General features: G+C 65.1%; 54 protein-coding genes and 3 pseudogenes (1 of these 57 cut by a window edge). 29 read left to right on the top strand and 28 right to left on the bottom strand.

Annotated elements, in window-relative coordinates:
• On the top strand, positions 1-272 hold the final stretch of the coding sequence (locus CIT39_RS23375) for an NAD(P)-dependent oxidoreductase (RefSeq protein WP_094972338.1). The gene continues 340 nt to the left of window position 1, outside the view; 272 of the gene's 612 nt are visible here — the last part of the coding sequence; its start codon lies off the left edge, out of view; its stop codon occupies positions 270-272.
• Positions 273-488: 216 nt separating this feature from the next.
• Positions 489-854, top strand: coding sequence for an RNA polymerase-binding protein DksA (gene dksA, locus CIT39_RS23370; RefSeq protein WP_008554760.1), 366 nt, complete (start codon positions 489-491; stop codon positions 852-854).
• A gap of 282 nt (positions 855-1136) precedes the next feature.
• On the opposite strand, the gene CIT39_RS23365 is transcribed toward dksA, so the two are convergent.
• Complete coding sequence (locus tag CIT39_RS23365; RefSeq protein WP_181955110.1) at positions 1137-1535, bottom strand: winged helix-turn-helix transcriptional regulator; 399 nt, start codon at positions 1533-1535, stop codon at positions 1137-1139.
• A 92-nt stretch (positions 1536-1627) separates the two neighbouring features.
• Between CIT39_RS23365 and CIT39_RS23360 the strand changes: the two genes are divergently transcribed.
• Together CIT39_RS23360 and CIT39_RS23355 are read left to right on the top strand one after the other, a co-directional pair.
• Positions 1628-2656, top strand: a complete 1029-nt coding sequence (locus tag CIT39_RS23360) for an SDR family oxidoreductase (protein WP_094972337.1) — start codon at positions 1628-1630, stop codon at positions 2654-2656.
• A 76-nt stretch (positions 2657-2732) separates the two neighbouring features.
• Complete coding sequence (locus tag CIT39_RS23355) at positions 2733-3512, top strand: 2-keto-4-pentenoate hydratase (RefSeq protein WP_094972336.1); 780 nt, start codon at positions 2733-2735, stop codon at positions 3510-3512.
• A 183-nt stretch (positions 3513-3695) separates the two neighbouring features.
• Here the strand turns inward: CIT39_RS23355 and flgH are convergent, their stop codons facing one another.
• The 4 genes from flgH to flgF are packed head-to-tail and all read right to left on the bottom strand — an operon-like array spanning position 3696 to position 7177.
• A complete protein-coding gene (flgH, locus tag CIT39_RS23350) occupies positions 3696-4457 on the bottom strand; it encodes a flagellar basal body L-ring protein FlgH (protein ID WP_094972335.1) in 762 nt (253 codons plus the stop codon).
• Positions 4458-4466: 9 nt separating this feature from the next.
• The gene (gene flgA, locus CIT39_RS23345) at positions 4467-5600 is read right to left on the bottom strand and encodes a flagellar basal body P-ring formation chaperone FlgA (protein WP_162308634.1); all 1134 of its coding nucleotides are present in this window, start codon (positions 5598-5600) and stop codon (positions 4467-4469) included.
• Positions 5601-5610: 10 nt separating this feature from the next.
• A complete protein-coding gene (gene flgG, locus CIT39_RS23340; protein WP_091965437.1) occupies positions 5611-6399 on the bottom strand; it encodes a flagellar basal-body rod protein FlgG in 789 nt (262 codons plus the stop codon).
• A 16-nt stretch (positions 6400-6415) separates the two neighbouring features.
• Entirely contained in the window at positions 6416-7177 is a 762-nt protein-coding gene (gene flgF / locus CIT39_RS23335) for a flagellar basal-body rod protein FlgF (protein WP_094972333.1), read from the bottom strand.
• 376 nt (positions 7178-7553) lie between these two features.
• On the opposite strand from flgF, the gene fliL reads away from it, so the two are divergent.
• The 5 genes from fliL to CIT39_RS23310 all read left to right on the top strand — a co-directional run bounded on the left by fliL (position 7554) and on the right by CIT39_RS23310 (position 14368).
• A complete protein-coding gene (gene fliL, locus CIT39_RS23330; RefSeq protein ID WP_018321851.1) occupies positions 7554-8054 on the top strand; it encodes a flagellar basal body-associated protein FliL in 501 nt (166 codons plus the stop codon).
• Between the two features lie 29 nt (positions 8055-8083).
• On the top strand, positions 8084-9286 hold the full coding sequence (fliM, locus tag CIT39_RS23325) for a flagellar motor switch protein FliM (protein WP_094972332.1): 1203 nt from the start codon (positions 8084-8086) through the stop codon (positions 9284-9286).
• Positions 9283-9729 carry a DUF6468 domain-containing protein gene (locus CIT39_RS23320; protein ID WP_094972331.1) on the top strand — a complete coding sequence of 149 codons (447 nt, stop codon included), beginning with the start codon at positions 9283-9285 and terminating at the stop codon, positions 9727-9729. The genes fliM and CIT39_RS23320 overlap by 4 nt, the downstream gene beginning before the upstream one ends.
• A 9-nt stretch (positions 9730-9738) precedes the next feature.
• On the top strand, positions 9739-10503 hold the full coding sequence (locus tag CIT39_RS23315; RefSeq protein WP_094972330.1) for a MotE family protein: 765 nt from the start codon (positions 9739-9741) through the stop codon (positions 10501-10503).
• Between the two features lie 103 nt (positions 10504-10606).
• The gene (locus CIT39_RS23310) at positions 10607-14368 is read left to right on the top strand and encodes a tetratricopeptide repeat protein (protein WP_162308633.1); all 3762 of its coding nucleotides are present in this window, start codon (positions 10607-10609) and stop codon (positions 14366-14368) included.
• Positions 14369-14469: 101 nt separating this feature from the next.
• Here CIT39_RS23310 and fliP read toward each other — a convergent pair whose 3' ends face one another.
• Positions 14470-15231, bottom strand: coding sequence for a flagellar type III secretion system pore protein FliP (gene fliP, locus CIT39_RS23305; protein WP_094972328.1), 762 nt, complete (start codon positions 15229-15231; stop codon positions 14470-14472).
• Positions 15228-16192, bottom strand: a pseudogene (locus CIT39_RS23300) (flagellar biosynthetic protein FliO). Before CIT39_RS23300 ends, fliP begins: the two are co-directional and overlap by 4 nt.
• Positions 16193-16545: 353 nt before the next feature.
• Between CIT39_RS23300 and flgB the strand changes: the two are divergent.
• The 10 genes from flgB (at position 16546) to CIT39_RS23250 (ending at position 25745) form a co-directional block, all read left to right on the top strand.
• Positions 16546-16950: a flagellar basal body rod protein FlgB gene (flgB, locus tag CIT39_RS23295; RefSeq protein ID WP_094972326.1), complete on the top strand. Its 405-nt coding sequence runs from the start codon at positions 16546-16548 to the stop codon at positions 16948-16950.
• Positions 16951-17052: 102 nt separating this feature from the next.
• Positions 17053-17478 carry a flagellar basal body rod protein FlgC gene (gene flgC / locus CIT39_RS23290; protein WP_094972325.1) on the top strand — a complete coding sequence of 142 codons (426 nt, stop codon included), beginning with the start codon at positions 17053-17055 and terminating at the stop codon, positions 17476-17478.
• 16 nt (positions 17479-17494) lie between these two features.
• Positions 17495-17803, top strand: coding sequence for a flagellar hook-basal body complex protein FliE (gene fliE / locus CIT39_RS23285; RefSeq protein WP_094972324.1), 309 nt, complete (start codon positions 17495-17497; stop codon positions 17801-17803).
• 109 nt (positions 17804-17912) lie between these two features.
• Positions 17913-18176 carry a flagellar biosynthesis protein FliQ gene (gene fliQ / locus CIT39_RS23280; RefSeq protein ID WP_094972323.1) on the top strand — a complete coding sequence of 88 codons (264 nt, stop codon included), beginning with the start codon at positions 17913-17915 and terminating at the stop codon, positions 18174-18176.
• 17 nt (positions 18177-18193) lie between these two features.
• Positions 18194-18964 (top strand): flagellar biosynthetic protein FliR, encoded by a 771-nt coding sequence (fliR, locus tag CIT39_RS23275; protein WP_094972322.1) that lies wholly within the window; start codon positions 18194-18196, stop codon positions 18962-18964.
• A 10-nt stretch (positions 18965-18974) separates the two neighbouring features.
• Positions 18975-20054, top strand: a complete 1080-nt coding sequence (flhB, locus tag CIT39_RS23270; protein ID WP_094972321.1) for a flagellar biosynthesis protein FlhB — start codon at positions 18975-18977, stop codon at positions 20052-20054.
• Positions 20055-20210: 156 nt separating this feature from the next.
• Positions 20211-22790, top strand: a complete 2580-nt coding sequence (gene cckA, locus CIT39_RS23265) for a cell cycle histidine kinase CckA (RefSeq protein WP_094972320.1) — start codon at positions 20211-20213, stop codon at positions 22788-22790.
• A gap of 213 nt (positions 22791-23003) precedes the next feature.
• Positions 23004-24014, top strand: coding sequence for a Tim44 domain-containing protein (locus tag CIT39_RS23260; protein WP_094972319.1), 1011 nt, complete (start codon positions 23004-23006; stop codon positions 24012-24014).
• Between the two features lie 145 nt (positions 24015-24159).
• On the top strand, positions 24160-24840 hold the full coding sequence (locus tag CIT39_RS23255; protein WP_094972318.1) for a lectin: 681 nt from the start codon (positions 24160-24162) through the stop codon (positions 24838-24840).
• A gap of 197 nt (positions 24841-25037) precedes the next feature.
• A complete protein-coding gene (locus CIT39_RS23250; protein ID WP_094972317.1) occupies positions 25038-25745 on the top strand; it encodes a glutathione S-transferase in 708 nt (235 codons plus the stop codon).
• A gap of 318 nt (positions 25746-26063) precedes the next feature.
• Here the strand turns inward: CIT39_RS23250 and CIT39_RS23245 are convergent, their stop codons facing one another.
• From CIT39_RS23245 to CIT39_RS23235, 3 genes are all read right to left on the bottom strand, one after another.
• On the bottom strand, positions 26064-27185 hold the full coding sequence (locus tag CIT39_RS23245) for a helix-turn-helix transcriptional regulator (protein WP_094972316.1): 1122 nt from the start codon (positions 27183-27185) through the stop codon (positions 26064-26066).
• A 372-nt stretch (positions 27186-27557) separates the two neighbouring features.
• Positions 27558-27731, bottom strand: a complete 174-nt coding sequence (locus CIT39_RS23240) for a hypothetical protein (protein ID WP_162848669.1) — start codon at positions 27729-27731, stop codon at positions 27558-27560.
• Between the two features lie 271 nt (positions 27732-28002).
• The gene (locus tag CIT39_RS23235; RefSeq protein ID WP_094972315.1) at positions 28003-28476 is read right to left on the bottom strand and encodes a hypothetical protein; all 474 of its coding nucleotides are present in this window, start codon (positions 28474-28476) and stop codon (positions 28003-28005) included.
• A gap of 213 nt (positions 28477-28689) precedes the next feature.
• Here CIT39_RS23235 and CIT39_RS23230 point away from each other — a divergent pair, with 213 nt between their 5' ends.
• Positions 28690-30345, top strand: coding sequence for a fumarate hydratase (locus CIT39_RS23230; RefSeq protein ID WP_094972314.1), 1656 nt, complete (start codon positions 28690-28692; stop codon positions 30343-30345).
• A 145-nt stretch (positions 30346-30490) separates the two neighbouring features.
• On the opposite strand, the gene CIT39_RS23225 is transcribed toward CIT39_RS23230, so the two are convergent.
• The 6 genes and pseudogenes from CIT39_RS23225 to CIT39_RS23200 all read right to left on the bottom strand — a co-directional run bounded on the left by CIT39_RS23225 (position 30491) and on the right by CIT39_RS23200 (position 34782).
• Entirely contained in the window at positions 30491-31411 is a 921-nt protein-coding gene (locus CIT39_RS23225) for a hypothetical protein (RefSeq protein WP_094972313.1), read from the bottom strand.
• 14 nt (positions 31412-31425) lie between these two features.
• Positions 31426-31722, bottom strand: a complete 297-nt coding sequence (locus CIT39_RS23220) for a hypothetical protein (RefSeq protein WP_028181202.1) — start codon at positions 31720-31722, stop codon at positions 31426-31428.
• A 105-nt stretch (positions 31723-31827) separates the two neighbouring features.
• Entirely contained in the window at positions 31828-32382 is a 555-nt protein-coding gene (locus tag CIT39_RS23215) for an inner membrane-spanning protein YciB (protein WP_094972312.1), read from the bottom strand.
• Between the two features lie 12 nt (positions 32383-32394).
• Positions 32395-32970 (bottom strand): hypothetical protein, encoded by a 576-nt coding sequence (locus CIT39_RS23210; RefSeq protein WP_094972311.1) that lies wholly within the window; start codon positions 32968-32970, stop codon positions 32395-32397.
• Positions 32971-33047: 77 nt separating this feature from the next.
• On the bottom strand, positions 33048-33311 hold the full coding sequence (locus CIT39_RS23205) for a hypothetical protein (protein ID WP_094972310.1): 264 nt from the start codon (positions 33309-33311) through the stop codon (positions 33048-33050).
• Positions 33312-33383: 72 nt separating this feature from the next.
• Positions 33384-34782, bottom strand: a pseudogene (locus tag CIT39_RS23200) (carotenoid oxygenase family protein).
• A gap of 106 nt (positions 34783-34888) precedes the next feature.
• Between CIT39_RS23200 and CIT39_RS23195 the strand changes: the two are divergent.
• A pseudogene (locus CIT39_RS23195) lies at positions 34889-35616 on the top strand (TetR/AcrR family transcriptional regulator).
• A 23-nt stretch (positions 35617-35639) separates the two neighbouring features.
• On the opposite strand, the gene CIT39_RS23190 reads toward CIT39_RS23195, so the two are convergent.
• Entirely contained in the window at positions 35640-36242 is a 603-nt protein-coding gene (locus CIT39_RS23190; RefSeq protein ID WP_094972307.1) for a hypothetical protein, read from the bottom strand.
• Between the two features lie 160 nt (positions 36243-36402).
• On the opposite strand from CIT39_RS23190, the gene CIT39_RS23185 reads away from it, so the two are divergent.
• Entirely contained in the window at positions 36403-36981 is a 579-nt protein-coding gene (locus tag CIT39_RS23185) for an SET domain-containing protein (RefSeq protein ID WP_094972535.1), read from the top strand.
• Between the two features lie 223 nt (positions 36982-37204).
• Here CIT39_RS23185 and CIT39_RS23180 read toward each other — a convergent pair whose 3' ends face one another.
• The 5 genes from CIT39_RS23180 to CIT39_RS23160 form a co-directional block, all read right to left on the bottom strand.
• On the bottom strand, positions 37205-37489 hold the full coding sequence (locus CIT39_RS23180) for a hypothetical protein (RefSeq protein ID WP_094972306.1): 285 nt from the start codon (positions 37487-37489) through the stop codon (positions 37205-37207).
• A gap of 51 nt (positions 37490-37540) precedes the next feature.
• Positions 37541-38134 carry a hypothetical protein gene (locus CIT39_RS23175; protein ID WP_094972305.1) on the bottom strand — a complete coding sequence of 198 codons (594 nt, stop codon included), beginning with the start codon at positions 38132-38134 and terminating at the stop codon, positions 37541-37543.
• A 2-nt stretch (positions 38135-38136) separates the two neighbouring features.
• Positions 38137-39933, bottom strand: a complete 1797-nt coding sequence (locus tag CIT39_RS23170) for a DUF4209 domain-containing protein (protein WP_094972304.1) — start codon at positions 39931-39933, stop codon at positions 38137-38139.
• Positions 39934-41065: 1132 nt separating this feature from the next.
• The gene (locus CIT39_RS23165) at positions 41066-41464 is read right to left on the bottom strand and encodes a hypothetical protein (protein WP_094972303.1); all 399 of its coding nucleotides are present in this window, start codon (positions 41462-41464) and stop codon (positions 41066-41068) included.
• Positions 41465-41503: 39 nt separating this feature from the next.
• Positions 41504-41734, bottom strand: a complete 231-nt coding sequence (locus tag CIT39_RS23160; protein ID WP_094972302.1) for a hypothetical protein — start codon at positions 41732-41734, stop codon at positions 41504-41506.
• A 101-nt stretch (positions 41735-41835) separates the two neighbouring features.
• Between CIT39_RS23160 and CIT39_RS23155 the strand changes: the two genes are divergently transcribed.
• Both CIT39_RS23155 and CIT39_RS23150 read left to right on the top strand, forming a co-directional pair.
• Positions 41836-42657 carry a helix-turn-helix domain-containing protein gene (locus CIT39_RS23155; protein WP_094972301.1) on the top strand — a complete coding sequence of 274 codons (822 nt, stop codon included), beginning with the start codon at positions 41836-41838 and terminating at the stop codon, positions 42655-42657.
• Positions 42658-42726: 69 nt separating this feature from the next.
• The gene (locus tag CIT39_RS23150; RefSeq protein WP_094972300.1) at positions 42727-43392 is read left to right on the top strand and encodes a DsbA family oxidoreductase; all 666 of its coding nucleotides are present in this window, start codon (positions 42727-42729) and stop codon (positions 43390-43392) included.
• Here CIT39_RS23150 and CIT39_RS23145 read toward each other — a convergent pair.
• Positions 43370-44563 carry a GNAT family N-acetyltransferase gene (locus tag CIT39_RS23145; RefSeq protein WP_094972299.1) on the bottom strand — a complete coding sequence of 398 codons (1194 nt, stop codon included), beginning with the start codon at positions 44561-44563 and terminating at the stop codon, positions 43370-43372. The genes CIT39_RS23150 and CIT39_RS23145 overlap by 23 nt on opposite strands.
• A gap of 105 nt (positions 44564-44668) precedes the next feature.
• Entirely contained in the window at positions 44669-45586 is a 918-nt protein-coding gene (locus CIT39_RS23140; RefSeq protein WP_094972298.1) for a transglutaminase family protein, read from the bottom strand.
• Positions 45587-45785: 199 nt separating this feature from the next.
• Here CIT39_RS23140 and CIT39_RS23135 point away from each other — a divergent pair, with 199 nt between their 5' ends.
• On the top strand, positions 45786-46670 hold the full coding sequence (locus CIT39_RS23135) for a transglutaminase-like domain-containing protein (protein ID WP_094972534.1): 885 nt from the start codon (positions 45786-45788) through the stop codon (positions 46668-46670).
• A 25-nt stretch (positions 46671-46695) separates the two neighbouring features.
• Here the strand turns inward: CIT39_RS23135 and ccoG are convergent, their stop codons facing one another.
• The 4 genes from ccoG to CIT39_RS23115 are packed head-to-tail and all read right to left on the bottom strand — an operon-like array spanning position 46696 to position 50130.
• The gene (ccoG, locus tag CIT39_RS23130) at positions 46696-48132 is read right to left on the bottom strand and encodes a cytochrome c oxidase accessory protein CcoG (protein ID WP_094972297.1); all 1437 of its coding nucleotides are present in this window, start codon (positions 48130-48132) and stop codon (positions 46696-46698) included.
• 40 nt (positions 48133-48172) lie between these two features.
• Complete coding sequence (locus CIT39_RS23125) at positions 48173-48376, bottom strand: YgaP family membrane protein (protein WP_028181089.1); 204 nt, start codon at positions 48374-48376, stop codon at positions 48173-48175.
• 27 nt (positions 48377-48403) lie between these two features.
• On the bottom strand, positions 48404-48847 hold the full coding sequence (trxC, locus tag CIT39_RS23120; protein ID WP_094972296.1) for a thioredoxin TrxC: 444 nt from the start codon (positions 48845-48847) through the stop codon (positions 48404-48406).
• A complete protein-coding gene (locus tag CIT39_RS23115) occupies positions 48844-50130 on the bottom strand; it encodes an NAD(P)/FAD-dependent oxidoreductase (protein WP_094972295.1) in 1287 nt (428 codons plus the stop codon). Before CIT39_RS23115 ends, trxC begins: the two co-directional genes overlap by 4 nt.
• A 113-nt stretch (positions 50131-50243) precedes the next feature.
• Between CIT39_RS23115 and CIT39_RS23110 the strand changes: the two genes are divergently transcribed.
• The 4 genes from CIT39_RS23110 (at position 50244) to CIT39_RS23095 (ending at position 55243) form a co-directional block, all read left to right on the top strand.
• The gene (locus CIT39_RS23110) at positions 50244-50552 is read left to right on the top strand and encodes an ArsR/SmtB family transcription factor (protein WP_181955175.1); all 309 of its coding nucleotides are present in this window, start codon (positions 50244-50246) and stop codon (positions 50550-50552) included.
• Positions 50553-50668: 116 nt separating this feature from the next.
• The gene (locus tag CIT39_RS23105) at positions 50669-51655 is read left to right on the top strand and encodes an efflux RND transporter periplasmic adaptor subunit (RefSeq protein WP_162308914.1); all 987 of its coding nucleotides are present in this window, start codon (positions 50669-50671) and stop codon (positions 51653-51655) included.
• Entirely contained in the window at positions 51652-54879 is a 3228-nt protein-coding gene (locus CIT39_RS23100; protein WP_094972292.1) for an efflux RND transporter permease subunit, read from the top strand. The genes CIT39_RS23105 and CIT39_RS23100 overlap by 4 nt, the downstream gene beginning before the upstream one ends.
• 7 nt (positions 54880-54886) lie before the next feature.
• Positions 54887-55243, top strand: coding sequence for a carboxymuconolactone decarboxylase family protein (locus CIT39_RS23095; protein WP_094972291.1), 357 nt, complete (start codon positions 54887-54889; stop codon positions 55241-55243).

The following is a 55243-nucleotide window of genomic DNA, read 5'->3' as shown; positions in this document are numbered from 1 at the left end:
ATTTTCCGGCCCAATACAAGGCGGAAGCGGAGGCGGGCTCGGCTTTCCTCGACCTGCTGCGGCAGGAAAAGGAGCTGAACTGGGCCTTCATTTCGCCGTCGGCCCTGTTCGTCGAGGGGGAGCGCACGGGCAAGTTCCGGCTCGGGACCGAGCAGCTTCTCGCAGATGCGAACGGCAAGAGCTGGATCACCTTCGCCGACTATGCCATTGCGCTCGCCGACGAAATCGAGCGGCCGGCCCATCAGCGGCAGCGTTTCACGGTCGGCTACTAGGTCTTCGGCCGTCCCCGGGCCCTCCAGGATAAACCTTCCTGTGCAAGGGCTTGGGGGCGCCGCTCGGGCCGTGAGGGAAATATTGTCTGTCACAGGTGGCCGCTATATAAGGCCCCGCTCAGCGGACCTCGTTCCGTTGTGCGAGTCGTTGCTTAGACAGATAGGCCGCCCTTGGAAAAGTTGAAAAACTACCGACCGACCGAAAAAGAGCCTTTCATGAACGACCGGCAGAAGGAGTACTTCCGTTTGAAGCTCCTCGCCTGGAAGGATGAGATCCTCAAAGAGTCCAAGCTCACCCTGCAAGCCCTGCAGGAGGAGAACGTGAACCATCCCGATCTCGCCGATCGGGCATCGTCCGAAACCGACCGTGCCATCGAACTCCGTGCCCGCGACCGCCAGCGCAAGCTGATCGCCAAGATCGACGCCGCGCTCCAGCGTATCGAGGACAACACCTACGGCTATTGCGAGGACACCGGCGAGCCGATCTCGTTGAAGCGGCTCGAGGCCCGGCCCATCGCGACGCTCTCGGTGGAGGCGCAGGAGCGCCACGAGAAGCGCGAGAAGGTCTATCGCGACGAATAGAGCCCGAGCCGCAGAGATGCGGCTCTTTGTTTTTGGACTTAAGGCGCCGCTTGGCGCCGTGATCAGCATTGTGCCCGACGTTTGCAGCCGCGCGCGTTTGCGCGCGAGCGGAAGCGCGAAAAGTGAATCACGATCAATGGGCTAGAGTCCATTCCTCCGAGCTCACGTGAGTTCGGATGAGAATCGACCTTAACTTCAGGTGCTGGCGGTTTTGCGAGTCGCATCAACGAGATCGGCTCGGATGCTGAGACACTGATCCAGCGGAATCAAGCATCGCTGCAATCAGGCTTCTTGCGGCGCCGCGAGGCGTGCATCCCCATAAAGCCTGGACCAGCTCAATATTTCCTTAAACGCCGGCAGCAAGCCGTAGGCCGCATCGGTCAGCTCGTACGCGATCTGCAACGGCCTCGAAGCGAGAACGGTGCGCGACACCAATCCGTCCCGCTGCAACTCGCGCAATTGCGTGGTCAGCATGTGCTGGGTGATGCCGCCGATCGATCGCCGCAAGGCGCCGAAGCGGACCGCACCGTTCATCAGTGCGAACAGGATCTCCAGCTTCCACTTGCCGCCGAGGGCGTGGATGGCCTGCTTGAAATCGGCGAGCACGGCAGGGTCGGGGCTGCAATCGCAGTCCTCCTCGCAGGCGGTGGTCAGGTTTTCCATACTGGTCTCGAAATCCATTCTACTTGTTGTCCCCTGAGATAGTGACCAGATGCGGCCCTGAGCAGGTGGCGGAACCAATTCGCCGGCCTGGGCAATGAGGGAATTTGGCAATGAGCACTGTCCTGGTGACCGGCGGGTCCGGCTTCGTCGGCATCCATGTCGTCCTGCAGCTTCTCGCCGCCGGCCATCAGGTGCGGACCACGGTGCGCCGGCCGGACCGGCAGGCCGACGTGCTGGCGATGCTGCGCGAGGGCGGGGCGGCATCGCCCGAAAGCCTGTCCTTCTTCACCGCCGACCTCACCGCCGACGAGGGCTGGCGCGAGGCGGTCGCGGGATGCGACTACGTGCTCCATGTCGCCTCGCCGCTCTCGACCAGCGTTCCCAGGGACGAGAACGAGATGATCATCCCCGCCCGTGACGGTACGCTGCGGGTGCTGCGCGCCGCGCGCGATGCCGGCGTCAGGCGTGTGGTCATCACCTCGTCGCTGGGGGCGATCGGCTACGGCCATCCGCCGCGCGAAAAGCCGTTCGACGAGTCCGATTGGACCAATCTCGGCGGCGCCGACGTGCAGCCCTACATCAAGTCCAAGACGCTGGCCGAGCGTGCGGCCTGGGATTTCATTGCGCAGGAGGGCGGCGGGCTCGAATTGTCGGCGGTCAATCCCGCCGGCATCTTCGGTCCGGTGCTCGGGCCGGACTTCTCCGGCTCGATCGAGATCGTCAAGTCGCTGCTCGACGGTGCCATGCCGGCCGTGCCGCGAGTCTATTTCGGCGTGGTCGACGTGCGCGACGTCGCCGATCTGCATCTGCGGGCGATGACGGCGCCCGAGGCGAAGGGCGAGCGTTTCATCGCGGTTTCCGGCGAGACGATGTCGATCCTCGACATCGCCAAGGCGCTGCGGCGGGAACTGGGGCCGCGGGCGGGCCGGGTTCCGCGGCTTCAGGCGCCGGACTGGTTGGTGCGGCTCGCTGCGAACCGGATCCCTTTGCTGCGCGCGGTCGTGCCGATGCTCGGCAAGGTGCGACATTCGACCAGCGCCAAGGCGAGGTCGGTGCTCGGCTGGCAGCCCCGTTCCAACAATGAAGCGATCCTCGCAACGGCCGAAAGCCTGATCCGGCTCGGTCTCGTGAAGGCGTGAGGGCCCCGTCCTTGTCACGCCCCGGCGGGGGTGCTGAAGTGCCGTCCTCGATTGGGTAGCGTAGGAGGCGGCGCCGATGGACAATATTCTCAAAGCCGCAAAGGCGATCGCGCTGGCGCGGCGCAACCATGCGCCGCTTGCCGCGCTTGAGGTTCCTCCCGCCGACGAGGACGAAGGCTACGAAGTCCAGCGCGCGCTGCACGATCTGCTGCTGCCGCATGCCGGGCCGCTGGTCGGTTACAAAATCGGTTGCACCAGTCCGGTGATGCAGGAATATATCGGCATTCCGCACCCCTGCGGCGGCGGCGTGTTCCAGAAGGGCGTGCACGACAGCGGCGTCAGGCTCGCGGCCGCCGACTATGTCCGCGTCGGCGTCGAATGCGAGATCGCGGTGCGCCTGAAGCGCGACCTTGCCGCCGGCGAGGCGCCGTTCACGGCCGAATGGGTTGGTGAAGCCGTCGAGGCCTATCATCCCGCTATCGAGATCGTCGACGACCGCTACGTGAAGTGGGAGACGATGGGCGCGCCGTCGCTGATCGCCGACGATTTCTTCGCCGCCGGTTGCGTGCTGGGTCCGTCCGTGCCGCGCTCGTCGGTGCCGGATTTGAAATCGGTCAAGGGCCGCGCCATCGTCAACGGCGAGGAGGTCAGCCACGGCACCGGCGCCGACGTCCTCGGTCATCCCCACAACGCGCTCGCCTGGCTCGCCAACCATCTCGCCGCCGACGGCAAGGGTCTTCACGCGGGACAGCTCGTGCTGACGGGCAGCCTGGTCAAGACGCTGTGGCTGAAGGCCGGTGACAAGGTGCGGATGGAGCTGGACGGGCTGGGGGCGGTGGAGGCGGAGTTTACGTGAGGTCTTCTCTATCGCAATGACGTGGATGGCGTGCCGCTCTCATGCGACCATCCGACGCGCAGCCGCTATACGAACCATCCCAAAAATACATGCGGCCTCCGGCAGGGGAGCTACCGGAGGCCGCGTCGTACATCGTCGCCCGCGCCTAGGTTCGCGAACACGATGTGGGAGCTCGGGAGAGACTTAGAAGGGCAGCAGCACGTCCATGACTTGCTGGCCGTAGCGCGGCTGCTGCACGTCCGTGATCTGGCCGCGGCCGCCGTAGGCGATGCGGGCTTGCGCGATCTTGCTGGAATCGATGGTGTTGTCGCTCTGGATGTCTTCGGGCCGGACGATGCCGGCGACCACGAGCTCGCGGATCTCGTAGTTGACGCGGATCTCCTGCTTGCCTTCGACCACGAGGTTGCCGTTCGGCAGCACCTGGGTGACGACCGCGGCGACGTTGGTCTGCAACGCTTCGGTGCGATTGACCGAGCCCTTGCCGTCGGAGGAGGATGTCGAGTCGGTGGTGAGAAGGCGACCGGGCAGGACCTTGAGCGGCTGCGTGACGGTCTGGCTGCCGATAAAGTCGGTAATTCCCGAATCTTCCTTGGCGGTGCGGCTGCGCTGGGTCTCGTTGGCGATGTTGGCCTTGTCCGTGATGTTCACGGTCACGGTCAGGAGGTCGCCGACCTGGCGGGCGCGCTGGTCCTTGAAGAAGGCGCGGCTGCCGTTGCGCCACAGCGAGTTCGGATTGTAGGAGGCGACCTCCGGCTTCGGCATCGGCATCTGTACCGGCTTGTAGCCCGGCTGCGTCGTCGGATTGTCAATCGCGGACAATTTCGGTTGCTCGCCGATCTGCGACAGGCGGTCGATCGAGGAACAGCCGCCCAGCGCGCAAGAGGCCAGCAGCAGGGCGGAGATCGCGATGCGACGAAGACGGTAAGCCGAACTGAAAGCGGACATGACGAACTCTTACTTGGCTTGAGCTTGCGAGGCGCGAGCTTGCGGGATCTGGGCTTCTGCGATCTGGGCCGGCGACGCGGGGGCCTGCACCAGGTTCCGGAGGAGTGCTGCGGTGTCGACGGGGGCGGGCGCCTCATCGCGCTTGAGCGAGGAGGTCTGCTCGACCGCGGGCACCATCGGTGCGGAGTGGCTCGCGCCCTCGATCGTCACCTGGCCGCGGCCGGTGACGGTGCCGGTCAACGTCCGCTTGGTTTGCACATTGACCACGCTGACGGCGTCGCCCTCGGCGCCGCTCTCGACCGCCTTGCCGCGCGTGGTGAGGTAGACGCCGGGCACCTGGTAGATGATGGTGACGGCCTGATCGCGCACCACCAATTCGGGCTTGACCATGTCGGCGACGCGGAGCGGCGTGCCTGCCCGCATCGGCCGGCGCAGCTGCATCCCGACGCTGCGCTCGCGCGAGGCGGCCTCGCCGGTGACCTCGGCCTTCGGCCGGCGCTCCAGCGTGACGTCGGAGGATTTCAGGAGCTCGGCACGGTCGATGTCGCGCGTCAGCACGGCCACTTCCACCGTCTCGATCGCGGTACCGGTGAAGCGCAGCTTGGTCGGGGTCGAATTGTTGTCGTTGGCGATCTCGAAGGCGATGTCGAAACGGCCGCTGCGGGCGTCATAGCGGGTTGCGACCGGCTGCAGCGCGCCGGAGTTGGAGGCATCCAGCCGCATCTCGGCGACGCCGCGGTCGAAGGTGACGTTGATGTTGGCGGCGTCCCCGAGGCCGAAGCGGCGCTCGAGCGCCGATGCGACCGCGGTTTCGAGATCCTTGTTCGCCAGCGTGCGGGCGAGGCGGGTGACCTGGACCTCCTTGAGGTCGCCGGTCATGACGCCGATCACCTGCTTGGCGCGGAGCACCGACAGCACCTGGCCGACCGTCAGCGTGCCGGTGGTGCCGAGATCGGGCGAGCGGTAGACCGGGATCAGCGCGGCCGATCCGGCATTGTCGATGAGATCGCCGACCCGCACCACGTCCGAAGTCACGGTGACGCTCGCGCGCAGCGTCGGCGAGGCGATGAAGTCGTCCTTGGCCGCTGCCGGCAGGGCCAGCGCGAGCAGGGCGAAGAGGGTGGCGAGGGTGGTGCGGATCATCGTCATCACCTCAGCGGAACAGCGCCGTGGTCGATTGCATCATCTGGTCGGCGGCGCTGATCACCTTGGCGTTCATCTCGTAGGCGCGCTGCGCGGCGATCAGGTCGCTCATCTCCGAGACGACGTCGACATTGGCCTGCTCGAGGCTGCCTTGCGTGATCTTGCCGTAGCCCTCGGAGTTCGCGGTGCCGTCCTGCGGCGGGCCGGACGACGGCGTCTCGGTGAACTGGTTGCTGCCGACCGGCTGCAGGCCGGCCTTGTTGATGAAGCGGGTCACGCCGATCTGGCCGACGATCGAGGAGGTCGACGAGCCCGGCAGCGTCACCGAGACCTGGCCCTGCTCGCTCACCGAGATGCCGGAGGCGTTGTTCGGGATCGTGATCGTCGGCTGCACCGGGTTGCCCTGGGCGGTGACGACGCGGCCCTGGTTGTCCATCTGGAAGGTGCCGTCGCGGGTGTACTGGTAGGTGCCGTCGGGCATCAGGATCTTGAAAAAACCTTCGCCGGACATCGCGAGGTCGAGATCGTTGCCGGTCTGCGACAGCGTGCCCTGCGTCATGCTGCGCGGCGTGCCGACGGTCTTGACGCCGCCGCCGATGTCGACGCCGACGGGCAGGATGGTGCCCTGGTCCGAGGCCTGCGCGCCGACGCGGCGAACGTGCTCGTAGATCAGGTCCTGGAACGCCGCGGTCTGCTTCTTGAAGCCGGTGGTGCGGAGGTTCGCGATGTTGTTGGAGATCACCTGAACGTTGAGTTCCTGTGCCGCCATTCCGGTCGCCGCGGTGTGAAGCGCCTGCATCTCAGTTCTCCTTCAATCAGGCCGGAACGTCGGCGAGCTTCTCGATCGCCGATTTGTGGAGGTCGCTCTGCTGCTGGAGCAGGTTGGCGATGGCGGTGTAGCTGCGCATGACTTCGACCATGCGGGTCATCTCGCCGACCGAATTCACGTTCGACTTCTCGAGATAGCCCTGGCGCACGGTGGATTTGGCATCGGGCTGCTGGGTGGCGGAGCCGGCGGAATAGAGATTGGCGCCGAGCTTGGTCAGCTTGGTCGGATCGTCGAACGAGGCCATGCGGATCTTGCCGCGGATCGAGTCGGTCTTGGCGGTGCCTTCGAGCACCGTGATGGTGCCGTCCGGCGCGACGTTGATGTCGTGATCGGTCGGCTGGAAGGTGATCGGGCCGCCGGTGCCGAGCACCAGATTGCCGCTCGGGGTGACGAGCTGACCGGTGCTGTTGAGCGAGAACTTGCCGTCGCGCGTGAACATCTCGCCGCCATTGGCCTGCACGGCGAAATAGGCGTTGCCGTCGATCGCCATGTCGAGCGGGTTGCTGGTCGCCTCCATCGGCCCCTGGCCGATGTCGCGGTAGGTGCCGCGGTCCTGCACGTAGGAGACACGACGGTCCGCGCCGACGAAATTGTCCTCGCGCGCGTTCGAGTTGAGGAATTCCTCGAACAGCGAATGGTCGGCCTTGAAGCCGTTGGTGTTGGCATTGGCGACGTTGTTGGCGATGACATCCATCTGCCGTTCCAACGTCATCTGCCGTGACAAGCCGATCAGAAGCGCGTTCTGCATCGGAAATCTCCCCTGAGCGGATCTGCCATTTCGCTCTCCCAAGCGCCGTGGCGGACCCCGTGAACGAGACCGTCGGGTTCTCCCAAACCGTTCGGTCTCGATCCTTTCTCAGCGAAAGCCGTGCCAACCTGAAAAAGTTTGTAATTTCAGCGGCTTGCTTATTTTTGCGGGGCGTCGGAGGGCGGCAGAAAGGTTCTGTTAGCCATGTCTGCCCGGCAGATTTTTCCTAGTGGATGCCCAATCGAAAGGTTCCGTTAACCATTATTACCGTAGCGTTTGCATGAAGAGGAGCGCATCGCGCCGGGGCATTTGTATCGCGTTCTTGTCTTGAGGCTTCGCTCTTTCGACCCCTTTGAGAGATCCGGGCGCGGCGATCATGGCAGAGAACGAAGCGGAAGGCGGCGCAGCCGCTGAAGGCGCGGAAGCCGCTCCGCCGAAGAACAAGCTGAAGCTCATCATCATGGCCGTCGGCCTGCTCGCCGTGCTCGGCGGCGGTGCTGCGACCTGGTTCTTCTTCTTTCGTCACGGCGACGACGAGCATCATGCCGAGGCAGCACCCCCGCCGAAGCCGCCGTCCTTCGTCGACGTCCCCGACATCATGGTCAATCTCGCCGGCGCGCCCGGCGAGCGCGTGCAATATCTGCGGCTGAAGATCGTGCTGGAGCTGAAGGAAGAGAAGCAGATCGAGGCGATCAAGCCGACGATGCCGCGCGTCACCGACATCTTCCAGACTTACGTGCGCGAGCTGCGTCCCTCCGACCTCAACGGGTCGGCCGGCATCTTCCGCCTCAAGGAGGAGCTGACCAAGCGCGTCAACGCGGCGGTCGCCCCGGTCCAGGTCAGCGCGGTGCTGTTCAAGGAAGTCGTGATCCAGTGACGGCTTGCGGAAGGTAACGGGCTAGCGTCATGGCCGGCAACGAGCAAATGGACCAGGATGCGATTGCCGCCCAATGGGAGGCATCGCTCGATTCCGAGGATCCCGCGGAGGCCGCGAAGGCTGCCGCCGAAAACGAACTATCGGAGACCATGGCCCTGCAATGGGCGGCCATGGTCGAGGACGGCAGCCGCGATCTCGGCACCGGCAAGAACTCCGGCGAGAGGGTGCTGTCGCAGGAGGAGATCGACAACCTCCTCGGCTTCGCCGTCGGCGACGTCACCCTCGACGACCATTCCGGCATTCGCGCCATCATCGATTCGGCGATGGTCTCCTACGAGCGTCTGCCGATGCTCGAAATCGTCTTCGACCGCCTGGTGCGGCTGCTGACGACGAGCTTGCGCAATTTCACCTCCGACAACGTCGAAGTCTCGCTCGACCGCATCACCTCGGTGCGCTTCGGCGATTACATGAATTCGATCCCGCTGCCCGCCGTCCTCACCGTCTTCAAGGCCGAAGAGTGGGACAATTTCGGCATGGCGGTGGTCGATTCCAGCCTGATCTACTCGATGATCGATGTGCTGCTCGGCGGCCGCCGCGGCACCAGCCAGCTCCGCATCGAGGGGCGGCCCTACACCACGATCGAGACCGAGCTGGTCAAGCGGCTGGTCGAGGTGGTCATGGCCGACGCCGAGCAGGCGTTCCGGCCGCTGTCGCCGGTGACCTTCACGATCGACCGGCTCGAGACCAATCCGCGTTTCGCCGCGATCAGCCGTCCCGCCAACGCTGCGATCCTGGTGCGCCTGCGCATCGACATGGAAGACCGCGGCGGCAACATCGAGCTGCTGCTGCCTTACGCGACCATCGAACCGATCCGGGGCGTTCTGCTCCAGATGTTCATGGGCGAAAAGTTCGGCCGCGATCCGGTCTGGGAAGGCCATTTCGCCACCGAGATCGTGCAGGCGGAGATCGCCGTCGATGCCGTGCTCTACGAGGCCGAGATTCCGCTCAAGCAGCTGATGCGGCTCAAGGTCGGCGACACGCTGCCGCTGGACATGCGCGCCGACGCCAACGTCACCGTGCGCTGCGGCGACGTCACGCTGACCGAGGGGCGGATGGGCCGGGTCGGCGACCGCGTCGCGATCCGCGTGACGAAACCCTTGCGCAAGCCAAGTACGACACTTGCGATGTTCGAGAAGGTGGACGAGCAGAACAAGATGATGGAGGCCCCATGAACCACTCCCTTGGAATGGCGATCGAGACGCTGGTGGCTATCCTGCTGATGCTGACGATCTTCTACTGCGTCATGCTCAACAAGCGGCTGACGCGGCTGAAGGCGGACGAGCATTCGCTGAAGGCGGTGATCGGCGAGCTGATCACAGCGACCGAGATCGCCGAGCGCGCGATCGGCGGGCTGAAGCTCGCCGTGCGCGACGTCAACGAGAACCTCGGCAGCCAGCTCGTCGCGGCGACGCAGATGTCGGACCAGCTCTACAAGCAGCTCGGCGAAGCCGACAACGTGGTGCGGCGGTTGTCCAAGATCGCGATCGCGGCGCGCCCCATGACCAATCCCGAAACGGTCGTCGCGTCCGCAGCCAAGCCCTCGTCGGCGAAGGCGGTGGCGGCTGCGGCCGAAGCCTTCTCCGAACGCCGACGGTCCAACGGCCTTGCCGCATAAAGTCAGGGTATGAAGTCCTTTCGTAACATCCGCGTCATCCCGGTCGTCCTGGTCGCCATCGCAGGTCTCGCCACGCTGAAGGTGGCGGGCCTCGTGATCAATGGCGGCTACGTCTTCGACTACAAGCCGAACCAGACCAAGAAGTCCTGGGCGGAGGAAAATCTGAACTTCCCGACCGGCCGCGAGGAGCCGGAGATCATCACCGGCTCGACCCACGGCGCGCCGAAGGAGGCGCCCAAGCCCGCCGCGCCCGAGACCAAGCCGGAAGGCACCGTGGTCAAGATCGACGAAGCCCAGCCGCAGATCTCGGCCTCCGAGCGCGCGATCCTCGAACGGTTGCAGGCGCGCCGCCAGGAGATCGAGGCCCGCCAGCGCGAGATCGACATCCGCGAGAGCCTGTTGAAGTCGGCCGAGAAGCGCATCGAAGGCAAGGTCGAGGAGATGAAGGCGGTGGAAACCCGCATCTCCGCGACGCAGGCCGAGCAGAAGGCGGCCGAAGCCCAGCGGATGAAGGGCCTCGTGACCATGTACGAGGGCATGAAGCCCAAGGACGCTGCGCGGGTGTTCGACCGGCTCGAGATGGGCGTGCTGATCGAGATCGCCTCGGCGATCGCGCCACGGAAGATGTCGGACATCATGGGACTGATGTCGCCGGAGGCCGCCGAGAAGCTGACGGTCGAGATGGCCCGCCGTGCCAATGGCGGCGGCGATCAGTCGGCCTCTGCCGGCGAGTTGCCGAAGATCGACGGCAAGCCGACGCAAAAGCCGAATTGAGGGCTCATACTTAAGAAGTCCTTAATTGGCAAAACCTTAGAGTCGGGGCAGGGGCCGGCACCAGTGCCGTCGTGGACCCGTCGAAACGGAAGACATGCCGCAAATGGCGCGAGAGGCTGCCGATGGATTGTGGTCGCGAGCCCGCGCTCTGGCGCCGGGGCTGTCGCGTCACGTCCGCGCGCTGGCGGTCTGCCTGCTGGTCGGCCTCGGTGCGCCTGCCCGGGCGGCCGACACCGTCAGGGGCGAGGCGAGCTTTTCGGCCGGCGGCGGCTTTGCCCGTCTCGTCATCAAGCTCGGCGAGGACGTTCCCTCCGAGGTGACGACCGCGGGCTCCATCCTCATCATCCGCTTCGACCGACCGGTCGACGTTCCCGTCGACCGTGTGCCCGAAGGCGCGCCCGATTACGTCAACTCCGCGCGCCGCGACCCCGATGGCGGCGCCATCCGCCTGTCGCTGGCGCGCCGCGTCACCGTTAACACCATGAATGCCGGCGAGCGTACCTTCGTCGACCTCCTGCCGGAGGGCTGGAAGGGACCGCCGCCGAGCCTACCGATGGACGTGGTCAAGGAACTCGCCGAGCGCGCCCGCGCGGCCGAACGCGCGCTGCGCGCCCAGCGTGCCGCGGCGGAGAGCAAGAAGCGTCCGCAGATCCGCGTGCGTGCCTCGGTGCAGCCGACCTTCGTGCGCTTCGTGTTCGAGATGCCCGACGGCGTCGGCGTGTCCTCCGTGCTCAACGAGCAGAAGCTCACGCTCGCTTTCAACGCCAACCTGAATTTCGATCTGGCGGACGCGGTCGTCGCAGCGCCGCCGAACGTCGCCTCGATCAAGCAGAAGGCCGACATCGACCAGACCAATGTCGAGATCGCGCTGATCGGCGATTCCGACGTGCATTCGTTTCGCGACGAGAAGAACTACGTCGTCGACGTCTCCTTCCAGCCCGACAAGGGCAAGACCGCCGCGACGCCCGAGGCGGCGATCGCGCAGATGAAGCCTGCCGGTCGCGGACCGGCGCCGGCGCCGGACAAGCAAGCGGCCCAGAAGCCGAAGGACGCCCATAAGGACGTCCATGGCGAGATCGCGCCGCCGACCTCCGAGACGATCGCGCGCGAAGCCAAAATCGACGTCAAGCCCGAGGTGAAGCCGGACGCGCCCACCGCGATGCCGCCCGCGGAAGCGCCGAAACCGGCGCCAGCTCCCGCGACCGAGGCCGCGCACGCGCCGGAAGCGCCCAAGGAAGCGTCTAAGGAAGCTCTGAAGGAAGCTCCGAAGGACATTTTGAAGGAAGCTGCGAAGCCCGCGCCGCCGGTTGCCGAAGCTGTGGCCGCGCCCGCCAAACCGGCGCCTGCGGAAGCGCCGAAAGAGGCTGCGAAGGAGCCGGTCAAGGACGCCGTCAAGGCTGCGTCCGCCGAGGCGCCGGCCGCGCCGCAGCCCACCGTCGCCAGCGTCGATGCGCGCCGCGACAGCGACGGCTTGCGCGTGACGTTCCCGATTCCGGTCGCAACACCGGCGGCGGCGTTCCGCCGCGGCGACACGGTGTGGCTGGTGTTCGATACGCCGAAGCCGATCGACCTCGAGGCGATCCGCAGCAAGGGCGGGGTGATGATCGGCGAGGTCGGCCGCATTCCGCTCGACAAGGGGCAGGCGGTGCGCATCCGTCTCACCCGTCCGCTGGTCTATTCGCTGGCGAGCGAGGAGGTCGGCAAGGAGACCAACTGGCTGCTGACGCTCGCCGACAAGATCCAGACGACGCCGCTGCCGCTGATGATATCGCGCAACATCACCGACCCCGCGCTCGCCAACATCGCCATCCCCTTCGCCAATCCGGGCCAGCTGCACAAGCTCACCGATCCCGATGCCGGCGACATGCTCTATGTCGTCACCGCGCAGCGGCCGGTGCGCGGCTTCATCAAGCGGCAGGATCTCGTCGATCTCTCGCTGCTGGAATCCGCGCACGGCATCGCGATCCGGCCGAATTCCGACGAGATCGGCGTCGAGGTCGGCGCCGACAAGGTGATCCTCGGCAAGAAGGGCGGACTGACGCTGTCGCCGGTCGACATCTCAGCCGAACGGGCGCCGACCGCGGTGCGTCCGGTGTTCAGCCCCGAAGGCTGGCGCAAGGGCCAGTCGGAAAATTTCATCGCGCGCCAGAGCGAGCTGATCGCGGCGATCTCGGCCGTCGAGCCGGCGCTGCGCTCGTTGCCGCGGCTCGAGCTCGCGCAATTCTACATGTCGCGCGCGATGTATCACGAGGCCAAGGCCGTCACCGACCTGATGCTGAGCGACCCGCTCAACAAGGAGGAGAGCGGCGCGCTGATCATGCATGCGATCGCCAGCATCCTGATCGGCCGCCCGGCGCAGGGCCTGAAGGACCTCGCCAATCCCGTGATCGGCAACAGCCACGATTCCCAGCTCTGGAAGGCGCTCGCCTATGCGCGCCAGGGCAAATGGGCTGACGCGCGCGAGAAGTTCAAGAACGTCGAATTCGCGATCGCCTCGCTGCCGCTCGACATCCAGCGCATCGTGACGATGGAGGCGATGCGCGCCTCGCTCGAAGTGAAGGACTATGCCGGCGCCTCCAAGCGCCGCAGCGAGCTCGAGGTCGTCGGCGTCTCGCCCGAGGCGGCGCCCGGCTTTGCCGTGCTGCGCGGCCGGCTCGCCGAGGCGCTCGGCCACGACAAGGACGCGCTCGACGATTACAAATTCGCGGCTGCCTCGGCCGATCGGCCGGCTGCGGCCGAGGCCAAGCAGCTCGAGATCGCGCTGCGGCAGAAGCGCGACGAGATCGGCAAGGACGAGGCGCTGCGCGAGCTCGAGACCCTGTCCATGACCTGGCGCGGCGACTTGATCGAGGTCAAGACGCTGCAGATCCTGGCGAAGATGTACGCCGAGGGCGGGCGTTACCGCGACGCGCTCACCGCGGCGCGCACCGCGACCAGGCTGCAGCCGAACGCGGAAGCCTCGCGTCAGGCGCAGGATCTCGCCTCGGACCTGTTCACGCAGATCTTCCTGGGGCCGAAGGGTGACGAGCTGCCGGAGGTCGAGGCGCTCGGGCTGTTCTACGAGTTTCGCGAGTTGACGCCGATCGGCAGGCGCGGCGACGAGCTGATCCGCCGTCTCGCCGACCGTCTCGCCTCGATCGACCTGCTCGACCAGGCGGCCGAGCTGCTGCAATATCAGGTCGACCACCGCCTCGAAGGCGCCGCCCGCGCCCAGGTCGCCGCTCGCCTGTCCATGATCTATCTCGCCAACCGCAAGCCGGACAAGGCGATCACGGCGCTGCGCGCGAGCCGCATCAGCGACCTCTCCGGCGAGCTCAGGCAGCAGCGCCTGCTGCTGGAAGCGCGCGCGCAGAGCGACGTCGGCCGTCACGATCTCGCGCTCGACATCGTCTCCAACGTCTCCGGGCGCGAAGTGCTGCGGCTGCGTTCCGACATCTTCTGGGCGGCACGGCGCTGGCGCGAGTCCGCCGAGCAGATCGAGCTCTATTACGGCGAGCGCTTCCGCGACTTCAAGCCGCTCAATTCGGTGGAGAAGAGCGACATCATCCGCGCCGCCGTCGGCTACGCGCTCGCCGACGACTCGATCGGCCTGTCGCGCTTCCGCGAGAAATACGCGCCGCTGATGAGCGAGAGCGCCGATCGTCTGGCCTTCGACATCGCCAGCAAGCCGGCCGCGGCCTCCAGCGCCGAATTCGCCGAGATCGCCAAGCTCGCCGCCAGCGTCGATACGCTCGACGGCTTCCTGCGCGAGATGAAGCAGCGCTTCCCCGACGCCACCGCCCGCGCGCCGCAGGCCAAGGAAGAAGACCACACCGGCTCGCTGCCGACGATCCCGGTCGTGCGGCAGATCAAGATGGCGCGGTAGCCGCGTTCGCGCGAAGCGCGTCCGGGATAGCGACGCATCCTCCGTCACAGCGAGCGCAGCGACGTGTCCGTCGAAGCCTTGGCGAAGGCGTCACCAGAGGCTCACCCGCCCCCGTAACTCTGCACAAGGCTCCCCGCCACCAGCGACCAGCCGTCGACCAGCACGAAGAAGATCAGCTTGAACGGCAGCGAGATCGTGGCCGGCGGCAGCATCATCATGCCCATCGACATCAGCACCGAGGCGACGACGAGGTCGATGATGAGGAAGGGCAGGAACAGCAGGAAGCCGATCTCGAAGGCGCGCTTCAGCTCGGAGATCATGAAGGCGGGGACCAGGATGCGCAGTGCCAGCTCGTCGGGAGTGGCCGGCGGCGGCTCGCCCGAGAGGTCCAGGAACAGCTTGAGGTCCTTCTCGCGCACGTTCTTCTGCATGAATCCGCGCAACGGAACGGAGGCGCGCTGCAGCGCGTCCTCGACGCCGATCTGGTTGGCGACGAGCGGGCGGATGCCGTCGTCGTAGGATTTTTGCAGCACCGGCCCCATCACGAAGAAGGTGAGGAACATCGCCAGCGCGATGATCACCGAGTTCGGCGGTGCGGTCGCCGTACCCATCGCGGTGCGCAGCAGCGACAGCACGACCACGATGCGCGTGAACGACGTCATCATGATCAGGATCGACGGCGCGATCGACAGCACGGTGAGCAGCGCGATCAGCTGGATCGCGCGCTCGGTGACGCCGCCGCCGCCAGCGCCGCCGCCGAGATTGATGCTGATGTCCTGCGCATGCGCCGGCATCGCTGCCGATGCCGCGCCGATCAGAACAGAAAGGAAAACAACTCTACGCGGGAGGGACGGCAGCCTCACGAAGACGGCTTCGGACGGCCGAGCAGCGAGGCCATCTCGTCTTCGAGATTTTCAAAGCTGGTCTTTTCCGCGGCCGGTTTCGCGGGCGGGGCCGGTGGGGCCGGCGGCTCGCTGCGCGCGGCGCGCGGGGAGCGGCAGGCGGCTCCGGTGCAACCGGAGGCGCGACCGTGTCGCCGGCCGGGCGACGCAGCGCGGCTTCGAGCCGCTGTGCCATCTCGGCGAGATTCTGCTCGGCACTGGAGGGGGCTGCGGCGGAAGCCGGCGGCGGAACGGGCGGAGCCTGCGGCACCGGCGGAGGCGGGGCCGCGACGCGCTCGGCGCGCACCGGCGGCATCTTCGGCGGCTCGCTCTGGCGCGGCGGCCGGGGCATCAGTGGCGGCTCGCTGCGCGGAACGCGCGGCGGCAGCGGCTCGGGCCGCGGTTCACGCTCGAGGCGTGGCGCGATCGGCTCGGCCGTGAAGCCGGCGAGGGGATCGCTGCGGCGTTCGGCCAGCGCGGGAGCGGGCCGGCGCACCTCGTCGGCAAAGGACGGTCGCGCGGGCCGCGGCGGCGGCTCGGGCATTTGCGGCTCGGGATGATCGAGCATTTCCGGCCGCGGTGCCTCGTCGGCCCAGCCGCTGGTATCCGGCATGGGCGCGAGCCGCGGCGGTTCCGCGGCGTTCGGACGCTGCGGAAGCTGGTCGCGGCCGGGCGCGGCGCGAACGATGTTGGGCTCGACGACGATGTCGGTCGGCCCGCCGATCATCAGGAGATGCTCGACATTGTCACGCCGGACCAGCACCAGGCGGCGCCGACCGTCGACCGCGGCAGCGTCGATCACCGCGAGCCGGGGCATCCTGCCGCGCTGGGTGTTGGCGCCGACCCGGCTGCCGGCGAATCGGCGCACCAGCCAGGCAGCGACGCCGATCAACGCCAGGACGACGATGAACGCGACGATGAAGGTGATAGGGCTGCCTTGCATACTTGTCCCCGACAAATGGCGCTGTTCTCGTGCCGATGGTTGGACGCGCCAACCACTGGTTTAACGATGCCCCAAACTGCGATTTCTTAACGTCCCACGGCAAGTTTTGCCGTCCCCAACTCTTAATAACCCATGAATCGCTCGATCCAAAACGACTTCTTCGGCTGTGCACGGGCCGCCAAATGGTTGGGTTAATGCCGGTTTTGGAGACGTAGAATCACGGGAGCACAAAATGGTGTCCCGCCCGGGGACACGCCTCGAGGGCGGTCTTAACCAGCTGTTAACCATACACGCGGCAAATTCTGCCTAGCGGCGGACCCAAGGTTCGCAAGAAGGCGGAAGGAGCCGCGACGATGTCCATCAACGACCTCCCGGTGCTGTCGGCGCTTCGCACCAAGATGCAGTGGCACCAGGAGCGCCAGCGCGTCCTGTCCGAGAACGTCTCCAATTCCGACACGCCCAAATTCCGGCCGCGCGACCTTGTCGAGCCCAAGTTCGACAAGGCCGGAGCCGTCACCGGCTCGATGGGTCCCCTGGCAATGACCCGCACCAGCGGCTCTCACATGACGCCGTCGGGGGCTGCTTCCGGGTTCGACCAGAACAGGAACGCGGGCTTCGAGACACGCCCCGCGGGCAACGCCGTCAATCTCGAAGAGGAGATGATGAAGGCGGCGAGCAACCAGATGGACTACGCGGCGGCGACCTCGCTCTATTCGAAGAGCCTGCATCTGCTCAAGACCGCGATCGGCAAGGGCTAGAGCATGATCCGGAAAAGTGTGAAGCGGTTTTCCCTCGCGACAAACGCGGAACGCGTTTGCGCGGAGATCATGCTCGGACGAGAGAGCTAGAGGAGGCGCATCATGGCCAATGACAGCAGCGACTTTGCCCGCTCGATGGCGATCGCGACCTCCGGTCTGCGGGCGCAAGCCGGCCGCATGCGGGTGATCTCGGAAAACATCGCGAACGCGGATTCGACCTCGCAGACCGCCGGCGGCGATCCCTACCGGCGCAAGGTTCCGACCTTCTCCTCCGCGCTCGACCGCACGCTCGACGCGCAGGTCGTCACCCTCGGCAAGATCAAGCCCGACCAGTCGAACTTCCGCGTCAAATACGAGCCGAGCAATCCGGTCGCGGACGCCAGCGGCAACGTCAAATATCCAAACGTGAACTCGGTGGTCGAGATGACCGACATGCGCGACGCGCAGCGGTCCTACGAGGCCAACCTCAACATCATCAGTGCGACGCGCCGGATGATCCAGCGCACGCTCGACATCCTCAAGAGCTGAACAGGACAATTGAGCCATGGCATCACCGACAATCGCAGCCAATGCTTATGCCAACCTCGCCCGGGTGCTGGAGAACAGCGGTGCCGGCAAAGCCACCGAGGCCGGCGGGCCATCCTTTTCCTCGATGCTGAAGGACGCCGTCGGCAGCGTCATGGAGTCCGGCCGCAAGTCGGACGCGCAGACGGTGGCGATGGCCGCCGGCAAGGCCAACGTGATGGACGTGGTGACGGCGGTGGCGGACACCGACGTCGCTGTGTCCACCCTGGTCTCGGTCCGCGACCGCGTGATCGCCGCGTATGAAGACATCATGAAGATGCCGATCTGAATTGGGGGAGTGGCGAATGGCGAGTAGCGAATTGGGGTCGCCCATTCGCTACTCGCTATTCGCCACTCGCTTCCCGACACCTTTGGACAACGAGCAGCGGAACAGTACAATGACCGGACCTGAGACCCTCGACGTCGCGCGCGATGCGATCTGGACGATCGTGATCGTGTCCTCCCCCCTGATGGTGGTCGGTCTGGTGGTCGGCGTCGTCGTGTCGCTGTTCCAGGCGCTGACGCAGATCCAGGAACAGACGCTGATCTACGTGCCGAAGATCCTCGCGATCTTTGCCACGATGCTGCTGACGCTGCCGTTCATGGCCGACGCGCTCCACGCCTATATGCTGCGGATATCGTCGCGAATCATCGGCGGCTGAGGCAAGATGCGTCAATTATGCGCATCGACGTCTCGCTGCTGCCGGCGCTCGCCGCCTCCTTCATGCTCGCCTTCGCCCGGGTCGGCGCGATGGTGATGCTGTTGCCGGGACTGGGCGAGACCAATATTCCGACGCGGATCAAGCTGTCGATCGCGCTGCTGCTGACGCTGATCATCCTGCCGCTGCATCGCAACGCCTACCATGTCGACATGGGCTCGCTGGCGCCGCTCCTGGTCCTGATGCTGCACGAGATCGCGATCGGAATCGTGCTGGGCGCCACCGCGCGCGTGACGCTGTCGGCGCTCCAGGTCGCGGGATCGGTGATCGCGCAGCAGATGGGGCTCGGTTTCGTCACCTCGGTCGATCCGACGCAGGGCCAGCAGGGCGTGCTGGTCGGCAACTTCCTGACCATGCTCGGGGTGACGCTGCTGTTCGCCACCGACAGCCATCATCTGGTGATCGCGGCGCTGAACGACAGCTATACGATCTTCTCGCCGGGCGAGACCGTATCGAGCGGCGATGTGGCCGCGCTCGCCACGCGCGCCTTTGCCGCCGCGTTCAGCCTCGGACTGCAGCTCTCGGGACCGTTCCTGGTGTTCGGCCTCGTCTTCAACATCGGGTTGGGTGTGCTGGCGCGGCTGATGCCGCAGATGCAGGTCTATTTCGTCGGCGTGCCGCTCTCGATCTTCGCGGGCTTCCTGGTGCTCGCCGTCGTGCTCACCGCGATGATGGGGACGTATCTGGATTATTTCATCGGTGTCATGCACCAGTTGATGCCGCTGAGGTAACGGTCGATCGATGTCAGAAGACAAGGACCCAGAGAGTCAAACAGAAGACCCGACGCAAAAGCGTCTGGACGACGCGCTCGAACGCGGCGACGTCGCCAAGAGCCAGGAGATCAACACCTGGTTCATGATGGCAGGCGGCACGCTCGTGGTCTCCACCTTCTCGGGCTCGGTGGGCAGCGGGCTGCTGGCGCCGATGCGGGGCCTGCTCGCCAATTCCTGGATGATCAAGACCGACGGCAAGGCCCTGATCGCGCTGATGCAGCAGATCGAATTCGCCATTCTCGCAGCGATCGGCGTGCCGCTGCTGATGCTGATGCTGGCGGCGATTGCCGGCAACATGCTGCAGCACCGCCTGGTCTGGTCGGCCGAATCCCTCACGCCGAAATTCAGCAAGATCTCGCCCGGCGCCGGCTTCAAGCGCATCTTCGGCAAGCAGGCGGCGGCCAATTTTCTCAAGGGCATCGGCAAGCTGGTCGCGCTCAGCGTGGTCATGACCATGGTCCTGTGGCCGGAGCGGCATCGCATGGAGGCGATGGTCAGGCTCGACCCGGCCGCCATGCTCGGCGCCAGCACCAGCATGACGATCCATCTGCTCGGGGCGGTGGTCGCGGCGCTCGCGATCATCGCCATTGCCGATTATTTTTTCCAGTACCGCAGCTGGTTCCAGCGGCAGAAGATGTCGCTCCAGGAGATCAAGGAAGAGTTCAAGCAGTCCGAAGGCGATCCGCACATCAAGGGCAAGCTCAGGCAGTTGCGCCAGCAACGCTCCAGGAAGCGCATGATGACGGCGGTTCCCAAGGCCTCGGTGATCATCACCAACCCGACCCACTATTCGGTGGCGCTGTCCTACGAGCGCGGCATGACGGCCCCGATCTGCGTCGCCAAGGGCGTCGACAATCTCGCCTTCAAGATCCGGGAAATCGCGCGCGAGCACGACATCCCGATCGTGGAGAACGTGCCGCTCGCCCGCGCGCTCTACGCCACCGTCGAGATCGACCAGGAAATCCCGGCTGAGCACTACCATGCGGTCGCCGAAGTCATCGGCTACGTCATGCGGCTGAAGCGTGGCTTCAGCGCCGGGCGAGGATAAAAACACCCGAAAAGTACCGGAAATGGCCGTAATCTGGGAATCAGCGTACCTTTCGCCCCTACGGCCCTTGCACCTCAGGGTCCGATTCAGGCAGGGAGGACCCCACGCGCGCTGTCGCGCGTTGATTCTCTGTCGACAGGCTGCGCCAGCTCGAGAATGACCGCCGAGTCCGACCACGATCTCACCCGCGAGCCCGTTGCGACGCACGAGCCGTCGCCGCGCTCGGGCAGCATTGCGCTGGTGCTGCTGGTGGCCGCCGGCCTCGTCGCCGTCGCCGTCGGGCTGATGACGCTCGGGCGCGTGCAGGCGCAGCCCTATATCCTCGGCATCCTTGCCGTGCTGGCGATGGTCGGCCTGTTCAACCTGTTCGCTTTCGCCGCCGGGATCATCCGCTTCGCCGACCGCAGCCTCGATGATCCGGTCGTGGGGCGTATCGCCGATCACGGGTTCGATGGCCTCGCCGTGACCGATCCGCGCGGCCACGTGGTCTATTCCAACGCCGCCTATCTGACGCTCACCGGCGCCAGCGGTCCGCAGGACGTGCGCCCGGTCGAGCGTGTCTTCATCGGCAATCCCGACGTTTCGGAGGCCGTGTTCCGCCTGCTCAAGGCCGCGCGCGAAGGCAAGCGGCAGCAGGAAGAGGTCCGCATCTCCGGCCAGGACGGCAGCCAGGGCCGCTGGCTGCGCATGCGGGTGCGCCCGCTCGGCACCGGCAAGCGCGAGGCGAAATACGCGGTGTGGTCGATCGCCGACATCACCCGCGACCGCGAACGCCAGGAGGACGTGTTCCAGGAGCTCCAGCACGCCATCGAATATCTCGACCACGCGCCGTGCGGGTTCTTCTCGGTCAATCCGGCCGGGGAACTCGCTTACGTCAACGCGACGCTGGCGAACTGGCTCGACTACGACCTCGCCGAGATCGGCTCGGGCGGCCTCAAGCTGACCGACATCGTCTCCGGCGACGGCGCCTCGCTGCTGACCTCGATCGTGGCGGTGCCGGGCGAGGTGAAGACCGAGGTCTTCGACATCGACCTGCGGATGCGCACCGGCAAGACCATGCCGGTGCGGCTCTATCACAAGCTCGCCTTTGGCGCCGACGGCGCGCCGGGCCCGTCGCGCACGCTCGTGATCAGCCGCGCCCGCGACGAGCGCAGCGATCCCGATCGTGCCGCCGAAGTGCGCTTCATGCGCTTCTTCGACCATACGCCGATGGCGATTGCGACCGTGGACCGCGCCGGCAACGTGGTACGGTCCAACGCGCGCTATGCCAAGCTCGGGCAGGCGCTCGGGCTCGACAGCGCCTCCAAGTCGATCTTCCGCGCGGTGAATTCGCGCGACCGTCACCTCCTGATCGCGGCCATCAACCAGGCCGCCGAAGGCCAGGCCGACGTCGCGCCGGTGGAAGTGGCGCTGGAAGGGCCCAGGGAGCGCTGGGGCCAGTTCTTCGTCACGCCGGTGGATGCGGCCGAGAACGAGGCGGAAGCCGCCATCGTGCACATGCTCGAGACCACCGAGCGGCGCGCGCTGGAGAACCAGATCAACCAGTCGCAGAAGATGGAGACGGTCGGCCAGCTCGCCGGCGGCATCGCCCACGACTTCAACAACGTGCTCTCCGCCATCATGATGGCGAACGACTTCCTGCTGAACGCGCACAAGCCGACCGATCCGTCGTTCCAGGACATCATGCAGATCAAGCAGAACGCGACGCGGGCTGCCACGCTGGTGCGGCAGCTGCTGGCGTTCTCGCGGCGGCAGACGCTGCGGCCGCAGGTGCTCGATCTCGGCGATGCGCTGTCCGATCTCGCCATGCTGCTGCGCCGCCTGATCGGCGAGAAGGTCAAGCACGAGACCATCCACGGCCGCGATCTCTGGCCGGTCAAGGTCGACGTCTCCCAGTTCGAGCAGGTGATCGTCAATCTCGCGGTGAACGCGCGCGACGCCATGCCCGACGGCGGCAAGCTGATCATCCGCACCGCCAACGTCACCGCGGATGAAGCGGCCAGGCTCGCCTACAAGGGTATGCCGGCTGCGGATTATGTCCGCATCGAGGTCGCCGACACCGGCACCGGCATTCCCGCCGACATCCGCGACAAGATTTTCGAGCCGTTCTTCTCGACCAAGGAAGTCGGCAAGGGCACCGGCCTCGGGCTTTCCACCGTCTACGGCATCGTCAAGCAGACCGGCGGCTTCATCTACGTCGATTCCGCGCCGGGACAGGGCACCTCGTTCCACATCTTCCTGCCGCGTCACCATGCCGAGCCGGAAGCGCAGGTCGAGCAGCCGGCGGCTGCGGTCAGCGCGACCAACGGCGCCGGGAAGGACGCCGCGGCGGCCGAGGCCAAGCCGCGCACCGATCTCACGGGGCAGGGCACCATCCTGCTGGTCGAGGACGAAGAGGGCCTGCGCGCGCTGAACGCACGCGGATTGCGCTCGCGCGGCTACACCGTGGTCGAGGCCGAGAACGGCGTCGACGCCATGGAAGTGCTGGAGGAGCAGAGCGGGGCGATCGATCTCGTCGTCTCCGACGTGGTCATGCCCGAGATGGACGGCCCGACGCTTTTGAAGGCGATGCGGGAGAAGAAGCCCGACATCAAATTCATCTTCGTCTCCGGCTATGCCGAGGACGCCTTCGAGAAGAGCCTGCCCGAGGGACAGCAGTTCGACTTCCTGCCGAAGCCGTTCACGCTCAGCCAGCTGGTGGCGGCGGTGAAGGAGACGATGGCGAAGCAGGGGTGAGGGAGGGGCTTCGTTCTGCCGTCATTGACGAGGGAAAAGCGGAGTTCGCACTCTAAGTCGCCGGTAGCCCGCAACCCGGTTCCCCCGCGCATCCGGCCAAGCCTTCGCCAAATATGGGCTTTTGCCACATCCCCGCGACTGAGGGCCGCAGCCGCAAGTTCCCAAACACACTTCACTTTTCGGCAAGTCTGCCCATCTTAGGGGCACTTCCCCATGCCGGGGATTTGGGAAACGCACATGAATTTCTCGCTACGCTCCCGCAGTCTCTTCAAGACGATCGCTGTCGTGCTGGCGCTTGCGCTGCCGACCGCCCTGGCGATCTCGTCCGCCGACGCGCGTGTCGGCGGCGGCGGCTCGTCGGGCTCACGCGGCGCGCGCACCTTTGCGGCGCCGCCCTCGACCTCCACGGCGCCGGGCTCGGCCTCGCAATTCAACCGCACCTACACCCAGCCGGGCGCAGGCATGAACTCGGCTGCGTCCGCGCCCGCGCGCGGCGGCCTGTTCGGCGGTCGCGCCGGCGGCATCATGGGCGGCCTTGCGGCCGGCTTCCTCGGTGCCGGCCTGCTCGGCATGCTGTTCGGCGGCGGCCTGTTCGGCGGCCTCGGCGGCCTGTCCTCGATCATCGGCCTGATCATCCAGATCGCGCTCGTGGTGCTGGTGGTGCGGCTGGCGATGTCCTGGTGGCAGCGCCGTCACACGCCGCAAGCGGCCTATGCCAATGCCGATGCGGGCGCAGCTCCCGGACCGCAGCCGAACCAGCGGGGCGGACTTGGTGGTGGTCTTGGCGGCTTCGGCTTCGGCGCGAACGCCAACAACGCGCCGCTCGAGATCAAGCCGGACGATTACGAGGCGTTCGAGCGCCTGCTCGGCGACGTCCAGACCGCCTGGTCGAACGAGGACGTGGCCAAGCTGCATACGCTCGCGACGCCGGAAATGGTCTCCTATTTCGAGCAGGACCTCGGCCAGAACCGTGCGAAGAACGTCGTCAACAAGGTCACCAATGTGAAGCTGTTGCAGGGCGACCTAGCGGAAGCCTGGCGTGAAGGCGAGACCGACTACGCCACAGTGGCGCTGCGCTTCGCACTCACCGACAAGACGCTCGACCGCAACAGCGGCACGGTCGTCGCCGGCAGCGAACAGCCGGGCGAAGTCACCGAAGTCTGGACCTTCGCGCGACGGCCCGGCAGCGGCTGGGAATTGTCGGCGATCCAGCAGACCAACTGATCGCTGAAACACTCCGACGAAACGAGGGCGTCGTGCTTACCGCACGGCGCCTTTTTCTTTTCGGCGTCTCGCGCGGCATTGGAATAAGCGGACGCGCCTTGGGTTGAAATCAGGCAGCCAACGACAAGCACAACGGGAGGACCACATGATCCGCATCGAGAAGACCGTGACGATTTCAGGCCTTGCGCTGGCAATGGCCTTACTGGCGATGCCATCGGCGCAAGCGCAGTCGGCCGACATGACGTTCTTCGTGACGTCCAATGGCCCGGGCAAGGGCGCTGATCTCGGCGGGCTCGAGGGAGCCGATGCGCAGTGCCAGAAGCTTGCGCAGGCCGGCGGCGCCGCCACCAAGACTTGGCGTGCCTATCTCTCGACGCAGGCCGCCGACGGCAAGCCGGCCGTCAACGCCAAGGACCGCATCGGCAAGGGACCGTGGCAGAACGCCAAGGGCACGATGATCGCCAAGGACGTGGCCGAGCTGCACGGCGCTGCCAACAACCTCACCAAGCAGACGGCGCTCAGCGAAAAGGGCGAGGTCATCAACGGCCGCGGTGACACGCCGAACCGGCACGACATCCTGACGGGCACGCAACCCGACGGCACCGCGTTCGCCGCCGGTGACGACAAGACCTGCAAGAATTGGACGTCGAGCACGCAAGGCGCCGCGGTCGTCGGCCACGCGGATCGTCAAGGCCTTCGCGACGATGAGCCGTCGAAATCATGGTACAGCTCCCACCCCTCGCGCGGTCCCGAGGGCGGCTGCTCGCAAGCCGATCTGAAGAGCACCGGCGGCGACGGGTTGTTGTATTGTTTTGCGGCGAATTGAGTTAAGGGCACGAAGCTCTTTCAAGTCGTCATTGCGAGCGTAGCGAAGCAAATCCAGGCTGCCTCCGCGGAGACGCTCTGGATTGCTTTGCTTGCGCTCGCAATGACGTGTGGGGCCGATGTTTCGTCCCACGACGACGGAACATGCGGCTCTATGCTACATTGGTCCGATCGTCCCCACGCTCACGGACCTCTCTCATGAAATACGAGCTCTACTACTGGCCCGAGATCCAGGGCCGCGGCGAATATGTGCGGCTGGCGCTGGAGGAGGCGGGGGCCGCTTACGTCGATGTCGCGCGCGGAGCGCGCGGTACGGCTGCGATGATGAAGATGATGGACGCGCATCAGGGCACGCCGCCCTTTGCGCCGCCGTTCCTGAGAGCGGGCAAGCTCGTCATCGGCCAGACCGCCAACATCCTGCTCTATCTCGGCGCCCGCCATGGGCTCGCGCCGAAGACGGAGGCCGGAAAACTCTGGGTGCACCAGCTGCAGCTCACCATCACCGATTTCGTGGTCGAGATCCACGATACCCATCATCCGCTCGGACCCTCGCTCTATTACGAGGACCAGAAGCCGCCGGCGAAGAAACGCACGGCGGATTTCTGGAGTGAGCGGGTGCCGAAATATCTCGGCTATTTCGAGCAGCTTCTCACCGGGAATGGCGGCGCCTATGTCACCGGCCGGCGGCTCACTTACGTCGATCTCTCGCTGTTCCAGATCGTCGCGGGGCTGCGCTATGCCTTCCCCAAGCGCATGACGGCGTTTGAGACGGACATTCCGGGGCTCGTCGCCCTGCACGACCGCATCGCCGCGCGGCCGAACATCAAGGCCTATCTGGCAAGCGAGCGCCGCATTCCCTTCAACGAGCAGGGCATCTTCCGCCGCTATCGTGAGCTCGATGGCTAGAGCGTTTTCAACGCAGGGAATCTAGCCGGTCCGGAGGGAGGCTGGCGGCAGCCCCCGTTCCGGACCGGGCCGCTTCGGGCAAGGTCGATCGCCCGAACGCGTGGTGGCCGGGAAGCGCATGTGAACGCTCCGGCTCAGGCAGATTGTCGGAATCGTCGGGGACGGGAGAGAGGTCGTGCTCGTCGGGGCAGGGTGGCTTGCAGAACATCGTCGTCTCCCGTTGCGTGGGTGCGGTTCCCTCTAGCGAGGTTCGCTTGCGGCGACGTCAGTCGATCGGAGGAGGAGACGCGATTTTGCCGCCCGCGCGACGTTCCGACTTCAGATCTTGATCGGCGGTGTGAAGGCCGCCATCAGCCGGACCAGATCCGCCTGTCGTTTGGTACCGGTCTTTGCGAAGATCCGGGCGAGATGGGTCTTGATCGTGCTTTCGGCGGTGCCCATGCTTCTGGCCACGTCGGGAACTCCGCCGATCTCGACAATGGACAGGAGCACGCGCAGCTCGGTCGGCGTCAGCTTGAACAGCTTGCGGATCAGGTCGGGCGCGAGGCTCGTATCGAACGCGGCCTTGCTGACGAACAGGACGGCGCAGGCACCGTAGCTGGCTGCGAAGCTTTGCCGGCGCCCTGCGGTCAGCGGCAGGAGATGCGCGACGAAATGCGAGCCGTCGCGGGCCGTCAGATGCAGCGAGATGCTCGCGCCCGTCATCGCCCGGTCGCCGACCACCGTGCTCGCCAGCGCCTGCCGCAACACACGATCGGCATTCGGGTCGGACGTCACCAGCCGGCCCCGGACCGAACGAAGGATTTCGGCCTCATCCAGAATGTCGCGCGCGCCGGCATTGGCGTGCGTGATGTGAGCGTCGGCATCGAGCAGCAGCACGGCGGTTCGCAGGGCATCGAGCGTGCGGACCGAAATCGTCTCCAGCGCATTCTGCTGCTGCAGCTGCTGTCTGACGACCATGGCCCGCTGCAAATGCGGCGTGAGATGGGAGATCACCTGGACCATCCTGCGATCGACCGGGCCGCCGGCCTTCATGATGGAGAGGCGGGATAGTCCCTCGGCAGATTTATCGAGCAGGATATTGGCGGCGTCCTCGAGGCCCTGCGGCCGCGTCCATTCGTTGTAGAACATGGTGGTGCGGAATTCGTCGACGTCGATCCAGTCCCTGATCGTCTGGATCTCGCCGACCGGCGCGTGGAGCACGCCGCGCGAGGGATCGAACGGTTCGTAGGTTTCGATGTAGGACTGAACATAGGCGGGCTCGACCCCGACGGCATGCGCGATCACGGCCTCGCCGGCTGCCCCGATCCGGACCAGGCCGCCGCTCTGGCCGCCCGCCATGTCGACGATGCAACGAAGCGTCGACGGCCATCGGGAATCGTCCAGCGCCGCATCGTAGATGCCCCCCACCAGCGACAGCAGCTTTTCGTTCAGTTCCATCGGCCTGTCCCATCGACGCATGCTCGTTCGGCCTCGCAGATGAGCACGCCGGATGCGGAGATTTGATGAGGCGGATCACACTTGAAGATGCGCTCCGAGCCGGAGGCGGTGGTTTACAACGGGTCGTGCGAAGGGGAAATGACCGCGGCCGGGCGCGGCGAGAAACACCGAGGCCGGCGCGACGTTCGCGTGGACGCGGACGATTGCGCGCTCATGGCGGCGACGATCGTGGTGTCAAGTAGCGGCAGTCTTGCGATCATGCGCAGGCCCCGGAGTGGCCACGCAGATGTTGATCCCGCTCTCCGGCGAAGATGCGGCCGGACGCGAAACAGCCCGATCGACCGGATCGGGCGATTCGTCGTCGATAGGAGATCAGGCGAGCTGATCGATCCGCGTGCCCTGACCCGGCGGCAGCGGCGCGGGCGGCTGCGGCTTGTAGGTGGGGTCGGCATCCCTGGTCTTGGTCTGATCGTCCTGCTGCTTGGTCGTGTCGTAGCTCGGAACCACAACCGCGATCGGCGGCGGCGCAACGGTAGAAACGTTCATCCGCAAATCCTCACATATGGAAACAATTGATCCTGCCCTGCGACGAGCGAAAATTCTTTCAAGCCAATCGTTAAAATGCGAGCGATCTGGTGCGGTGTGGCGGGCTGATTTCGTGCGCGGCCTCGCAATCTATGAACGAGACAACCAGACCTCTCCTCGTCATTGCGAGCGCAGCGAAGCAATCCAGACTATCTCCGCGGAGACGGCCTGGATTGCGTCGTCGCAAGGGCTCCTCGCAATGACCGAGTTTGTGGAAAGAGCGAACGTCCCTCTACTCGTCCTTGCCGCGCGTGATCGCGATGGACGCGTCCTTCTTGGTGCGGGTGCATTCCATGTTGAGCCGCCGATAGCGCATGCTGACCTTGTCGCCGCGCAGCAGACCCATTCGCTTCAGGCAGCGTGTCGCGCCCGTTGTTGTGTCGTCCTTGGTCACGGTGAAGACGATCGCCGCCATCGATCCCACCAGCGCATAGAATTCCGGCGTCGGCTTGCGGTCACCCTTGGCAAAGAGCTCGATGGAATATTTGTCGCCGCGGCAACCCACGGACAGCTCCTTGGCCGCCGGGTGCGTCAGGTAAACAACGTTGGCGGCCCGGAAATTCACCTTGAGGCGATCGACCTGGTTCGCCAGTTCCTTGGCGCTGTCGTCGCAGCGGTCGGCGCGCGCGGGCGAGGCGAGGGTCACAAGTCCAGTGATGGCGGCGGCGACCAGGATCGCGCCGCGGACGTTCAAGTTCAAAGTCATGATGAAAAGCCCCTTAAGCGGCGCATTCAAGCGTCGTCGGGCGCGAAGCGCAAGGGTGGGAACGGGCATTTCCACGTGCTGTGTCAGCGCCTTCCCGAGCCCGAGCCGGCCTGCCCCCATGCGCGTCGTTCCCTTTCCTTTCCGCTCAAAATGGGCTTAGAACGCTTCCATGCTGAGACGCCCGCGACGGCCCCAAAACCCCTGGATTCGCCCATGAACGCTCCGACCGCCTTCCCCGACCCGGCCAAGCCCGTTCCGCCCTACAAGCACACCCCGCTGTTTCCGCTCGGCAAGGACGAGACGCCCTACAAGAAGATCACGGCCGAGGGCGTCAGGGTCGAGAAGGTTCTGGGCAAGGACATGCTGGTGGTGTCGCGCGAGGCGCTGCGGGCGTTGTCGGAAGCCGCTTTCGGCGACATCAACCATTACCTGCGCCCCGGCCATCTGAAGCAGCTCCGCGCCATCCTGGAGGATGGCGAGGCCAGCCCGAACGACAAATTCGTCGCGCTGGACTTTCTGAAGAACGCCAACATCGCGGCCGGCGGCGTGCTGCCGATGTGCCAGGACACCGGCACCGCGATCATCATGGGCAAGAAGGGCTGCAACGTCATCACCGACGGCGACGACGAGGCGGCGCTGTCGGAAGGCGCGCGCGATGCGTATCTGCGCCGCAATCTGCGCTACTCGCAGGTCGCGCCGCTCTCGATGTACGAGGAGAAGAACACCGCCAACAACATGCCGGCGCAGTGCGAGATTTACGCCGAAGGTGATGACGCCTACAAGTTCATGTTCATGGCCAAGGGCGGCGGCAGCGCCAACAAGAGCTTCCTGTTCCAGGCCACGCCCTCGGTGCTGACCAAGGACCGGCTGCTCGCTTTCCTGAAGGAAAAGATCCTCACGCTCGGCACCGCCGCGTGCCCGCCCTATCACCTCGCCATCGTGATCGGCGGCACCTCGGCCGAGCTCTGCATGAAGACGGTGAAGCTGGCGTCGGCCCGCTATCTCGATGCGCTGCCGACCCACGGCTCGCCCGACGGCAACGCCTTTCGCGACGTCGAGATGGAGCAGGAAATCCACAAGATGACGCAGTCGCTCGGCGTCGGCGCACAGTTCGGCGGCAAGTATTTCTGCCACGACGTCCGCGTGATCCGCATGCCGCGCCACGGCGCTTCGCTGCCGATCGGGCTCGGCGTGTCGTGCTCGGCCGATCGCCAGGTGCTCGGCAAGATCACCAAAGACGGCGTCTATCTCGAGGAGCTCGAGCACAACCCGGCGCAATACCTGCCTGAGGTCGAGCAGGCGCTCGGCGGCGATGTCGTCAAGATCGATCTCAACCAGCCGATGAAGGACATCCTCGCGACCTTCTCGAAGCACCCGATCAAGACCCGGGTCTCGATGTCCGGCACCATGATCGTCGCGCGCGATAGCGCCCATGCCAAGCTGCGCGAGCGGCTGGAGAAGGGCGAGCCGCTGCCGGATTACTTCAAGAACCATCCGGTCTACTACGCCGGCCCCGCCAAGACGCCCGAGGGCTATGCCTCCGGCGCGTTCGGTCCGACCACGGCCGGCCGCATGGATTCCTTCGTCGATCAGTTCCAGGCCGCCGGCGGCTCGATGGTGATGGTGGCCAAGGGCAACCGCGCCCCGGCCGTGCGCGAGGCCTGCAAGAAGTATGGCGGCTTCTACCTCGGCTCGATCGGCGGCGCCGCCGCGAACCTTGCCGAGCACTGCATCAAGAAGGTCGAGGTGCTCGAATATCCCGAGCTCGGCATGGAAGCGATCTGGCGCATCGAAGTCGTCGACTTCCCGGCGTTCATCATCATCGATGACAAGGGGAACGACTTCTTCAAGGAATTGAATTTGGGCTAGCTGCCTCTCGCTTCTGCGAGTGAGGCAGCATGTGCCTTTAGGAAACGTCGTCATGCCCGGGCTTGTCCCGGGCATCCACGTTCCTGGTGCTGCGAGGAAGACGTGGATGGCCGGGACAAGCCCCGGCCATGACGGCTTCAGTCTTCTAACTGCAATTTGTGACCTGGTTCGAGCACAGCGCGCGCCACCAGCCGCGGACGCCGTCCTGGCTCTCGACCAGGCCCCAGAGCCCGCTGCAGGCGAGCATCCGCTTCGGACCGCCGTCGGTGTCGATCGCGCCGCCGAGCTCGCGCTGGGCCGGCATCCATTTGGCATCGACGAAGGGGGCTTGGAACAGCCCGCCCATGCGGGTGGCGCCATTGGCATAGGCGGCACCGACCTTGTTGGATGCGACCCAGCCGCGCCCGACGTAGGGCTTTGGCGCGCTGCGCGGATATTTCTTCTCGTCCTCGTAGTCCTTGCCCGGCGGCTTGGCGCCTTCGATCAGAAACCAGCCGTTCCTGAAGCCGATGATGCGAAATTCGGTGAGCCAGCCGCCGTCGGGCGTGTTCTCGGCGCCGCCCAACTTCAAGCGATAGGGCGGCGGCAGCGTGCCGAGCACACGCGCCGTCGCCGACGGCTCGGCGCGCACGTTGAGGCCGGCAGGGTCCTTGTCGATGGACCAGGCGCCGAGGTCGCAGGGCTCGGTGCCGTCAGGGAGCGTCGCCCGCTTGGCCGCAAGCTCGGCGTGCAGCTTTGCGAAATCGGTCGCGTCATCGTCGGGATCGGGCTCCACGCGCGGCTTCAACTCGGCTGAAACGGCGCGTGTCGCATCCGATGTCAGCGTGACCACGAGCGCCTGGCGCGCAGCGAACACGCTGGCCGGTGTTTTCGGATCGTTCGATGGCGCGGGATAGAGGGCGAGATAGCCTGTCGGACCCTGGGTTCGATAAGCGGTGCCGGCGACATATCCTGCCGGCACCAAGGCGAGCGCGCTTGCGCGCCACGCCGGCTCGGTGTCATCCGCGCGCGCCGCTTGCGTCGTGACGCACAGCATCGTCGCTGCGATGAGACGAAGCACGCGCATGTTGCTGCGCGGCGTTACGCCCGTACGCCCGTGAACGGAAAGCTGCCCATCGGGCCGATGCCCATCTCGCCGCTCATGCTGTCGCCGGAGACCTTGCCGATGAACTCAAGCGTCAACGGCATCGGATTGGTGATGGAAACCTTCCAGTTGACGGCGTCGCCGCTGATGGTGCCGTCGAAAATCTCGGCGGTATTACCTTCCGCGCCCTGCGTGCCCGTCAGCGTGCCGCCGGAGCTCAACAGGGTCAGCGTCGCCTGGCGCTCGCCCATCGGCGTCGTCATGGTCAGATTCCAGTTGCCGTCTACGGCCATTCCCGTCTCCCGAACAAATCCCGGCGGACCGCGACGATCCGCGGCCAGTCCCGAGCGAGCCTATAGCTCAACTCGCGGCTCCTGACTAACCCTCGAATAGGGCATTTAGGCGCGGGCGGCGGCGCGCCGGCGGCTGGTGACGATGAGCCGGAGCACAACATACTGCACGGCGAAGGCCAGGATCTTGCCGCCGCCGGCGACCACCGTGAGGTAGAACGCCCACAGCTTCAGATCGCCTGTGGAGGCGACCACGATCACGCCGGCGCCGATCACGAACATCAGCGCCGCCCAGGCATAGCCCGCAGCCGTGACATATTCCGGAACGGTCTCGACGACGATTGGCGGCATGTAACGCAGCATCCAGCCGCGCTTGAGCATGATCAGACCGATCGCGAAATGCGCGATCGCGGGCTTTGCCAGCATGAAGCGGGGATCATTGGTCAAGAGCGTGATCGTGCCCAGCACGACGACGAGCGCGAGGCTCGCGTAAGTCATGTAGTTGAGCGGCTGTCCCTTGATGCGGGCGTAGACCACTTGTGCGAACGCGCCGGCGATCGCCACCGACGTCGCCAGGATGACGTTGTCGGTGACGAGGTAGACGACCAGGAAGACGATGGCGGAGAAGAGGTCGGAGGCGAGGCGGGCGAATACGTCCTTCATCGTCGATCCTGTTCAGCTTGCGTCGGGCAATGCGCGGGCGGGCGTACCGTACTTGATCTGGAGATACTCGGGGTACCACTTTGTAAAGTAAATCGCGCTGTTGCGGGCGGCGAAGGCGACCGCAAGGCTCGACCAGAGCGGCAGGCCGGGGACGTAGAGCAGCACGAGATTGCCAGCCGCCATCAGCAGCGCGGCCACGGTCCAGGCGCCGGTGATGACGTAATTGGCGGTGAGAAAGCCGGGCATCGCCGCGGTCTCGGCCGGCACCGCTTCAAGCGCATATTGCAGCGTGAAGGGACGGCGGACCAGCAGCGAGCCGAGCGAGATGACGAAGATGCCGATATCGACCGAGAGCTTGACACCGAGCGTTCCGAGCTGCGGGTCGATCAGCGCGAGGTAGAGGCCGATTGCGGCGAACACGATCGCCGAGCCCGCCGCCAGAATCTTCACCGAGCGACCGCGCAGCACATCGATCGCGACGGTGGCGAGGCAGATCGCGGACGCCACGAACACGCTTGAAGCGGCCGACGTCACCAGCATCAGCAGGCTGAAAGCGCCGTAGGGCGCGAGGATCAGGAAAATCGCCATTGCCACCCTTCGGTCAGGCCGATCTTTACGATGTAAAGATAAATAGTTCAGAGGCGTGATCGGGTCAAGTGAAATCTTTACAGTGTCAAAATGGTGTAAGCGGCATACAAAAGCTGAATGGCGGCAATCGCTTGGTCGGACGCCTCGTCGACCAGATCCGCCCAATTCAGGCGCGACAGGAGGGGGAGCGCGCAGGCGATCGCGAGGCCGAGGGCGAGCAGGATGCCGCCGTTGAAGATGACCTGTCCGCTCCGCCGCAGCCGGACCACCTCGAGGGTGAGTGCGGCGCTGACCAGGGCGAGGATGGCGAGGAGGTCTGCGGTGATTGAGGGCATCTGCATACGGGCCTCCCTGGCGACAAATCCGTGCTGTGGCCGGACGCGCGCCACGAGCGCGCCTCCGCATGACGGGAGCTACTGCGCCCCCACCCAATTGCCGTGAAAGCCGTCGGGCACGCGGTGGCCGAGCTGCACCAGCGCGACGGGGCCCGCTTCGACATCGGTGGCGTTGAAGACGGCGAGATCGCTGCGATTCTCCCACGCCCGCCAGATGACGGCCAGCAGCCAGCCATCGCCCTCGGCCGCATCCTTCGATCTCTCGACGAACACCGGTTCGGAAATGGTGTCGCCGGCGGGCAGCAGATAATGGCCGAGACGCCTTCCGTTGCCGTCGACATGGACGATGCCGGAGAGTGCGCCGAATACCGGCCGTTTCGGGTTGGCGCAGGCGTACCAGCCGTGACGGTTCTTCAGCCCGGCGTAGCGGTCGTCGATACGCGGGAATTCGCCGGTGAGGTCGTCGAGATAGGTCTGCTGGAAGCGGTCGGTAGTCCCGGAGAGATCGAAGGTCCAGCGGCAGTGCCGGGCGCGCGACTTCTCCGGATCGGTCGGCCGTCCGTCGGGATGCGGAAACAGCGGCGCTTCCTCGAACTGCATGACGTCGGCAATGATGCGGTTGTCGTCCTCCCCACGCGTTCATGATGTGGAAGACGTAGCAGGTTTCACCGCGAAACCAGACGATGTCCTTTGCCGTGCCGTTCCGCTTCATCACGCCGACATAGGCGCCCTTGTCCGGCTCCCAGGCGTAAGGCGGCCGTCCGCTCATGGCGCGCTCCATGCTGCCTGTGATCGGCAGGATCGGAAACAGCAAATGGTTTGCGGTGACGATGAAGTCGTGCACCATGCTGGCATAGGGCGCCTCGAACCGCTCGAAGCGCGTCGCCTTGCCGGCGGCATCGATCGAGCCGTAGGAGAGGGCAGGCGTCAGCGGTCCGGCCGCGTTGTAGCCGAAGAACACGAGCTCGCCGGTGACGGGATCGATCTTCGGATGCGCGGTAAAGCTGCCGGCGACGCGGCCCTGGTAGTTGTGATAGCCGCGTGTCGCCAGCGTGCCCGGCTCGATCTCGGTCGGCAGATGCGCTTCTTCGAGCGCCAGCAGCTTGCCGGCATGGAAGATGATGTTGGTGTTGGCGACGCCGCCGTCGGTGAGATCAGCGGGCGCATCCGGCAGCTTGCGGCCGAAGCCGCCGAACAAGGCGCGGCCGGCATCGTGCTCGGCGAGCCATTTCGGTGTGCGGACCCAGCGGTTTCGATAACTGGCGCGGCCGTTCTCGAGGTGGAAGGCGTGCAGCATGCCGTCGCCGACGAACCAATGTGCGCCGGGGGAATCGAACTGCGGATTGGGACCGTTGCGATAGAGAACGCCGTTGAGCTCGCGCGGCAATTCGCCGACGATCTTCAGGAATGGCGCGTCCGCTTCGAACGGGATCGGCGCGACATTGTTGCGGCGCTCGGCGACGGCGTCGTGCTGCACGGCGTATCCCTCCCTATCTTTACATCGTAAAGATCAGATAGCGCCGATCGTCGCGTCCGTCAAGCGAAATCTTTACACTGTCAATATTGCGTCATATATCTTGCGAATGGCAAAGACCGACACCAAGGGCGAAACGGCGCGAAGCGCGCGTCCCCCAGAAGAGCGAATTCGACTGCGGCATCGCGCCCAAAGCGCGGCGCGGCGGGCGTGAAGAGCGAGACGCCCTATCATCACGGCGCCCTGCGCGAGGCGCTGCTCCAGGCCGCCGAACGGGTGCTGGAGCGCGACGGGCTCGCCGGCCTCACCTTGCGCGCGGTGGCGCGCGAGGCGGGCGTCTCGCATGCCGCACCCACCCATCATTTCGGCGATCTCACCGGCCTGCTCAGCGAACTCGCGGCGGTCGGCTTCCGCCAGTTCAACGCGGCGATGGCGTCATCATGCGATGCCGCCACCACGCCGCTCGAAGCCGCGCTGGCGCGCCCCAAAGCCTATGTCGCCTATGCGCAGGCCCATCCCGGCATGTACAGCATCATGTTCCGCACCGAGCGGCTCGACTATTCCAGGCCCTCGCTGCACGAGGCGGCCGAAGCCTCCTTCGCCGGGCTTGCGAATGCGATCGGCATGATGCGGCAGGAGCGGATCAGCGGCGACGCGCTGACGTTGAACCAGGGCGCCGCGATCGCACGGGCCTGGTCGATGGTGCACGGCTTCACCACGCTGCTGCTCGACGGACGGCTCGAAGACATCCTCGGGCGGCTGCCCGAGGGCACGACGGCGGAGCGGCTGCTCGAGGCGATGCTGACGGTGCCCTTGACCATGAAACCTCACGCATAGCGGCCGCGCGAGCCCGCCAGCGTCTACCGCATCGTCGCCAGCTCGACGGCGCGGCCGCGCGTGCCGACGACCTTCACCTCGTCCTTGCCGCACACGAAGCCGCGGGCGAAATCGTCGGCGGCCTTGCGCGCGAGCTCGTTGGCGGTGGGGTTGGCGATCGCATCGACATAGGCGACGTGACAGACCGGGCCCGGCGGCAGCCGGGTCACGACCAGCATGGCCTTGGTGTTCGGCCGGCCTTGCTTGTCGGGATCGTCATTGTCGGCGATGTGCCAGCGCTGGATGATCGCGAACGGCTTTGCGCCCACGGCGCGCCATTCGATCGTGGTCTCCGACGAATTGAACGGGCCGAACCAGACCTTGGCCGCCGGTTCGTCGGTAGCTTGCCTGCGATTGCGGCCGACCGAGACGATTTCGCGAAGATCGTCCTCGGCAATCAGCACCGTCAGGCCGTCCTTGCCCGGGCATGCCCGCGTGGTGCCGCCGTCGAGCTCGCTGGGCCTGCCGATCTGACGGCAATCCTTCGGCGCCGTCGAGGTGTATGTGCTGCCCACGGATTGGGCGCCGGCGCTGTTCAGGCCGATGCAAGTCATCAAGACAGCCAGGCGCAGGGTGATGCGGTTCATGAGGGCTTCATCGCGGGGAACTCCGTCCCATCAGACGTCTTCATTGTGGGCAAGGTTCAAACAGGCGTGGGATAGACCTGACAGCGGCGCGGAATCGTTCTAGAAGAGCGGCTTCGCCTGAGGCCTCTCGCCTCGTTTGCGTTTCTCATTACCCTTGATCATGCCAGCCATCGCCTCCAGCAAATCCTACCGGGTCGGCCGCTCCAAGACCGGACTTGGCCTGTTCGCCACCATGCCGATCAAGAAGGGGACCCGGATCATCCGCTATTTCGGACCGATTCTGGACTCCAAGATTCCCGCGCACGACGAGATCGAGAACAAATACCTGTTCGAGCTCAACGGCCGCTGGACCATCGACGGCTCGGTGCGCAAGAACCTCGCCCGCTACATCAACCATTCCTGCCGGCCCAACGCCGAGTCCGACGTCCGGCCGCGCGAGCGCAAGGTCTTCATCCGCGCCATCAGGAACATCGAGCCGGGCGACGAGATCAATTACGATTACGGCACTGACTATTTCAAAGCCTATCTGAAGCCGATCGGTTGCAAGTGCGAGTCGTGCGAGAAGAAGCGCAAGAAGCTGCGCGCCGAGGCACGGGCGGAAGCCGCCAAGGTGAAGGCGCGCAAGGCGAAGAAGGTGGTCGCCAAGGGTTCGAACAAGGGTTCGAAGACCAAGGCCGCCAAAAAGAAGAAGCTCAACGGTCGCGCCGTTGCCAAGGCTAACGGCCGCGCGCGGGCTTAGCCGGCGCTCTCGTTCCCCGGACGCGGCGCAGCGCCTCTTCGGCGGCGCGCTGCAGAGCCGGGGCCGTGTATCCGCGAGCGATCCGTGTGGCGTGGATCCCGGCTCTGCGCGGCAACGCCGAAAGCGTTGCAGCGCGTCCGGGAAACGAGCGGCCTCACGCCGCCACCACACTCCCGCTCTGGCGCAATCCAACACATTGCAGCCCCGTAGGATGGGTTGAGCCCTAGCGAAACCCATCGCCTTTCAGCTCCGCTCGCCTGTCGCGACGCCGCGCGAAATTGCCGATTGGATCAATCGCCAGCGCATCGCGAAAGCGGCGTCGCCGTCTGGCAGTGTCCAAACAGCACCGCATGAAGATGATCGTGAACGGATGCCGCTGACGCGTGTCGCGACACGCCGCGCGGAGTATCTCGACATGATCCGTCAGCAGGGAGAGCCTCCGCTCCGCCAGATTGACGGTGAAGAGGAGGCTGCCGCTTGGCACGATGTTACGGCGATACGCGGTCATCGCGGACGCCTTCGGGGATGGGCGATGGGTTTCGCTAGGGCTCAACCCATCCTACGGCTGCTCGTTGTGATGGGCGCTGCTTTTGACGGAAGCGTCGGGATTAAATGTGCGAAGCGTATCCCGCCAGAACCGCACGACGGCCTCGATGACGTGAAGAACCGGAACGAAGCGTGGCTGCTCGCGAGCGCCCTCGCCAAAGTCGAACAAGAGAACGCCCTTGTTGTCCTGCCCGACAGGCAGTGAGCCCGAGACATAGCGAACCGGGCCGTGCCATACGCCTTCGCCGAACCCGGCATCTAGTACATCCAGAGAAAACGGCGCGGCCTCAACCTTGAAGGCGTCAAAGCCAGTCTCGCGCGTTTCAAAGTGCTTGCTGCCGTTTGTGATGGCCCTGAAATAGGGAAACCAAATGCACCTACGGTTGATGAGGCTATTAAAGTCGTTCTCGCTTGTGATGTTCAAGGCATCTTTCAGCTTTTGATTGTTCTCAACGAGGTCATGCCAAACCCATTCGCGCAGATGGTAGGCTTCCATGATGCAGTGGAAGGCCCGCCGGGCTGAATGCCGCTCGCGCATGAGGTCGTCGAAATCATCGACAAGCATCTCGTAGAATTGAAGGTGTGTTTGGATGTCGAAGATTGGCATCGCTATCTCTCGCGTTTCCTGCCGATTTGTGCGAATTCCTTCCACAAACCGAGCATCAATAGCGAGTGAATGATCAGGTTGCCGAGATGCCAGTAAAACTGGTCGGCATCCATCAAGCCGTGGGCGATCTCGTTCCGTAGGTTCATGCCACGCGGATCAGCGTAGAGCGCCTGAAAGTGCAGGGTCGCATCGGGTCCAAGCGCTTCGGCTACCTTCTGGTTATAGAGGATTTCGCCCATACCAATCGCGACGCTTGTTCCCGGAACGGTGGGGTGGGCTTTGGTGACCGGTATGCCCAACTCGTCGGACATCTTGCGCAGGGCGCGCTCGACTTGCGGGACGAGGACATGCGCAGCTTTAACATAGTCCTCCCGTGCCCAAGCGCTCGTGCCCTCTACCAAGAGGCTCATATCCTCGAAAAGCCCGTGACGGTTGGCCCAACCGGCAAAATGTTGCGGCACAACCCCGTGCTTGTCGAACAAACGCCGGAAGGCCTGTTCGAGCCAGGGGCGTTCGAACTGAAACGTGAGCTTTGCTTGATGAAAGAGCCGACCGAATGAATCCTCGTCCACGCCTCCGATCTTCGCGGCGACGCGATCGTCTGCGTAGATCATTTGCGTGATATGCGCCATCAGTGGCGCTTTCTCCAATGTCTTCTGAACTCGCTCCTCAAGATGATTGCGCTTCAGCATGAATTCACAGGCGATACGAACAAAACTATCGCCAATATCGTCGACAACAACGAGGTCCAAGAACTTCTCCATGTCGTCCTTGGTGATTTCGATTTTGTGCTCGAACGATTGAAGGTTCTCGCCTGCCGCGCCGATCTTCTTCTGCATCAATATGCGGGTGCGGTCGCGGTCTTCCTTTGAGCCAGCGTTCCGGTATTCATCCGTCGCCGTTTGCAGGAGTGCGGCAGCAAGCATGGGATCGGCGTTGCTAGCGAACTGCTCGAAAGCTTCGGCGACCGCCTTGTGAAGTCGTTGGGCGTCGTCGTGCTGGCCTAGGCGGCGATAATACGGAACGAGCCGTTCAGCGGCACTTTGCGCCTCATGCGGATCGCAGTTCTCAGGATCTCCGGTATTGGAGCGCATCGCGATGATGCTTTCCAAATCGGCGACCAGTTCGGCCCGCTCGTCATCGGTGACGCCTGCTTTTTTGTCGTCAAGCAGCCGGTCAACCGTGTACCACCACGTGCGGCTGTGGGATTTCATCAGCCCGCGATGGACATCCATCAATGCCTTTCGAGCCCGTTCCGTGCGGTCCGTATCCCCGATCAGGACAGCGAGGTCCAGCGCTCGAATTGCGAATTGGAAATGTTCATGCTCTTCGGGCATGCGCGGGATCGCATCGAGGTAGCAGTCGATTGCAATTCGCGCATCCTCGGGATCGCGCTTGCGGCGCGCGATAGGGCCGCTCATGTCCCATGCAAGATCAGCGTATCGCGCCTTAAGGAAATGATGGCTGAGCGCTCGCGCGCGTGCGGCCCAATGCGTTACCACCTCGGGCGGGGTGTCCGAAATATCGGGGAAGTAGACCTTGGTGCCCTCGGCGGTCACGCCCGAGCCCATCGGCCCAAAATAGCTATTCCATGGGTTTTCGTGCCGGTCGCTCGTCAGGGCGAAGGCAAGTACCTCTGCCCACGCACCTAGGTTTTCGGCATCCGACGGCTGGGTCAGCGCCCCCCGCGCGGCCTTAAGCTCCCCGCCAATGGTGAACTCGTTGAAGGGCTCCTCCCGCGCGTCAAATCGCTGGATGATTTCTTCCAGGAGAGCGGGCACGGTCAATGCGTTTGACATGAAAGTCCAATCGTGATTCGGAGCGGCAATAGAAACTAGCGTACCCGGGTCGTCCCGGTTGCAAAAAAGTCAGAACGTTACTTGAAGATGGTGCGGCACCGGACTTGAACCAGTCCGGAATTGCTCCGAGGGATTTTCTTACCATCCAGGGCTTTCGCCGCCCGCGGTCGCAGTTCGCGCTCAGCATATGTTGTTTGGATAATACCTTGATGGGCGCATTTGTGCCCGAATATGCTCCGAACTGGTGGAAACGTGGAGGGGGCTTGAAGAGCCAGCTCGTAGGACTCTTGAGCTTTGCGGAGCCCATCGCCTTTTAGCGCCGCGCGCCGTACTCGCTGCTATCCTCAAACGAAAGCGGACGTCGCATCCGGGCGTTGGGCGTCGTCGCCTGCCGGCTCCGATTGGCACGGCGACCCGTCGGGCAAAACACCCAAACCCGCGTCAATCCCTCGCAGCAAAAATATATCGCTTTTCCGAAATTCGGATTTGTGGCATACATTCGCCATCCCGGCCCTGCCAGAGGGGCGCTTCGCGATCGTCACGAGATGCGGGCCGGGGTGCGGTGGACGCGGTAGCGCCGGCGTGATTGCGTGGGGACAGGGACGGGAGACCGTTGAGTCCCGGCGCGATGCGCATACGACACGGTGCGGTCACAGCGGTTTGGTCGATGGTCGGGGGTGCGCACACCAAGCCCCGGGCGCTGAGGCCAGGCCGTCCGCGGACGGAGAAGTCGTGTGGTCCCGACGCCCGGGGTTCTGGCGTCAAGTCTTGCGGTGATGCGGCGGCCCGACCGGGTCCTCACATCGATCAGCCGCAAGGGGACGGGGGCAATAGTGCAACGCTCCCCGAGGAGAGCACGAAGGACACCGTTAAAACCATCCGCGCAGGGAAGGCCGGGCGACCGGCACACCTGTGGTCCACCCCGTGTGCGTTCTTATCGCCCACGGACCTGCGGGTGCCGCCGGCGCCCGGCCTTCCCTGCGCCCTCCGGCAACGAAGGGCGCGATCGATCGGGCAAAGCTCGGGCGAAATGCGCCGCGAGAACGCGAGGTCATGCATGCATTTGGATACGATGCGATTTGAGGAGACGTTCGCGTTCTCTCGGGCCGTGCCGCGTCATGTCACGAAGCCATCACGCCGCCACCACGCGCGCACTCTTCCGCAATCCCACATATTGCAGCTCGGCGAACACGCCGGTGGCGATTGCCTGCGCGACGACCATGAGCTCGCCGGCAAGGTTCGGCGACACCGCGCCCGACAACAGCAGCGCGATGCTGCCGACGGTCCAGGCCGCATTGCCGACCACGACCAGCAGCACCAGTGGCTTCGCCACCGAAGCGCGCGACGCCAACCAGCCGACCAGCGCGGCGTAGGCAATCAGGAACAGGCCGGTCTCGCGCAGCAGCGCTTCCGGCAGGTTGAACAGTGTCGCGAACGCGCTTGCGCCGAAAGTGAAGCCGAGGGCGGCGACGCCGCTGAAGATGGCATCGGCAAGCAGCGCGCGGCGCAGGAAGGTGGATGCATCGATCATTTGAGGTCTCCGTGGTTGGGGGGTGGGCTTGGATGAAACTCAATGCCGTCCGCGCCACCAGGCGCGGAGCAGGCGGGCGAGGCGGAACGGACAGAGGCTTCTGCCGACGCCGTGCTCGAAGGCCGTGACCCGCGCGACCACATAGTCGCCGGTCGAATGCAGCAGCGGCTCCGGCATGTTGAGGCTGCGCGCCAGCATCCGCGTGGTCAGGGTGACGGCGAAGGGAACGACGTGGTCGGCGACGGCGCGGTAGATCACGAGAGCAATCATGGCGAACTCCTGTTGCCACTGAGGATGCCGCCGTGCGGGGTCGGTTTCGATTACCTCGGGGGTAATGGAAGCTCTGAAATTCGCATGCTAGGTTTTTGCTCATGAACGCACATGCATCCACGGCACAGGCCGACCGCAGCCAGCCGGTTCACATCGGCGACCATTTGCGCGAATGGCGGCAGCGCCGCCGTATGAGCCAGCTCGATCTCGCGGGCGAGGCCGAAATCTCGGCGCGTCATCTCAGCTTCGTCGAGACCGGCCGCGCCGCGCCGTCGCGCGACATGGTGCTGCGGCTCGCCGAGCGTCTCGACGTGCCCTTGCGCGAACGCAACGTGCTGCTGGTCGCGGCCGGCTACGCGCCGGCGTTTCCGCAGCGCCAGCTGGAGGATCCCGCGTTGAAATCAGCCCGCCAGGCGATCGACCTCGTGCTCAAAGCACATGAGCCGAATCCCGCGCTCGCGGTGGACCGGCACTGGAACCTGGTCTCCGCCAACCGGATGGTGGCGCCGCTGCTCGCCGGCATTCCGCAGCATCTGCTCGGCCAGCCCCTCAACGTGCTCAGGCTCGCCTTTCATCCGGAGGCGCTGGCGCCGCGCACCGTCAATCTCGCGGAGTGGTGCGGGCATCTCTTGGAGCGTCTGCACCGGCAATGCGAGGTGACGGCCGATCCTGAGCTGATCAAGCTCTACACCGACCTCAAGAGCTATCCGATTCCGGCGCGCGCGGGGCCGCTGTCGAGCGACAATGTCGCGATCCCGTTCAAGCTGCGACACGGCGGCGAGATCCTGAGCTTCTTCTCCACCACCATGGTATTCGGCACGCCGGTCGACATCACCCTGTCCGAGCTGGCGCTGGAAACCTTCTTCCCGGCCGACGAGCGCACCGCCGAGCGGCTCAGGCAGATGGCAGCAGCCATGATCTAGCGCCCTTGCCTCGGGGCGGGTTCGGCTTATCTTCCGACGAACCCTTATCGCCCGAAGGAGGCGCCTGACATGAGCACGCTGAAACCGCTCCAGATCGACGTCGTCTCCGACGTGGTGTGCCCCTGGTGCTATATCGGCAAGCACCGGATCGAGAGCGCGCTGGCGCTCGTGCCGGATGTCCCGGTCAAGCTCAATTTCCGCCCGTTCTTTCTCAATCCCTGGGTGCCGCGCGAGGGCATCAGCCGCGAGGCCTATCTCACGCAGAAATTCGGCTCGGTCGAGGCCTACAAGGGCATTGCGGGGCGCGTCGTCGCGGCCGCGAGCGAGGAGGGCCTTCTCTACAAGCCCGAGCTGGTGGCGCGCCAGCCCAACACCACCGACTGCCATTGCCTGATCCTGTGGGCGGAAGCGATCGGCAAGGCGCCCGAGATGAAGCAGCGCCTGATGGAGCTGTATTTCCGCGACGGCGGCGATCTCACCGATGTGAACGTGCTGGTGCAGGCGGCGGCCGATGTCGGCCTCGACGCCGACGACGTGCGCAAGCGCCTTGCCACCGACGAGGACGTCGCGCGCGTCTCCGCGGACGCGCAGGAGGCCGCCGAGAAGGGCATCTCCGGCGTGCCGACCTATGTCTTTGCACAGAAATACGCCGTCTCCGGCGCGCAGGACCCGAACCTGCTGGCGCGCGCCATCCGCCAGGTTTCGGCGGAGATCAACGCGCAGGCGGCGGAGTAGTCTTCGCTGGTTTGCGGAGCCGGCGGACCACACGTCGCGCAGCCTCATGCGCGGCGTTGAGGCCGAGCAGCGCTCCATGAATGAGCGCGACGACCGGATCGTGTCGCCGCAGCGGGATCAGCACGTCGCCGATCGCGAAGCGCCCGCGCCAGATCGGGTTGATCATGGGATGGTCGGCGCTCGCGGTGGAGTCCGCGCTGGCGATGGCGGGATCGGCGCAGAGATGGCGCGTCAGCTCGAGGGTGAGCTGCACGCCCGGGGAATATTTCGCAAAGCGCTCGTCGATGCCGAGCTTGAAGAAGAACGCGCGGTCCTGATGACGCAGCACGATGCCGGCGGCAATCGGTGTCGTCCCGGCGCGAAGCATGATGATCTCGCATTGCGCGGTCTCGGCCAGGGTCGGCACGGCGCGGCGAATGAAAGTCGCATCGCCCGCATGCTGGACCAGTGAGGTGCCGCGCTTGCCCTTCCAGCCGCTGGCTTCGAGCTGCAGGAATGTCTCGAGTGCGGGCCCGATCTCGTCAGGCCGGCGTGCGACGTCGAATGAAACGGGGCCGTGCTCTTCGAGGCGATGGCGTTGTCGGCGCAGCTCCTTGAGCTTCTTGGTGCCGAGCGCCTCGCGTAGCAGCGTTTCGTCATCCTGCGTCGCATCGAGGCTGGCGCGGACGTAGGAGGACAGCACGCGCGGCTTCAGGCCGTCGCGGTCCAGGACCTGCTTCAACGCAGTCATCGCGGCACCGTCGAGCGCGACGTCATTGAGCACTAGTGCATGCGCGCCGGCCTCGCGCGCCTGCTGCAACAGTCGCGTGGCCGCCTCGATCGGGGCATCGCGGTCGATCAGCGGGCTGCAAAGCGTGCCGTAGGGATGCGCGCTCACCAGCGCGGGCAGGGGAATCTTCACGGCGCGCCATAGCGGGATCACCGGCATCAGCCCGATCAATCGCGTCGAAGAGCCGTCGAATGCGGGCAATGCCGAGGCTTCGGTGCGGCCCCGCGCGGTGGCGCTGACGGCGAGCTCCCAGCCGGGTAGATAATATCCGTTCGGCTCGATCGCCCGCTGCGCGAGTGCGCGCCACTGACCGGGGTCGATCGCAATGAGCGGCACGCGCGCCGTCGTGGCATCCGCCGCCGGTGCCGGATGGATCGCTGCCTGCTGCGCGATGTCGACCACGTCCCTCGTCCCCGTTCACACGGGCCGAGCCCGAGTTATGTGGAGCATGCTAGCGCATAGGATGGAAAATGCCGTTCGGGGGCCACGTCAATTTGCGCGAAATTGTTAACGTCGCGTTGACGATAGCGCCGCCGGCTGGTCGGCCGGAGACGTCAGCCCGGTCTTCACGTTTACCGAGACTTCCATGCCGAGATCGTCCTCGGGTTCCCCCCAATAGGAGCCGCAGAGCGGGATGGCCTGCTCAGGCGTCCGGGCGACGCCGACCCGGATCAGGTCGCGATTGCCGACGATGCCGTTGGTCGGATCGAACTCCACCCAGCCCGAGCCGGGCACGTAGATCGAGCACCATGCGTGGGTCGAGCCGCCGCCGAGCCGCACCGGCCCGTCGCGATCGGCAACGTAGACATAGCCGGTGATGAAGCGGGCGGCGAAGCCGAGCGCGCGTGCCGCCTCCATCATCAGCAGCGCGAAGTCGCGGCATGTCCCCTGCTGCAGCTCGAGCGTCTCCGCAGGCGTCTGTGTTCCCCGCATCGTCCGGCGCTGGTAGGAGAAGCCTTCGGCAATGGCCTCGTTGAGCGTCATCAACAATTGGCCCGTGGGCCGCCGGCCGTCCGCTGCCACGAATTTGGCCAGCCACTCCTCCACCGCGCCGTCGTCGGGATGATGGCGACGCATATAGGGTTCGAGATCGGGCAGCTCGCTGTCGGCATAGGCGAACGGATGCTCGCGGGCATAGTCCTCGATTCGGAAGTCCGGGGTGTTTTCCGGCGTATGGTCGAGCTCGATGGTGGTGTCGAACTGGAGCTGGTCGCTCACGGTGTCGAAGTCGACCAGGGTGAGGCAATTGCCCGAGACGTCGTGAATCCAGCGGACTTCGGCGGGTTCGGGCCGGATGACGAGCCGGCAGTCGAGCAGGCGCTGGTCATAGCTGTCGCGTGGCCGGAATAGCAGCTGGTGCTGCCCGAGCTTCACCGGCTTACGGTAGCGGTAGATCGTTCTGTGGTGGACGGCGTAGGTTGTCATGTGCTCGCTTCTGGCCCGCGGCTATATGATCCTGCTTTCGTCCCCGGTCCAAGCAGGGATTCGAAGGGTACGGCGGAGGAGAGGGGGCGACAGGCACAATTGCCCTTCATTTCAGCAGCGCTGCAGCCGAAGACGCGGAACGAATACGCCGGGGCAGGTGTTTGCGTTCGAGGTCAACGACGACTCCGAGGAGACGATCTTGAAGATTCGCGCCGGCTACGACATTGCGTTCAAATGCCTTCAAGACGTCCCGATGATCCTGATGCTGAGCGTGCATCCGTCCCGGCACGGCGATCTCTTGTCCCCGCACGCCATCCAGACCACGCCCGGTGTTGGCACCAGGGACTATCTCGATGCCTTCGGTAACGTCTGCACCCGCCTGGTCGCGCCAAGCGGTCTGATCGAGATCCGCAACGACTTCGTGATCGAAGATTCCGGCGTTCCCGAGCCGGCGGCGCCGTTCGCAGCTCAGGTTCAGCTCCAGGACCTGCCCGACGACGCGCTGGTGTATCTGCTGGGCAGCCGCTATTGCGACACCCAGAAACTGGCGGATCTGGCCTGGTCTACCTTCGGCTCGATAGAAGGCGGTGGACAGCGCGTGCAGGCGATTTGCGACTATGTCCACGCCCGCATCAAATTCGGCTATCAGTTTGCACGCGGTGACCGCACGGCGTCCGAAGGTCATGCCGAGCGCATCGGCGTATGCAGGGACTTCGCCCATCTGGCCGTGACGTTGTGCCGTTGCATGAACATTCCGGCGCGTTATTGCACCGGCTATCTCGGCGATATCGGGGTGCCTCCCGACCCGGCACCGATGGATTTCAGCGCCTGGTTCGAGGCCTATATCGGTGGTCGTTGGTACACGTTTGACGCGCGCCACAACCATCCACGCGTCGGCCGGATCGTCATTGCTCGCGGCCGCGACGCCGCCGACGTCGCGATCTCGACGGCGTTCGGCCAGGCGGAACTGGTTCGGTTCAACGTCGTGACGGAAGAGCTCGTCGGCGACAGTTCGGTCCAGCTCGCGCCTGATATCATCATGGCCCCGCGCGCGCAGTCGAGGCTGCAACGTCTCATGGCTTGAGACGATTGCTCCGCAGCATCGACTTTCACTCCTTCGGCACGAAATGATCGCGCGCCTCGGCGCGCTCTCCGCTGCCGACGTCGGTGATTTCAACTCCGATATCGATCGCCGCCCTGGGCACGCGGTCGGGCGAAACCTGCACCGACATCCGGACCTCGCGGGTCTGATCCTGTCCAACTTGAACGACCGGGTTGCCGTCGGGACCCGGCTCGACGCCGGCGACGCGAACCGTGGCGCCCGGCAGGCCTGAGACCTTGAGCGCGAAAGATCTTTCCGCGCCCTTGTTGAGGATGCGGACGGTGTAATCGTTGCGGACCCCGCCATCCGAGAGCTGAACGAACAGCGGATTGCGCTCGTGCAGCACGTTGACGTCCATCGTCGCGCGGGTGGCGAGGGTGTAGACCATGATGGTGCCGACGATGGCAATGGCTGCGGTATAGACCAACGTGCGCGCGCGGATGATGCGATAGATCGGCGGCTTGCCCTCGCGCCGGCGTTGCATGTTGATGTCGGTGTCGTAGCCGATCAGGCCTTTGGGCCGGCCGATCTCGCTCATCACGTTGTCGCAGGCGTCGATGCACAGGCCGCACTGGATGCAGCCGAGCTGGATGCCGTGGCGGATGTCGACGCCGGTCGGGCAGACATTGATGCACTGGTGGCAGTCGACGCAATCGCCGGCGAAATCGCCGTGGGCGCGGGCGGCTTCCGCCTTCTTCACCGACATGCGCGGCTCGCCGCGGTCGCGGCGATAGGTGACGTTGAGCGCCCATTCGTCGGTCAATGCCGCCTGGATGCGCGGCCACGGGCACATGTAGATGCACATCTGCTCGCGGGCGTGGCCGGCGAAGACATAGGTCGTCGCGGTCAGGATGCCGATCCAGAGATAGGCCGTGAACGGGGCCTGGAAGGTGGCGAGCTCCTTCACCAGCGTCGGCGCGTCGTCGAAATACAGCACCCAGGCGCCGCCGGTCCACCAGGCGATCATGATCCAGAGGAAGTGTTTGAGTGCGACCTTTCGGATGTGGTCGAAGGTCCAGTAGCGCTTGTCGCCCTGCATGCGCTCGCGGCGATCGCCCTCGACCCAGCGCTCGACGGCGTAGAACAGATCAGTCCACACCGTCTGCGGGCACAGATAGCCGCACCACAGCCGCCCCGCGACTGCGTTCATCAGGAACAGCATCATCGCCGCGAGGATGAGCAGGCCGGTGAAGTAATACACCTCTTGCGGCCACAGCTCGATGAAGAAGAAGTAGAAGCGGCGATGCGGCAGGTCGATCAGCACCGCCTGGTCGGGCAGGCCGGGTCCGCGATTCCAGCGTACGAACGGCAGGAGATAATAGACCCCGAGCGTGACGCACAGGATCGCCCATTTGATGCGGCGGAACGGCCCGTGGACCGATTGCGGATAGACCTTCCTGCGCTTCTCGTAGAGAGGCCCCTCGATGAAGGTGTCGTCGGTCATGGCAAATTCCCCCGCATCACTGACTGCATCTGAGTTGCGTTCAGGAGAACGCGCAGCCGCTGCTCAGGCCCAGCTTCCTGAAGACGATCGCCGCCGGGCAGAAGCCTGTGAACGAAGCCTGCAACATGTTCAGTCCGGCGAACGCCGTCAGCAGATACCAATACGCATTCACATAGGTGCCCAGTGCGAGACCGAGCAGGACGACGAATCCCGCAAACGCGAGAACGGCTTTGTCGACATTCATGGTAGGCTCCTTTTTGGGGTGGTGACGTTACGAACGGGTCAGTTTGGTTTCAGTCCAGGCGACGATGCTGCGCGTATCCATCGCGCCGGAATGGCGAGCGATCTCGCGGCCGCCGTGCATCAGCAGCAGCGTCGGAATGCCGCTGATGTTGAGCCGCGACGACAATGCGGGTGCATTGTCTGAATTCAGCTTCAACAGCCGCACGCCGGGTTCGAGCGCTTGCGCCGCGCGCTCGAACATCGGTGCCATGGCGCGGCAGGGTCCGCACCATGGCGCCCAGACGTCGATCAGCACGGGAATGTCGCTTCTGGCGACATGGCGGTCGAAGGCTGCTTCGTCCACCTCGATCGGCTGGCCTGCGAACATCGGTTGGTGACAGGCTCCGCAGCGCGCACCTTGCGGTGTGCGTTCGGGCGGCAGGCGATTGATGCGCCCGCAATGTCCGCAGACGATCTGGCGTGTCGTGCTCATGTGCCGGTTCGGACCTCCTTGATCTTGGCGATGTTCAGCCTGTCGAGCAGGAAGCGCTCGTAGAACGGCTCGCTCTCGCCGCGCCGCATCTTGCGCAGGAAGTATTTCTCGAAGGCAACCTTGGCGAGGTGCACCCATTCGCCCTTGGAGGACCAGTTGACGTTGCGCGGCGGGATCTGCGGCTGCGCGAGGAAGGCGACGCCGGAATCGCCGAAGTCGGCGAGGCAGATCGCGTTCCAGGTCGGCTGCGCCGTCGGCGCCTTGCCGCGGAGCAGGGCGCCGATGTTCATCGCGGTCGCCGTCACCATGGATTCGATCATGAAGCCGGTCTTGGGGACGCCAACCGGCACCGGTGTGGCGCCGACCGGCGCGATCGCGACGCAGACGCCGACCGCAAACACGTTGGGGAAGGCGGGATTCTGCTGATGCTCGTCGACGATGACGAAGCCGCGCGGATTGGTCAGTTTCTCGATGCCGCGCACCGCCTCGACGCCGCGAAAGGCGGGCAACATCATCGAATAGACGAATGGCAGCTCGTGGGCCTTGCGGGACGTGCCGTTGTCGGAAAACTCCTCCACCGTCATCAAGCCGGGTGCGACATTGTCGACGCGGGCATTGGTGATCCACTTGATGTGCTTCTCGCGCATCTCGCTTTCCAGGAGACCCTTGGTGTCCCCGACGCCGTCAAGGCCGAGATGGCCGATATACGGCTCCGAGGTGACGAACGTCATCGGCACCCGGTCGCGCAGCTTGCGCCGGCGCAGCTCCGTTTCCAGGATGAAGAGGAACTCGTAGGCCGGCCCGAAGCAGGAGGCGCCCTGAACGGCGCCGATCACGACGGGGCCGGGGTTCGCCGCAAGCTTCTCGAACGCGTCTTTCGCATGCGTCGCGTGATCGACGTGGCAGATCGACTGTGTATGGCCCTGCGGGCCGAGGCCGGGAATCTCGTCGAACGCCAGCTCGGGGCCGGTCGCGACGACCAGATAATCATAGTCGATCGACGTGCCGTCGCCGAGCTCGATACGGTTCTCCTCGGGGTGGACGCGCTTTGCGCCCTGCGTCAGCAGCCGCACTCCCTTGCGCTTCATGATGTCCGCGAGATCAATCTCGATATCTTCGCGCTTGCGCCAGCCGACTGCGACCCAGGGGTTCGATGGGACGAAGTGATAGACGGCGCCTTGCGAGATGACGCTGAGGCGATCGTCCTTTCTCAGCTGCGGCAGCAATTCATAGGCCATCAGCGTTCCGCTCAGACCGGCTCCGATTACGACAATCTCCGCCATAGTTACCTCCGTTGGGGTTTCACCGCTCCGCCGGTTTACTCCGGCCGTCTTGCTGCTTGACTATATATTCACATATTCGTATATACACAAGTATGAAAATAGATGGTGACATGATGGAGCAGGCGGCCGACCAGGCGAGCGACCTCTTGAAGGCACTCTCCAACCGCCACCGTCTCTTGATCATCTGCCAGCTGATCGACGGCGAGCATTCCGTCGGCGAGCTGGCCGAATTCCTGGGCCTGCGCGATTCCACAGTCTCCCAGCATCTTGCGCTCCTTCGCAAGGACGGCCTGGTGTCGGCACGGCGAGACGCGCAAACGATCTTCTATTCGATCGCGAGCGAGCCGGCGCGCGAGATCCTGAAGACGCTCTATCAGGTCTATTGCGCACCGAAGTCCATACGGACGAAGCGCACTTTATGAGCGCCCCGAGCGGGGCGCGTTGAGCGAGATCAACGTCCGCTTCGATGATGCTGATCAAATACAGAGGACACCCACGAGTGCGGTGTGATGGTTTCATGCTTACACGGATACGCCCCATGCGGCTCATAGGAGTTTTGGTTGTCTTGGCCGCCGGCCTGGGTGCAGGCGTTGCGCGTGCAGAGACGCTCACCGTGACGCAGCATCCGGTGGCCGACGAAAAGGCCGTCTTTGCCACGGTGGAAAGCATCAGCGTCGTACCCGCGCGCGGGCGCATTGGTGGGACCGTAGTCCAGCTCCACGTCAGGGAAGGGGATCGCGTAACCGCCGGTCAGGCGATTGCCACGATCGGCGATGAGAAGCTCGGCCTGCAGATGAAGTCGTTGGATGCGCAGATGGAGGCGCTGCAGGCGCAGGCCAGCCAGGCGCAAGTCGATTTCACGCGAATCGAGGGTTTGGTTGAGCGTGGCATTCTGCCGCGCGTCAAGCTCGACGAGCAGAGGACGGCGCTGAACGTGGCGGAGAACGGCCTGCGCGCCAAGACCGCAGAGCGTGCCGTCATCAACGAGCAGCTCAACCAGGGTCAGGTGCTGGCACCGGCAGGGGGACGTGTGCTGAAGAGGCTTATCACGGTTGGTTCCGTCGTATTGCCCGGTGATCCCATCGTTACCGTCGCGCAGCAGAACTTCAAGCTGCGGTTGCGGGTGCCCGAGCGCCATGCGCGCTCTCTCAAGGCCGGCGACAAGGTCCGCGTCGATGGTGCGGAGCTTGGTGGCGAAGCCGGCAGATGGGGCGTCGTCGATCTCGTCTATCCGCAGATCGAGGAGGGGCGGGTCATTGCGGACGCGACCGTCGAGGGACTCGGCGAATATTTCGTCGGCGATCGGCTGCGCGTGTGGATCTCCGGCGGCAAGCGGTCGGCTTTCGTGATTCCGGCAGGCTACGTGAAGACCCGGTTCGGCATCGACTACGTCCAGCTTCAAAAGTCCGGCGGAGTGGTCGACGTGCCGGTGCAGCGCGGCCGCGAGCTGCCGACGCCCGCGCTTCCCGATGGACTTGAAATCCTGTCCGGCATCCGTACCGGCGACCAGTTGGTGCGGCCGTGAATCTCGGACTCTCAGGCCGGCTGACCAAGGCGACGATCGGCTCGCCGCTGACGCCATTGTTCCTGCTTGCATCGCTCGTCGTCGGCCTCATCGCTGTGGTCGTGATTCCGCGCGAGGAGGAGCCGCAGATCTCCGTGCCGATGGTCGACATTCGCGTCAACGCCGATGGCTTGCGCGGACCCGACGCGGTCGAGCTCGTCACCAAGCCGCTGGAAGCGATCGTCAAGGGCATCGACGGCATCGAGCACGTCTACAGCCAGACCGAGGACGACCGCGTGATGGTCACCGCGCGGTTTCTGGTCGGAACGAAGGCGGAGGATGCGATCCTCCGCGTCCACGAGAAAATCCGCGCCAATCTCGATCGCATTCCAGTCGGGATCCCCGAGCCTTCGATCGTCGGCCGCGGCATCAATGACGTTGCGGTGACGGTCTTGACGCTGTCGCCGAAGCCGGAGGCCGCCGAGCGCTGGACCGACAAGGATCTGTTCGAACTCGCGGACAAGCTGCGCTCGGAGTTGATGAAGGTCGACAATATCGGTCTGACCTACATTTCCGGCGGCGCGGCCCAGCAGATCCGGGTCGAACCCGATCCGGAAAAGCTGTCGCTGTTCGGCGTTACGCTGCAGCAGCTCGTCGCCAAGGTGAAGGATGCCAACCGCTCATTCCTGGCGGGCCAGGTCCGCGATGCCGGCATCGTGCGCAATGTCGCGGCCGGCCAGACGTTGTCGGGCATCCCCGACATCGGCCTCCTCCTGATCTCGACCCGCGACGGACGGCCGGTCTACGTCAAGGACGTGGCCTCCGTCGTCGTCGGGCCGAATACGCTCGAGCACCGCGTCTGGAACGATGCGCGCGATGCCAAGGGGCAGTGGTCGCGGGTGCCCGCGGTCAGCCTCGCGCTCGCCAAGCGCGCCGGCGCCAACGCGGTTGTGGTCTCGGCCGACATCGACCATCGCCTGCAGGGACTGAAGGGGCGACTCATCCCCGATGACGTCCAGGTGACGGTGACGCGCGATTACGGCGAGACTGCCAACGAGAAGGCCAACGAGCTGCTGTTTCACCTCGCTCTCGCGACGGTCTCGATTGTCATCCTGATCGCGGTCGCGATCGGCTGGCGCGAGGCTCTGGTGACCTTCGTCGTGATTCCCACGACGATCCTGCTGACGATGTTCGCCGCCAATCTGATGGGCTACACCATCAACCGCGTCAGCCTGTTCGCGCTGATCTTCTCCATCGGCATTCTCGTCGACGACGCCATCGTCGTGGTCGAGAACATCGCGCGGCACTGGGGCATGCGCGACGGCCGGCCGCGCCTGCAGGCGACCATCGAGGCGGTGGCGGAGGTCGGCAATCCCACCATCGTTGCGACGCTCACTGTGGTCGCGGCGCTGCTGCCGATGCTGTTCGTGTCGGGCCTGATGGGCCCCTATATGGCACCGATCCCGGCCAACGCGTCGGCTGCCATGCTGTTCTCGTTCTTCGTCGCCATGGTGGTGGCGCCCTGGCTGATGCTCAAGCTCGCGCCGAAGGGCGAGATGGCGGCTGCTCATGCTTCGCACGATGAGGGTCGGCTCGGCCGGATCTACCGGCGCTTCGCCACGCCGATCGTCAGGAGCAAGCGCTCGGCCTGGATCTTCCTGCTCGGCGTCGGCATTGCAACGCTACTGTCGATGACGCTGTTCGCGACCAAATCGGTGACGGTCAAGCTGCTGCCGTTCGACAACAAGTCGGAGATCGCCGTCGTGGTCGATCTGCCTGAAGGGGCGAGCCTGGAGGCGACCGAGCGCACGCTGTTCGGTGCCGCCGAGATCGCGCGGCAACTGCCGGAGGCGACCTCGCTGCAATCCTATGCCGGCACGCCGGCTCCCTTCAATTTCAACGGCCTGGTGCGGCACTATTATCTTCGGGAGAGGCCCGAGCTCGGCGAGGTGCAGGTGAACCTGGCCGCGCGGGGCGAGCGCAAGCGCGCGAGCCATGAGATCGCGCTCGAACTCCGCGAGAAGCTGAAGGCGCTCGATCCGCCCAAGGGCACCAGCATCAAGGTGGTCGAGGTGCCGCCCGGGCCGCCGGTGCTTTCGACGCTGCTCGCCGAGGTCTACGGTCCCGATGCAGCCACACGCCGTGCGGTCACGGCCGAGCTCAAGAAGGTCTTCGCGGAAGTGCCGTTCATCGTCGACATCGACGATTCCATCGGCGAGAAGCGGCCACGGCTGCGGCTCTCGATCGACCAGGACCGGCTCGAATTCTTCGGCGTCGAGCAGCGCGACGTCTACGACACCATCCAGGCGCTGTTCGGCGGCATCTCGATCGGCTATTCGCATCGCGGCGAGGACCGCAATCCGATCGAGATCGCGGTGCATCTCGGAAAGCGCGATCTGGTCTGGGACGAGGCTCTGGCCTCCACGCCGGTGCCGGCCAACACCTTGCCAGGCAGCAAGACGGTGGTCGAACTCGGTCAGGTCGTGAAAGCGACCATGGAGCAGGGTTCGCCGACGATCTTCCGCCGCGACGGCCGCTTCGCCGACATGGTGATGGCCGAGCTTGCCGGGCGCTTCGAGGCGCCGCTTTACGGCATGCTCGCGGTCGCCGATCGCGTGGATGCCCATGATTGGGGCAAGCTGCCGAAGCCCGCGATCAGCCTGCACGGCCAGCCAACGGACGAGTCGCGTCCGACGCTGCTGTGGGACGGCGAGTGGGAAATCACCTGGGTGACCTTCCGCGACATGGGTGCGGCCTTCGGCGCGGCCATCCTCGGGATTTACGTGTTGGTCGTCGCCCAGTTCAGGAGCTTCCGTCTGCCGCTCGTCATCCTGACGCCGATTCCGCTGACGCTGATCGGCATCCTGATCGGGCACTGGCTGCTGGGGGCGCCGTTCACCGCGACCTCGATGATCGGCTTCATCGCGCTGGCGGGCATTATCGTGCGCAACTCGATCCTGCTGGTCGACTTCATCAGGCACAGCGGCGCAGACGGCAAGTCGCTTCGCGAGGTGGTGCTGGAGGCCGGCGCGGTGCGCTTCAAGCCGATCCTTCTCACCGCGCTTGCGGCCATGATCGGGGCCGCGACCATCCTGCTCGATCCGATCTTTCAGGGGCTGGCGATCTCGCTCCTGTTCGGGCTTGCCTCGTCGACGCTGCTCACCGTGCTGGTAATCCCCGCGATCTACATCGCCTTGCGCGCGCCGCGCGAGGAGGCTTCGACCACAGCCAAATCCAGCTCATGAGGATCCAATGGACAAGAACTACGTCGATATCACCAGGAACATCTCGGCCAATTTGAAGAAGCTGCGGGGCGACATTCCCGATACGATGAAGGGATTTTCCGCGCTCGCCCAGGCGGCCGCGCGCGACGGTGTGCTCGACAAGAAGACCAAGGAGCTGATGGCGCTGGCGCTCGGCGTCGCCGCGCATTGCGACGGCTGCATCGGCTTTCACGCCGAGGCGCTCGTCAAGCTCGGTGCGAGCCGCGAAGAGATCGAGGAGACGCTCGGCATGGCCGTCTATATGGGCGGCGGACCGTCGCTGATGTACGCGGCCGACGCGATCGCGGCGTACGAGCAGTTCCAGCAGCAGACTGCTTCCAGCTGA

The organism is Bradyrhizobium symbiodeficiens (genome assembly GCF_002266465.3).
Taxonomy (GTDB): Bacteria; Pseudomonadota; Alphaproteobacteria; order Rhizobiales; family Xanthobacteraceae; genus Bradyrhizobium; species Bradyrhizobium symbiodeficiens.
Note: the sequence above shows the minus strand (reverse complement) of the source record. Positions and strands in the feature narration are given on the sequence as shown.

What these genes read in the sequence shown, in the direction of transcription:
- CIT39_RS23315 (WP_094972330.1), top strand. Translation starts at nt 9,739, where the DNA reads ATGAAGTCCTTTCGTAACATCCGCGTCATCCCGGTCGTCCTGGTCGCC.
- fliR (WP_094972322.1), top strand. Translation starts at nt 18,194, where the DNA reads ATGCGCATCGACGTCTCGCTGCTGCCGGCGCTCGCCGCCTCCTTCATG.
- CIT39_RS23310 (WP_162308633.1), top strand. Translation starts at nt 10,607, where the DNA reads ATGGCGCGAGAGGCTGCCGATGGATTGTGGTCGCGAGCCCGCGCTCTG.
- CIT39_RS23115 (WP_094972295.1), bottom strand. Translation starts at nt 50,130, where the DNA reads ATGGCGGAGATTGTCGTAATCGGAGCCGGTCTGAGCGGAACGCTGATG.
- CIT39_RS23230 (WP_094972314.1), top strand. Translation starts at nt 28,690, where the DNA reads ATGAACGCTCCGACCGCCTTCCCCGACCCGGCCAAGCCCGTTCCGCCC.
- flgA (WP_162308634.1), bottom strand. Translation starts at nt 5,600, where the DNA reads ATGATCCGCACCACCCTCGCCACCCTCTTCGCCCTGCTCGCGCTGGCC.
- CIT39_RS23220 (WP_028181202.1), bottom strand. Translation starts at nt 31,722, where the DNA reads ATGGCCGTAGACGGCAACTGGAATCTGACCATGACGACGCCGATGGGC.
- CIT39_RS23215 (WP_094972312.1), bottom strand. Translation starts at nt 32,382, where the DNA reads ATGAAGGACGTATTCGCCCGCCTCGCCTCCGACCTCTTCTCCGCCATC.
- CIT39_RS23150 (WP_094972300.1), top strand. Translation starts at nt 42,727, where the DNA reads ATGAGCACGCTGAAACCGCTCCAGATCGACGTCGTCTCCGACGTGGTG.
- flgF (WP_094972333.1), bottom strand. Translation starts at nt 7,177, where the DNA reads ATGCAGAACGCGCTTCTGATCGGCTTGTCACGGCAGATGACGTTGGAA.
- CIT39_RS23165 (WP_094972303.1), bottom strand. Translation starts at nt 41,464, where the DNA reads ATGATCGATGCATCCACCTTCCTGCGCCGCGCGCTGCTTGCCGATGCC.
- trxC (WP_094972296.1), bottom strand. Translation starts at nt 48,847, where the DNA reads ATGAGCACGACACGCCAGATCGTCTGCGGACATTGCGGGCGCATCAAT.
- CIT39_RS23110 (WP_181955175.1), top strand. Translation starts at nt 50,244, where the DNA reads ATGGAGCAGGCGGCCGACCAGGCGAGCGACCTCTTGAAGGCACTCTCC.
- CIT39_RS23365 (WP_181955110.1), bottom strand. Translation starts at nt 1,535, where the DNA reads ATGGATTTCGAGACCAGTATGGAAAACCTGACCACCGCCTGCGAGGAG.
- fliL (WP_018321851.1), top strand. Translation starts at nt 7,554, where the DNA reads ATGGCAGAGAACGAAGCGGAAGGCGGCGCAGCCGCTGAAGGCGCGGAA.
- CIT39_RS23240 (WP_162848669.1), bottom strand. Translation starts at nt 27,731, where the DNA reads ATGAACGTTTCTACCGTTGCGCCGCCGCCGATCGCGGTTGTGGTTCCG.
- CIT39_RS23360 (WP_094972337.1), top strand. Translation starts at nt 1,628, where the DNA reads ATGAGCACTGTCCTGGTGACCGGCGGGTCCGGCTTCGTCGGCATCCAT.
- CIT39_RS23355 (WP_094972336.1), top strand. Translation starts at nt 2,733, where the DNA reads ATGGACAATATTCTCAAAGCCGCAAAGGCGATCGCGCTGGCGCGGCGC.
- CIT39_RS23190 (WP_094972307.1), bottom strand. Translation starts at nt 36,242, where the DNA reads ATGAACCGCATCACCCTGCGCCTGGCTGTCTTGATGACTTGCATCGGC.
- flgB (WP_094972326.1), top strand. Translation starts at nt 16,546, where the DNA reads ATGTCCATCAACGACCTCCCGGTGCTGTCGGCGCTTCGCACCAAGATG.
- CIT39_RS23175 (WP_094972305.1), bottom strand. Translation starts at nt 38,134, where the DNA reads ATGCCAATCTTCGACATCCAAACACACCTTCAATTCTACGAGATGCTT.
- CIT39_RS23225 (WP_094972313.1), bottom strand. Translation starts at nt 31,411, where the DNA reads ATGCGCGTGCTTCGTCTCATCGCAGCGACGATGCTGTGCGTCACGACG.
- CIT39_RS23095 (WP_094972291.1), top strand. Translation starts at nt 54,887, where the DNA reads ATGGACAAGAACTACGTCGATATCACCAGGAACATCTCGGCCAATTTG.
- dksA (WP_008554760.1), top strand. Translation starts at nt 489, where the DNA reads ATGAACGACCGGCAGAAGGAGTACTTCCGTTTGAAGCTCCTCGCCTGG.
- CIT39_RS23125 (WP_028181089.1), bottom strand. Translation starts at nt 48,376, where the DNA reads ATGAATGTCGACAAAGCCGTTCTCGCGTTTGCGGGATTCGTCGTCCTG.
- CIT39_RS23245 (WP_094972316.1), bottom strand. Translation starts at nt 27,185, where the DNA reads ATGGAACTGAACGAAAAGCTGCTGTCGCTGGTGGGGGGCATCTACGAT.
- CIT39_RS23140 (WP_094972298.1), bottom strand. Translation starts at nt 45,586, where the DNA reads ATGACAACCTACGCCGTCCACCACAGAACGATCTACCGCTACCGTAAG.
- fliQ (WP_094972323.1), top strand. Translation starts at nt 17,913, where the DNA reads ATGACCGGACCTGAGACCCTCGACGTCGCGCGCGATGCGATCTGGACG.
- CIT39_RS23260 (WP_094972319.1), top strand. Translation starts at nt 23,004, where the DNA reads ATGCCGGGGATTTGGGAAACGCACATGAATTTCTCGCTACGCTCCCGC.
- flgG (WP_091965437.1), bottom strand. Translation starts at nt 6,399, where the DNA reads ATGCAGGCGCTTCACACCGCGGCGACCGGAATGGCGGCACAGGAACTC.
- cckA (WP_094972320.1), top strand. Translation starts at nt 20,211, where the DNA reads ATGACCGCCGAGTCCGACCACGATCTCACCCGCGAGCCCGTTGCGACG.
- fliM (WP_094972332.1), top strand. Translation starts at nt 8,084, where the DNA reads ATGGCCGGCAACGAGCAAATGGACCAGGATGCGATTGCCGCCCAATGG.
- fliE (WP_094972324.1), top strand. Translation starts at nt 17,495, where the DNA reads ATGGCATCACCGACAATCGCAGCCAATGCTTATGCCAACCTCGCCCGG.
- CIT39_RS23210 (WP_094972311.1), bottom strand. Translation starts at nt 32,970, where the DNA reads ATGGCGATTTTCCTGATCCTCGCGCCCTACGGCGCTTTCAGCCTGCTG.
- CIT39_RS23320 (WP_094972331.1), top strand. Translation starts at nt 9,283, where the DNA reads ATGAACCACTCCCTTGGAATGGCGATCGAGACGCTGGTGGCTATCCTG.
- CIT39_RS23160 (WP_094972302.1), bottom strand. Translation starts at nt 41,734, where the DNA reads ATGATTGCTCTCGTGATCTACCGCGCCGTCGCCGACCACGTCGTTCCC.
- CIT39_RS23250 (WP_094972317.1), top strand. Translation starts at nt 25,038, where the DNA reads ATGAAATACGAGCTCTACTACTGGCCCGAGATCCAGGGCCGCGGCGAA.
- CIT39_RS23255 (WP_094972318.1), top strand. Translation starts at nt 24,160, where the DNA reads ATGATCCGCATCGAGAAGACCGTGACGATTTCAGGCCTTGCGCTGGCA.
- flgC (WP_094972325.1), top strand. Translation starts at nt 17,053, where the DNA reads ATGGCCAATGACAGCAGCGACTTTGCCCGCTCGATGGCGATCGCGACC.
- CIT39_RS23205 (WP_094972310.1), bottom strand. Translation starts at nt 33,311, where the DNA reads ATGCAGATGCCCTCAATCACCGCAGACCTCCTCGCCATCCTCGCCCTG.
- flgH (WP_094972335.1), bottom strand. Translation starts at nt 4,457, where the DNA reads ATGTCCGCTTTCAGTTCGGCTTACCGTCTTCGTCGCATCGCGATCTCC.
- ccoG (WP_094972297.1), bottom strand. Translation starts at nt 48,132, where the DNA reads ATGACCGACGACACCTTCATCGAGGGGCCTCTCTACGAGAAGCGCAGG.
- CIT39_RS23235 (WP_094972315.1), bottom strand. Translation starts at nt 28,476, where the DNA reads ATGACTTTGAACTTGAACGTCCGCGGCGCGATCCTGGTCGCCGCCGCC.
- CIT39_RS23185 (WP_094972535.1), top strand. Translation starts at nt 36,403, where the DNA reads ATGCCAGCCATCGCCTCCAGCAAATCCTACCGGGTCGGCCGCTCCAAG.
- CIT39_RS23170 (WP_094972304.1), bottom strand. Translation starts at nt 39,933, where the DNA reads ATGTCAAACGCATTGACCGTGCCCGCTCTCCTGGAAGAAATCATCCAG.
- CIT39_RS23180 (WP_094972306.1), bottom strand. Translation starts at nt 37,489, where the DNA reads ATGACCGCGTATCGCCGTAACATCGTGCCAAGCGGCAGCCTCCTCTTC.
- flhB (WP_094972321.1), top strand. Translation starts at nt 18,975, where the DNA reads ATGTCAGAAGACAAGGACCCAGAGAGTCAAACAGAAGACCCGACGCAA.
- CIT39_RS23155 (WP_094972301.1), top strand. Translation starts at nt 41,836, where the DNA reads ATGAACGCACATGCATCCACGGCACAGGCCGACCGCAGCCAGCCGGTT.
- CIT39_RS23105 (WP_162308914.1), top strand. Translation starts at nt 50,669, where the DNA reads ATGCGGCTCATAGGAGTTTTGGTTGTCTTGGCCGCCGGCCTGGGTGCA.